At 69.4% G+C, this 55,739-nt stretch carries 60 protein-coding genes and 1 pseudogene (2 of these 61 running past the window's edge); 24 read left to right on the top strand and 37 right to left on the bottom strand.

Translation table 11 applies throughout. The features are described from left to right. Positions 1-1,083: the 5' portion of an AMP-binding protein gene (locus tag ACLJRM_RS25760; protein ID WP_410664494.1), read on the bottom strand. Its footprint begins 402 nt before the window's first position; only the first 1,083 of its 1,485 coding nucleotides appear in the window; its start codon is at positions 1,081-1,083; its stop codon lies off the left edge, out of view. A gap of 292 nt (positions 1,084-1,375) precedes the next feature. Here ACLJRM_RS25760 and ACLJRM_RS25755 point away from each other — a divergent pair, with 292 nt between their 5' ends. From ACLJRM_RS25755 to ACLJRM_RS25745, 3 genes are all read left to right on the top strand, one after another. Then, entirely contained in the window at positions 1,376-2,086 is a 711-nt protein-coding gene (locus ACLJRM_RS25755; RefSeq protein ID WP_101612011.1) for a sigma-70 family RNA polymerase sigma factor, read from the top strand. Between the two features lie 109 nt (positions 2,087-2,195). Further along, positions 2,196-3,275, top strand: a complete 1,080-nt coding sequence (locus ACLJRM_RS25750; protein WP_410664493.1) for a DUF5667 domain-containing protein — start codon at positions 2,196-2,198, stop codon at positions 3,273-3,275. Positions 3,276-3,371: 96 nt separating this feature from the next. Continuing rightward, positions 3,372-4,274 carry an HAD family hydrolase gene (locus ACLJRM_RS25745; RefSeq protein WP_005151723.1) on the top strand — a complete coding sequence of 301 codons (903 nt, stop codon included), beginning with the start codon at positions 3,372-3,374 and terminating at the stop codon, positions 4,272-4,274. A gap of 153 nt (positions 4,275-4,427) precedes the next feature. Here ACLJRM_RS25745 and ACLJRM_RS25740 read toward each other — a convergent pair whose 3' ends face one another. The 11 genes from ACLJRM_RS25740 to ACLJRM_RS25690 all read right to left on the bottom strand — a co-directional run bounded on the left by ACLJRM_RS25740 (position 4,428) and on the right by ACLJRM_RS25690 (position 15,020). Further along, positions 4,428-5,531: a lysophospholipid acyltransferase family protein gene (locus ACLJRM_RS25740; RefSeq protein WP_101612009.1), complete on the bottom strand. Its 1,104-nt coding sequence runs from the start codon at positions 5,529-5,531 to the stop codon at positions 4,428-4,430. Then, positions 5,528-6,577, bottom strand: coding sequence for an NAD-dependent epimerase/dehydratase family protein (locus tag ACLJRM_RS25735; RefSeq protein ID WP_101612008.1), 1,050 nt, complete (start codon positions 6,575-6,577; stop codon positions 5,528-5,530). The genes ACLJRM_RS25740 and ACLJRM_RS25735 overlap by 4 nt, the downstream gene beginning before the upstream one ends. A 287-nt stretch (positions 6,578-6,864) precedes the next feature. Further along, a complete protein-coding gene (locus ACLJRM_RS25730; RefSeq protein ID WP_007030867.1) occupies positions 6,865-6,966 on the bottom strand; it encodes a 30S ribosomal protein bS22 in 102 nt (33 codons plus the stop codon). A 145-nt stretch (positions 6,967-7,111) separates the two neighbouring features. Continuing rightward, positions 7,112-7,327, bottom strand: coding sequence for a helix-turn-helix domain-containing protein (locus ACLJRM_RS25725; RefSeq protein WP_076164244.1), 216 nt, complete (start codon positions 7,325-7,327; stop codon positions 7,112-7,114). Positions 7,328-7,470: 143 nt separating this feature from the next. Next, entirely contained in the window at positions 7,471-8,280 is an 810-nt protein-coding gene (gene proC, locus ACLJRM_RS25720; protein ID WP_101612007.1) for a pyrroline-5-carboxylate reductase, read from the bottom strand. A 102-nt stretch (positions 8,281-8,382) separates the two neighbouring features. Further along, a complete protein-coding gene (locus ACLJRM_RS25715) occupies positions 8,383-9,213 on the bottom strand; it encodes a thioesterase family protein (RefSeq protein WP_101612006.1) in 831 nt (276 codons plus the stop codon). 141 nt (positions 9,214-9,354) lie between these two features. Further along, entirely contained in the window at positions 9,355-10,080 is a 726-nt protein-coding gene (locus ACLJRM_RS25710) for a sugar phosphate isomerase/epimerase family protein (RefSeq protein ID WP_233223111.1), read from the bottom strand. Between the two features lie 164 nt (positions 10,081-10,244). Beyond that, complete coding sequence (locus ACLJRM_RS25705; RefSeq protein ID WP_410664492.1) at positions 10,245-11,855, bottom strand: hypothetical protein; 1,611 nt, start codon at positions 11,853-11,855, stop codon at positions 10,245-10,247. Between the two features lie 105 nt (positions 11,856-11,960). Next, entirely contained in the window at positions 11,961-12,950 is a 990-nt protein-coding gene (locus ACLJRM_RS25700) for a Ppx/GppA phosphatase family protein (protein ID WP_101612004.1), read from the bottom strand. A 151-nt stretch (positions 12,951-13,101) separates the two neighbouring features. Further along, positions 13,102-13,791 carry a response regulator transcription factor gene (locus tag ACLJRM_RS25695; protein ID WP_005167072.1) on the bottom strand — a complete coding sequence of 230 codons (690 nt, stop codon included), beginning with the start codon at positions 13,789-13,791 and terminating at the stop codon, positions 13,102-13,104. Next, a complete protein-coding gene (locus ACLJRM_RS25690) occupies positions 13,788-15,020 on the bottom strand; it encodes a sensor histidine kinase (protein WP_076164238.1) in 1,233 nt (410 codons plus the stop codon). The genes ACLJRM_RS25695 and ACLJRM_RS25690 overlap by 4 nt, the downstream gene beginning before the upstream one ends. 291 nt (positions 15,021-15,311) lie before the next feature. Between ACLJRM_RS25690 and ACLJRM_RS25685 the strand changes: the two genes are divergently transcribed. Next, positions 15,312-15,959, top strand: a complete 648-nt coding sequence (locus ACLJRM_RS25685) for a LuxR family transcriptional regulator (protein ID WP_101612003.1) — start codon at positions 15,312-15,314, stop codon at positions 15,957-15,959. Continuing rightward, the gene (locus tag ACLJRM_RS25680) at positions 15,956-16,873 is read left to right on the top strand and encodes a hypothetical protein (RefSeq protein ID WP_410664491.1); all 918 of its coding nucleotides are present in this window, start codon (positions 15,956-15,958) and stop codon (positions 16,871-16,873) included. Before ACLJRM_RS25685 ends, ACLJRM_RS25680 begins: the two co-directional genes overlap by 4 nt. 72 nt (positions 16,874-16,945) lie before the next feature. Here the strand turns inward: ACLJRM_RS25680 and ACLJRM_RS25675 are convergent, their stop codons facing one another. The 7 genes from ACLJRM_RS25675 to ACLJRM_RS25645 form a co-directional block, all read right to left on the bottom strand. Further along, entirely contained in the window at positions 16,946-17,695 is a 750-nt protein-coding gene (locus tag ACLJRM_RS25675) for a phosphoglyceromutase (protein WP_101612001.1), read from the bottom strand. Between the two features lie 440 nt (positions 17,696-18,135). Then, the gene (locus ACLJRM_RS25670) at positions 18,136-19,056 is read right to left on the bottom strand and encodes a DUF4349 domain-containing protein (protein ID WP_410664490.1); all 921 of its coding nucleotides are present in this window, start codon (positions 19,054-19,056) and stop codon (positions 18,136-18,138) included. Between the two features lie 67 nt (positions 19,057-19,123). Continuing rightward, positions 19,124-19,639 carry a YbjN domain-containing protein gene (locus ACLJRM_RS25665; protein ID WP_101611999.1) on the bottom strand — a complete coding sequence of 172 codons (516 nt, stop codon included), beginning with the start codon at positions 19,637-19,639 and terminating at the stop codon, positions 19,124-19,126. Continuing rightward, the gene (gene mshA, locus ACLJRM_RS25660) at positions 19,636-20,940 is read right to left on the bottom strand and encodes a D-inositol-3-phosphate glycosyltransferase (RefSeq protein WP_168214474.1); all 1,305 of its coding nucleotides are present in this window, start codon (positions 20,938-20,940) and stop codon (positions 19,636-19,638) included. Before mshA ends, ACLJRM_RS25665 begins: the two co-directional genes overlap by 4 nt. 21 nt (positions 20,941-20,961) lie before the next feature. Next, positions 20,962-21,774, bottom strand: coding sequence for an alpha/beta fold hydrolase (locus ACLJRM_RS25655; protein WP_101611998.1), 813 nt, complete (start codon positions 21,772-21,774; stop codon positions 20,962-20,964). A gap of 114 nt (positions 21,775-21,888) precedes the next feature. Then, positions 21,889-23,067 carry an Ig-like domain-containing protein gene (locus tag ACLJRM_RS25650; protein WP_101611997.1) on the bottom strand — a complete coding sequence of 393 codons (1,179 nt, stop codon included), beginning with the start codon at positions 23,065-23,067 and terminating at the stop codon, positions 21,889-21,891. Positions 23,068-23,237: 170 nt separating this feature from the next. Beyond that, on the bottom strand, positions 23,238-24,302 hold the full coding sequence (locus ACLJRM_RS25645) for a UDP-N-acetylmuramate dehydrogenase (protein WP_410664489.1): 1,065 nt from the start codon (positions 24,300-24,302) through the stop codon (positions 23,238-23,240). Between the two features lie 26 nt (positions 24,303-24,328). On the opposite strand from ACLJRM_RS25645, the gene ACLJRM_RS25640 reads away from it, so the two are divergent. From ACLJRM_RS25640 to ACLJRM_RS25620, 5 genes are all read left to right on the top strand, one after another. Next, positions 24,329-24,826 carry a DUF2505 domain-containing protein gene (locus ACLJRM_RS25640; RefSeq protein ID WP_410664488.1) on the top strand — a complete coding sequence of 166 codons (498 nt, stop codon included), beginning with the start codon at positions 24,329-24,331 and terminating at the stop codon, positions 24,824-24,826. Beyond that, positions 24,808-25,605 (top strand): class I SAM-dependent methyltransferase, encoded by a 798-nt coding sequence (locus tag ACLJRM_RS25635; protein ID WP_410664487.1) that lies wholly within the window; start codon positions 24,808-24,810, stop codon positions 25,603-25,605. Before ACLJRM_RS25640 ends, ACLJRM_RS25635 begins: the two co-directional genes overlap by 19 nt. 63 nt (positions 25,606-25,668) lie before the next feature. After that, the gene (locus ACLJRM_RS25630; protein WP_101611993.1) at positions 25,669-26,328 is read left to right on the top strand and encodes a DedA family protein; all 660 of its coding nucleotides are present in this window, start codon (positions 25,669-25,671) and stop codon (positions 26,326-26,328) included. Then, positions 26,306-27,190 carry a formyltetrahydrofolate deformylase gene (purU, locus tag ACLJRM_RS25625; RefSeq protein ID WP_410664486.1) on the top strand — a complete coding sequence of 295 codons (885 nt, stop codon included), beginning with the start codon at positions 26,306-26,308 and terminating at the stop codon, positions 27,188-27,190. The genes ACLJRM_RS25630 and purU overlap by 23 nt, the downstream gene beginning before the upstream one ends. 15 nt (positions 27,191-27,205) lie before the next feature. Then, positions 27,206-27,835 (top strand): pyridoxamine 5'-phosphate oxidase family protein, encoded by a 630-nt coding sequence (locus tag ACLJRM_RS25620; RefSeq protein ID WP_101611991.1) that lies wholly within the window; start codon positions 27,206-27,208, stop codon positions 27,833-27,835. Positions 27,836-27,904: 69 nt separating this feature from the next. Here ACLJRM_RS25620 and ACLJRM_RS25615 read toward each other — a convergent pair whose 3' ends face one another. The 3 genes from ACLJRM_RS25615 to ACLJRM_RS25605 all read right to left on the bottom strand — a co-directional run bounded on the left by ACLJRM_RS25615 (position 27,905) and on the right by ACLJRM_RS25605 (position 30,497). Next, positions 27,905-28,903, bottom strand: coding sequence for an NADP-dependent oxidoreductase (locus ACLJRM_RS25615; protein ID WP_101611990.1), 999 nt, complete (start codon positions 28,901-28,903; stop codon positions 27,905-27,907). Positions 28,904-29,007: 104 nt separating this feature from the next. Next, a complete protein-coding gene (locus ACLJRM_RS25610; protein WP_101611989.1) occupies positions 29,008-29,442 on the bottom strand; it encodes an SRPBCC family protein in 435 nt (144 codons plus the stop codon). A 158-nt stretch (positions 29,443-29,600) separates the two neighbouring features. After that, positions 29,601-30,497 carry an ABC transporter substrate-binding protein gene (locus ACLJRM_RS25605; protein WP_410664540.1) on the bottom strand — a complete coding sequence of 299 codons (897 nt, stop codon included), beginning with the start codon at positions 30,495-30,497 and terminating at the stop codon, positions 29,601-29,603. 175 nt (positions 30,498-30,672) lie between these two features. Here ACLJRM_RS25605 and ACLJRM_RS25600 point away from each other — a divergent pair, with 175 nt between their 5' ends. Beyond that, a complete protein-coding gene (locus ACLJRM_RS25600; RefSeq protein ID WP_168214636.1) occupies positions 30,673-31,356 on the top strand; it encodes an ABC transporter permease in 684 nt (227 codons plus the stop codon). Beyond that, positions 31,353-32,069, top strand: coding sequence for an ABC transporter permease (locus ACLJRM_RS25595; protein ID WP_410664485.1), 717 nt, complete (start codon positions 31,353-31,355; stop codon positions 32,067-32,069). The genes ACLJRM_RS25600 and ACLJRM_RS25595 overlap by 4 nt, the downstream gene beginning before the upstream one ends. Before the next feature lie 8 nt (positions 32,070-32,077). Here ACLJRM_RS25595 and ACLJRM_RS25590 read toward each other — a convergent pair whose 3' ends face one another. From ACLJRM_RS25590 to ACLJRM_RS25565, 6 genes are all read right to left on the bottom strand, one after another. Next, a complete protein-coding gene (locus ACLJRM_RS25590) occupies positions 32,078-33,046 on the bottom strand; it encodes a transporter (RefSeq protein WP_233223079.1) in 969 nt (322 codons plus the stop codon). Positions 33,047-33,377: 331 nt separating this feature from the next. After that, complete coding sequence (locus tag ACLJRM_RS25585) at positions 33,378-34,799, bottom strand: aromatic amino acid lyase (protein ID WP_410664484.1); 1,422 nt, start codon at positions 34,797-34,799, stop codon at positions 33,378-33,380. After that, positions 34,796-35,350, bottom strand: coding sequence for a YbaK/EbsC family protein (locus tag ACLJRM_RS25580; RefSeq protein ID WP_410664483.1), 555 nt, complete (start codon positions 35,348-35,350; stop codon positions 34,796-34,798). The genes ACLJRM_RS25585 and ACLJRM_RS25580 overlap by 4 nt, the downstream gene beginning before the upstream one ends. A 22-nt stretch (positions 35,351-35,372) precedes the next feature. Beyond that, positions 35,373-35,666 carry a DUF2516 family protein gene (locus ACLJRM_RS25575; protein ID WP_101611983.1) on the bottom strand — a complete coding sequence of 98 codons (294 nt, stop codon included), beginning with the start codon at positions 35,664-35,666 and terminating at the stop codon, positions 35,373-35,375. Positions 35,667-35,754: 88 nt separating this feature from the next. Next, positions 35,755-36,402 carry a hypothetical protein gene (locus ACLJRM_RS25570; RefSeq protein WP_410664482.1) on the bottom strand — a complete coding sequence of 216 codons (648 nt, stop codon included), beginning with the start codon at positions 36,400-36,402 and terminating at the stop codon, positions 35,755-35,757. After that, entirely contained in the window at positions 36,399-36,800 is a 402-nt protein-coding gene (locus tag ACLJRM_RS25565) for a helix-turn-helix domain-containing protein (protein WP_101613678.1), read from the bottom strand. The genes ACLJRM_RS25570 and ACLJRM_RS25565 overlap by 4 nt, the downstream gene beginning before the upstream one ends. 166 nt (positions 36,801-36,966) lie before the next feature. On the opposite strand from ACLJRM_RS25565, the gene ACLJRM_RS25560 reads away from it, so the two are divergent. Continuing rightward, positions 36,967-38,097 carry a methyltransferase domain-containing protein gene (locus ACLJRM_RS25560; protein ID WP_101611981.1) on the top strand — a complete coding sequence of 377 codons (1,131 nt, stop codon included), beginning with the start codon at positions 36,967-36,969 and terminating at the stop codon, positions 38,095-38,097. A gap of 5 nt (positions 38,098-38,102) precedes the next feature. Here the strand turns inward: ACLJRM_RS25560 and ACLJRM_RS25555 are convergent, their stop codons facing one another. The 3 genes from ACLJRM_RS25555 to ACLJRM_RS25545 are packed head-to-tail and all read right to left on the bottom strand — an operon-like array spanning position 38,103 to position 39,514. Then, on the bottom strand, positions 38,103-38,735 hold the full coding sequence (locus tag ACLJRM_RS25555) for an AAA family ATPase (protein ID WP_101611980.1): 633 nt from the start codon (positions 38,733-38,735) through the stop codon (positions 38,103-38,105). 2 nt (positions 38,736-38,737) lie between these two features. Next, positions 38,738-39,112, bottom strand: coding sequence for a zf-TFIIB domain-containing protein (locus tag ACLJRM_RS25550; RefSeq protein ID WP_410664481.1), 375 nt, complete (start codon positions 39,110-39,112; stop codon positions 38,738-38,740). 33 nt (positions 39,113-39,145) lie between these two features. Further along, entirely contained in the window at positions 39,146-39,514 is a 369-nt protein-coding gene (locus ACLJRM_RS25545) for a VOC family protein (RefSeq protein WP_101611978.1), read from the bottom strand. A gap of 93 nt (positions 39,515-39,607) precedes the next feature. On the opposite strand from ACLJRM_RS25545, the gene ACLJRM_RS25540 reads away from it, so the two are divergent. Then, a complete protein-coding gene (locus ACLJRM_RS25540) occupies positions 39,608-40,075 on the top strand; it encodes a CGNR zinc finger domain-containing protein (protein ID WP_233223078.1) in 468 nt (155 codons plus the stop codon). Between the two features lie 259 nt (positions 40,076-40,334). Here ACLJRM_RS25540 and ACLJRM_RS25535 read toward each other — a convergent pair whose 3' ends face one another. After that, complete coding sequence (locus tag ACLJRM_RS25535) at positions 40,335-41,633, bottom strand: DUF445 domain-containing protein (protein WP_101611976.1); 1,299 nt, start codon at positions 41,631-41,633, stop codon at positions 40,335-40,337. A 29-nt stretch (positions 41,634-41,662) separates the two neighbouring features. On the opposite strand from ACLJRM_RS25535, the gene ACLJRM_RS25530 reads away from it, so the two are divergent. Then, complete coding sequence (locus tag ACLJRM_RS25530; RefSeq protein WP_101611975.1) at positions 41,663-42,826, top strand: pyridoxal phosphate-dependent aminotransferase; 1,164 nt, start codon at positions 41,663-41,665, stop codon at positions 42,824-42,826. Between the two features lie 12 nt (positions 42,827-42,838). Here the strand turns inward: ACLJRM_RS25530 and ACLJRM_RS25525 are convergent, their stop codons facing one another. Beyond that, positions 42,839-43,312 carry a sigma-70 family RNA polymerase sigma factor gene (locus ACLJRM_RS25525; RefSeq protein ID WP_410664480.1) on the bottom strand — a complete coding sequence of 158 codons (474 nt, stop codon included), beginning with the start codon at positions 43,310-43,312 and terminating at the stop codon, positions 42,839-42,841. Positions 43,313-43,677: 365 nt separating this feature from the next. On the opposite strand from ACLJRM_RS25525, the gene ACLJRM_RS25520 reads away from it, so the two are divergent. Then, on the top strand, positions 43,678-44,769 hold the full coding sequence (locus ACLJRM_RS25520; protein WP_410664479.1) for a hypothetical protein: 1,092 nt from the start codon (positions 43,678-43,680) through the stop codon (positions 44,767-44,769). Between the two features lie 446 nt (positions 44,770-45,215). Here the strand turns inward: ACLJRM_RS25520 and ACLJRM_RS25515 are convergent, their stop codons facing one another. After that, positions 45,216-46,670, bottom strand: a complete 1,455-nt coding sequence (locus ACLJRM_RS25515) for a PLP-dependent aminotransferase family protein (protein WP_410664478.1) — start codon at positions 46,668-46,670, stop codon at positions 45,216-45,218. A 61-nt stretch (positions 46,671-46,731) separates the two neighbouring features. Here ACLJRM_RS25515 and ACLJRM_RS25510 point away from each other — a divergent pair, with 61 nt between their 5' ends. Beyond that, positions 46,732-47,364 carry a YczE/YyaS/YitT family protein gene (locus ACLJRM_RS25510; protein ID WP_101611971.1) on the top strand — a complete coding sequence of 211 codons (633 nt, stop codon included), beginning with the start codon at positions 46,732-46,734 and terminating at the stop codon, positions 47,362-47,364. 79 nt (positions 47,365-47,443) lie between these two features. On the opposite strand, the gene ACLJRM_RS25505 is transcribed toward ACLJRM_RS25510, so the two are convergent. Then, complete coding sequence (locus ACLJRM_RS25505) at positions 47,444-47,968, bottom strand: Clp protease N-terminal domain-containing protein (protein ID WP_410664477.1); 525 nt, start codon at positions 47,966-47,968, stop codon at positions 47,444-47,446. Continuing rightward, positions 47,968-48,177, bottom strand: a complete 210-nt coding sequence (locus tag ACLJRM_RS25500) for a sigma factor-like helix-turn-helix DNA-binding protein (protein WP_004559389.1) — start codon at positions 48,175-48,177, stop codon at positions 47,968-47,970. The genes ACLJRM_RS25505 and ACLJRM_RS25500 overlap by 1 nt, the downstream gene beginning before the upstream one ends. A 62-nt stretch (positions 48,178-48,239) precedes the next feature. On the opposite strand from ACLJRM_RS25500, the gene ACLJRM_RS25495 reads away from it, so the two are divergent. Beyond that, positions 48,240-49,013, top strand: a complete 774-nt coding sequence (locus ACLJRM_RS25495; RefSeq protein ID WP_410664476.1) for a hypothetical protein — start codon at positions 48,240-48,242, stop codon at positions 49,011-49,013. 53 nt (positions 49,014-49,066) lie between these two features. Beyond that, a pseudogene (locus ACLJRM_RS25490) lies at positions 49,067-49,615 on the top strand (DUF998 domain-containing protein); the annotation flags it as partial. Between the two features lie 81 nt (positions 49,616-49,696). Here the strand turns inward: ACLJRM_RS25490 and ACLJRM_RS25485 are convergent. Then, on the bottom strand, positions 49,697-50,701 hold the full coding sequence (locus tag ACLJRM_RS25485) for a D-cysteine desulfhydrase family protein (RefSeq protein WP_410664475.1): 1,005 nt from the start codon (positions 50,699-50,701) through the stop codon (positions 49,697-49,699). A 74-nt stretch (positions 50,702-50,775) separates the two neighbouring features. Between ACLJRM_RS25485 and ACLJRM_RS25480 the strand changes: the two genes are divergently transcribed. From ACLJRM_RS25480 to ACLJRM_RS25460, 5 genes are all read left to right on the top strand, one after another. Then, positions 50,776-52,158, top strand: a complete 1,383-nt coding sequence (locus ACLJRM_RS25480) for an amidase (RefSeq protein WP_410664474.1) — start codon at positions 50,776-50,778, stop codon at positions 52,156-52,158. Then, a complete protein-coding gene (locus tag ACLJRM_RS25475) occupies positions 52,155-52,703 on the top strand; it encodes a TetR/AcrR family transcriptional regulator (protein ID WP_410664539.1) in 549 nt (182 codons plus the stop codon). The genes ACLJRM_RS25480 and ACLJRM_RS25475 overlap by 4 nt, the downstream gene beginning before the upstream one ends. Continuing rightward, on the top strand, positions 52,700-53,557 hold the full coding sequence (locus tag ACLJRM_RS25470) for an oxygenase MpaB family protein (RefSeq protein WP_410664473.1): 858 nt from the start codon (positions 52,700-52,702) through the stop codon (positions 53,555-53,557). The genes ACLJRM_RS25475 and ACLJRM_RS25470 overlap by 4 nt, the downstream gene beginning before the upstream one ends. A 424-nt stretch (positions 53,558-53,981) precedes the next feature. Further along, the gene (locus ACLJRM_RS25465; protein ID WP_410664472.1) at positions 53,982-55,430 is read left to right on the top strand and encodes a hypothetical protein; all 1,449 of its coding nucleotides are present in this window, start codon (positions 53,982-53,984) and stop codon (positions 55,428-55,430) included. A gap of 8 nt (positions 55,431-55,438) precedes the next feature. Next, positions 55,439-55,739, top strand: partial view of a hypothetical protein gene (locus ACLJRM_RS25460; protein WP_410664538.1) — the 5' portion only. The gene runs 107 nt beyond the window's last position; the window shows 301 of its 408 coding nt (coding positions 1-301); it begins with the start codon at positions 55,439-55,441; the stop codon falls past the right edge of the window.

Genomic DNA, 55,739 nt, shown 5'->3' with positions numbered 1-55,739 from the left:
GGAGAACAGGTTCGCGCCGCGGATCGACACCAGGCCGGTGCCGCCGTCCTCGTCGAAGGCGTCGCCGAGTTCGTCCGGATCCTGCGGGACGGGCGTCGCGTCGCCGTCGCTGTCGACCAGCCGGAGCTCGACACCGGGCAACGGCCGTCCCACCGAACCCGGCTTCGGATAGCCGGTGACCAGCGTCGTGGTGACCACGGGCGCGCATTCGGTGAGGCCGTAGCCCTCGTAGACGTCCAACCCTGTGGCGCCGCGAAGCGAGGTAAGGATCTTGGGGTGCAGCGGCGCCGCGCCCGACGTCATCCGCCGGACGGTGGACAGGCCTGCGCCCAGTTCTTCGGGGTCCATCGCGGCGAATTCGGCGTACATCGCGGGCACGCCGGCGATCGAGGTCACCCGGTACTCGGCGCAGTCGGCCAGCGTCCGCTCGGCGAGGAAACGCTCGGACAGGATCGCCGTCGCGCCGACCGACGCGACCTGCAGCAGGCCGGGCCCCAGTCCGTAGACGTGGAACAGCGGGATGGTGATGAGCACGCGGTCGCCGTGCACGAGCGGCGTCGGGACGATCCGGCTCAGCTGATCGAGGTTCGCCAGCAACGCCCGGTGCGACAGCATCACGCCGCGCGGCGGGCCCGTCGTTCCGGAGGTGTACGAAATGACCGCGATGTCCTCACCGGCCCCGGCCGCCTCGACCGGTTCGGCTGCTCCATCCGAAGTAACAGGTGGTGAGAGGCTCGTCACTCCGTCGAGGAGCTCTTCGGTCGTCTCACGTTCGAGGACGAGCCGCGCGCCGCTGTGCTCCAGCAGCCCGTTCAGCTCCGCCACCGGAGCCTGCGGCGAGATCGGGACGACCACCGCGCCCGCCCGGAGTGCCCCGAACAGCGAGACGGCGAAAGCGGCCGACGTCGGCAGCCGCAACGCCACCCTGTCGCCGCGCTCGATTCCCGCGTCGAGCAGGGCGCGGGCCAGCGTGTGGACGGCGCTGTCGAGTTCCGCCCAGGTCAGCGAGACCCCTCCGCCGGTCTCGTGGACGGCGGCCTTGCCGGGCCACTGCCGGGCGGCCTCGGCGAGCAAGGTGGGCACGCTTCCTTCGGCAACCTGCTCCGCGCTCAACTGCGAACCTCTTCCCTCGGTGAACGGCGTTGCCAGTTTGTCATCTCGGCCACCGTCATGGGTGTCACTCGCTTTCGTCGCAGTTCCGTAACCCCGGCACCGCTACCTACTTCGCGGTAACTACACGTATGCTGCTGATCGTCGTCGAGTGGTGTTGATCACTCGATGGTGAGAAAGGGAGTCCGGACGTGCAGATCTTGCAGGCCCACGCGGCGGTGGGACATGCGGGCCGGTCTTCGGAGTCCGGAACGGGAGGTGCACGGTGACCCTTCCCGCGCCGAACCCCGTCTCGATGCTGGCGGGCCACATCCTCCGGCGGAGCGGTTTCCCCGCGGTTCCGTCGTCGAGGGCCAAGTCCGGCGACAAGACCGAGACGACCGACGCCGCCGCCGAGGCCGCGAAGGCCGAAGCCTGGGAACTGGTGAGTGCCGCGCAAGGCGGCGACACGTCCGCCTTCGGCAGGCTCTACGACCGCTATGTCGACGTCGTCTACCGCTACGTCCTGTTCCGCCTCGGCGACCGGGATCTCGCGGAGGACGTCACCAGCGAGACCTTCCTGCGCGCGCTGCGCCGCATCACGTCGGTGAGCTACCAGGGGCGTGACGTCGGCGCCTGGTTCGTCACCATCGCGCGCAACATCATCCTCGACCACGTGAAGTCGAGCCGGTTCCGCCTCGAGGTCGTCACCGACGAGGTCGCCGAGCCGAGCGGTGCGCCGATCGGGAACGTCGGCGTGCAGGCCGTCGCGGGGCCCGAACAGCAGGCCATCAGCCGCGCCACCCGCGCCGAACTGCTGCGTTGCGTCGCCGAACTCGGTGAAGACCAGCGTGAGTGCATCGTGCTGCGGTTCATGCAGGGACTTTCGGTCGCCGAGACGGCGGCCATCATGAAGCGCAACGAAGGTGCCATCAAGGCCCTTCAGCACCGCGCGGTACGCCGTTTGGCACAACTTCTGCCCACCGGATTGCGTTAAAGTCCCATATTTACTCCTGACCGGGCCTTGCCGTAACCCTTGGGCGTCCCCGCTCGTTTTCCCAGCCAGACCGGTGTCAGGACCGGGCTGAGCAGATGGAGACTTCGCCGTGGGCGTGCCGGGATGGTTCGCACGGGAGCGAGCGGACGGTGACCGCTTCGCGGACCTTGTCGACGGCACCCCACCCCGGGACGACGAATTCGAACTGGAACTGGCGCTCGTCGGCGGCCTGCGCGAACTCGGCGCCGGTGGCGCCCCCGACGCCGAAACCCGGAAGCGGATCCGCGACGAGATCGCCGGACGCCTCGCCGAAGCCGAAGCCCCCTCGAAACGCCGTGGTCACACCATCGCCAACCTTTCCGCGGCCGCCGTCGCGCTCTTCCTCGCTCTGGGCGGCATCACCCTCTTGCTGTCCAGGGACGCCTTGCCGGGCGATCCGCTCTACGGCATCAAACGAGCGGGTGAATCGGCCGCGCTCGGGCTCACCTTCGACGAGCAGGACAAGGCGAAGAAGCACCTGGAATTCGCCACGAACCGCGTCGGCGAACTCGACGAACTGACCCGCCAGGGCGCGTCCACCGGCGCGTACTTCACCGGTCTCGCCGATTTCGAGACCGATCTGCGGGCGGGCGTGACGCAGCTGACGGCGGTCGTCACCGATCAGGGCGGCCAGAGCAGGCTGGCCGAACTCAGCTCGTGGGCGCGGCAGCAGTCCGACCGGCTCGGCCTCCAGGTCGGGAACGCCCCCGCCGAGGCCCGCGACAAGTTCGCCGCCGCCCGTGTCCTGCTCGACAAGGTCCAGGCGCGCACGACGGATCTCGGCTCCCGACTGGTCTGCTACACCATCACCACGGGCACTTCCGACGATCTGGGCGCGCTCCCGGCCGCCGGTGACTGCGTCCGCGACCCCGGCTCCCCCAACGCCGTCGTGCCGCCGGTGATCTCGCCCGCGCCGTCCTCGGCACCGACCGGGTCACCGTCGCCGACCTCGGTGCCGCCGACGTCGAACGTGGACACCGCGACCCCGACCGGACCGCTCGCGCCGCCTACCGGCGGGACGCCGCCGCCCGTGGTGGCGACGCCCACCCAGACGAAGACGCCGCCCCCGCCGACGACCACCACACCCCCGCCGCCGCTGATTTCGATTCCGCCGCTCATCCCGGGGTTACCGCCGATCATCATCGGCTGACGCGCCGGGTGATGAGGCAGGCGCCACACCTGGTACGACTCGGTTGAGCTCTCGCTACGCTGTGCATAGGCACCTGGGATTCCGGAGGCGGTGTGCGTGTCAGTTTGGCGGGGCAAGGATAAGAGTCAAGAGCTCGAACGGCTGGCCGAGCTGGCGGGTGAAGCGTCGGCCGAGGCCGCCATGGCGACCGCGTCCGCCGAAGCACTCGAACCGCCCGCGCCACCCGCACCGCCGGACCTGACAGCGGCCGCGTTCTTCGACGTCGACAACACCATGATGATGGGCGCGTCGATCTTCTACTTCGCCCGCGGCCTGGCCGCGCGCAAGTTCTTCACCTCCGCCGATCTGGCCGGATTCGTCTGGCAGCAGGTGAAATTCCGGCTCGGCGGCCGGGAGAACAAGGAAGACATCAAAACCCACCGCGAGCGCGCACTGTCCTTTGTGGCCGGTCGCACCGTGCAGGAACTGACCGACATCAGCGAAGAGATCTACGACGAGCTGATGGCGGACAAGATCTGGTCCGGCACCAGGGCGCTCGCGCAGATGCACCTCGACGCCGGGCAGCGCGTCTGGCTCGTCACCGCGACCCCGATCGAACTCGCGGCCATCATCTCGCGGCGCCTCGGCCTCACCGGCGCGCTGGGCACGGTCGCCGAGACCAAGGACGGCGTCTACACCGGCCGTCTGGTCGGCGACCTGCTCCACGGCCGCGCGAAAGCCCATGCCGTCCGGGCGCTGGCGTCACGCGAAGGGCTGAATCTCAAGCGCTGCACCGCGTATTCGGACTCGCAGAACGACGTCCCGATGCTGTCGGTCGTCGGGACCGCGGTCGCGGTGAACCCCGACGGCGGTCTCCGGGACGTCGCGCGGGCACGCGGCTGGGAGATCCGCGACTTCCGGACCGGGCGGAAGGCCGCGAAGATCGGCGTGCCCTCGGTGCTCGGCGTCGGTGCCGTGGCAGGCGCCGTGGCGGCCGGAATGGCTTACCGGCGCCGCTGACGCCTCTCGCGTTTAGTCCTCTAGTTGCGGAGGGTGTCACCCCCCCGTGCAATGAAAGGCCCGTTACTTGCAAATTTTGCAAGTAACGGGCCTTTCCTAGCGTCCGAAGGCGGAGCAAACGCAACTAGAGGACGAAACGCGTGGGTAGGGGGCTCAGCCCTTGAAGACGCTCTTCCGCCGCGAAAGGCGTTTGTACAGCGACTGCTGGATCGACTCCCGCACCTGGTCGGTCAGCGTGAACACCAGCATCGGGTCGTCCACGGCGTCCGCTTCGTAGGTGTCCGTGCGGATGGGCTCGCCGAACTCGATGCTCCACTTCGTCGGCAGCGGGATCGCGCCGAGCGGGCCGAGCAGCGGGAAGAACGGCGTCACCGGGAAGTACGGCAGGCCGAGCACCCGCGCGAGCAGCTTGATGTCGCCCATCTTCGGGTAGATCTCCTCCGCGCCGATGACCGACACGGGAATGATCGGCACCCCGGTCCGCAGCGCGGCGGAAACGAAACCACCGCGGCCGAACCGCTGGAGTTTGTACCGCGACGAGAACGGTTTCCCGATGCCCTTGAACCCTTCCGGCCAGACGCCGACGAGTTCTCCCTTGCGCAGCAAGCGTTCCGCGTCGGCGTTGCAGGCGAGCGTCTGCCCGGACTTGCGGGCGAAGGAGCCGACGAGCGGGACCTGGAACACCAGATCCGCGCCGAGGCCGCGCAGGTGCCTGCCGCCGGGGACGTGGTCGTGCACGGCGACGGCGGTCATCAGCGCGTCGAGCGGCAACGTGCCTGAGTGGTTCGACACCAGCAGCGCGCCGCCGTCGGCGGGCAGGTTCTCGACGCCGAAGGTGTCGACGCGGAACCACTTCTCGTACAGCGCGCGCAGCGGAGGCAGCAGCAGGGTTTCGGTGAGCTCGGCGTCGAAACCGAACTCGTCGACGGTGTAGTCACCGGTCAGCCGGTCCCGCAGGAACCCCAGCGCCGTCCTGAGCGAGGCCGGGAGGAGGTCCGCGTCGGCCGGGCTGGTCCGGGCGGGCGAGACCCGCGCCGCCCCGGGGAACTCGACGACGGGCGCGTCGGCCCGGCGCTCCTGCTTCAGCTGCTCTTGCGCCTCTTCGGACTCGCGAAGATCCCGATCCGCCTGAGCGGCCGAGTCCGGCTTCTCTCTGCCGGGGCCGTGCAACGGGATGACCTGCGCTTCAGCGCCGCTCACGTTTTCCGCCTCGCCTTCGTGAGAGTTTTCGGGGGTGTTCTCGCGCGGCCTGCTCACCGGTGCGCCGCCTGCCCGGTCGCCGCGGCCACCAGGACCTTGCCCGCGAACCCGGCCAGCCTGCCACCGTCCACCACGGGCCGGAGCCCGCGGCCGGTGATGTAGTCGTCGAACGCCTCGCGTGTCGTCCACCGCGGGATGTAGCCGAAGTCCTTTTTGAGCTTCGTGATGTCCACGACGCGGCCGAAGTTCAGCAACCGGACCTGATCGGCGGAGAAATCGACCACCCGGGCTCCGCGCAGGACCTTGCCGACCGACGGCACGACACCGCTGGGCATCGGCAGTTCGACCCGGCCGGCTCGCCGGATCGCCTGTGAAAGGGTGAGTACCCCTTCCGAGCCGACATTGAACACGCCGGGTTTGTCGTTCAGCGTCGCCTGTTCGAAGACGGCCAGCGCGTCGGTGGCGTGGAGCAGCTGGATCCGCGCGTCGTAGCCGAAGACGGTCGGGACCACCGGCAGCGCGAAGTAGCGCGAGAGCACGGTATCGATCTCCGGGCTGATGATGTTGGCGAACCGGAGCAGCGTCGTCGTGATGTCGGGACGGCGGCGCATGAGCCCGCGGACGTACCCCTCCATCTCGACGGCGTCCTTCGCGTAGCCGCTCGTGGAGGTGGGGATGAGTTCGGAATCTTCGGTGAAGACGGCCTGGGAGCGCGCGCCCGCGCCGTAGACCGCGGCCGTCGACTTCACCACGAGCTTGCGCACGAGCGGCGAGCGCTGGCAGGCCGCCAGCAGCCGCATCGTGCCGATGACGTTGACCTCTTTGATCGCCGTGCGGCGAGCGGGACCGGCCGGATGCGCGGTGCACGACGCGTGCACCACGGTGTCGACCTTGGCCGTGCTGATCACCTTGGCGATCAGCGGATTGCGGATGTCGGCACGGACGTACTCAGCGCGCCCCATGCGCTGCAGAACCGACTTCTGCGGGGGCGTGGTGTCCACGCCGATCACCCGCTCGAACTCCGGATTGTTGCCGAGTCTGGCGAGCAGCTTCCCGCCAAGGTCTCCCCCGACCCCGGTCACGAGCACGATGTTCGACGGCATAGGACTCCCTGCGGCTATGGGGCGGTTCTCGGACTTCGATCACGGGGTCCTGATGACCTTGAGCACGACTTTGATCCACCGAGTGTGCGCGAACCCGCACTCATGGGAAGCATCGCGCGGCTGCCCTTGAGATGTTACCGCTCATTAGGGGTAGTCGAGCCAGCGCTTACATGCTATTAACCCGACGCTCGCAGAGGGGATCCACGTCTCACTCGAATGGGCGGAAACCGTCCACTAAATGGGAATGGCCCGTCCAGAAACTGGACGGGCCACTCACCGGCTGTGTCTTACTTGCCGGCCTTCCTACGCTGAACGCGCGTCCGGCGCAGCAACTTCCGGTGCTTCTTCTTCGACATGCGCTTACGGCGCTTCTTGATCACAGAGCCCATCGAGAGCGCTCCTTCCTTCGTCGTCGGTCACGCTGCCCGGCGCAGCGTCCAACGGGTGGAGCGCACAGGCACGAGCGGTCTTCCAGGGTACTCGCGCCCCGGAAGACACCCTCGGGCGGGCACGTTGTGCTCCGCGAAGCGAGCCTCAGCCCACGTCGAAGTACGCGCCCTGCAGATATTCGTGAACGGCCTTTTCGGGCACTCTGAACGACTTCCCGACGCGCACCGCGGGCAACTCGCCCGAGTGAACCAGTCGGTAGACGGTCATCTTGGAGACCCGCATCAGCGTGGCCACCTCGGCGACCGTCAGAAACTGGACCTGACCCACCGAGGGCAGATCATCCTTCTTGTTCGACGGCATGAATCACCGTGCCCTTCGACACGTGTCGCGCCACGCGGCTTCCCCACCTGTGGTATCGACACGCACGTGCTCTCCTGAGAGTAGCGGGACACGTGTGGCTAAAGCGACGCGAGTCACCGAGATGGGCCTGTATCCAGCGGATTTCAGCCTTCGTGGGCGCGGCCCAGCTCGGTCGAGCGGTCCTTCGCGGCCTCGATGGCGGCCAGCAGCGCGGCGCGGACGCCGTGCTTCTCCAGCTCCCGGATGGCGTTGATGGTCGTCCCGGCGGGCGAAGTGACGGCTTCGCGCAGCAGCACCGGGTGCTCGTCGGACTCCGCGAGCATCTTCGCCGCCCCGACCGCCGACTGGATGATCAGCTGCCCGGCGAGCGCTCGGGGAAGGCCGAGCAGGATCCCGGCGTCGATCATGGCCTCGACCAGGTAGAAGAAGTACGCCGGCCCGGATCCCGAGAGCGCCGTGACGGCGTCCTGCTGCGACTCCGGCACCTCGACGACCTGCCCGACGTGGGAGAGCAGCTCCTTCACCACCGCGACGTGCTCGGCGGTCGCGTGCGCGCCCGCGGAGACCGCGCTCATCGCCTCTCCGACGAGCATCGGGGTGTTCGGCATCACCCGCACCACCGGGACGCCCTCGGCCAGCCTGCGCTCGTACAGGGCGGTCGGCAGGCCCGCGCACAGCGAGACCACCAGCGACTCCTTGCCGAGCAGCGGCGCGAGCTCGGCCAGCACCGGATCGATGTCCTGCGGTTTGACCGCGACGACCAGCACGTCGGCACGGCGCGCGGCGTCGGCGACGGTGACCCCGTGCACGCCGTAGCGCTCGGTCAGCTCGGCCGCGCGCGCCGGATACCGCTCGGTGAACAGCAGGTCAGCGGGGCTGTGCCCGCCGTGCAGCAGGCCCGAGAGCAGGGCCTCCCCGATCTTCCCGGCACCCAGAACCGCGATCACACTCATGCCTACTCCTCGTACTGGGTCACTTCGCGTCGCATGAGCGGACACTATGCCGATGATTCGCTCGCAGGCTCGCTCATGGCGGTTCAGCGTGCCAAACCGCCGTCAGCCTCCGGGCGCCGGGGCAAGCGCCAGCTGACGCGACTGGCAGACCAGCCTGCCCTGCGAGTCCACCACGACGGCGTCCGAATCGAACCAGGCCTCGTGCACCGACTGGGCCTGCACGATCACCCGCAGCCAGCCCGGCGCCGGGCGGGTGCGCAGCAACGCGGTCAGCTGCACGGTCGGCGCCCAGCCGACGCGGCCGAGGTTGTAGACCACCGGCGGGTTCACGTCACCCGCGAGCAGGGCGAAGTAGGGATCCGGCAGACCGTGCCGCGGCCGGACCCACAGGCGGATCTTGGGCGGGTCGCCGATCCGGCCGTGCAGGTAGCCGACGCTCGCCGGATCCAGCCGGACTTCGCAGCCCTTCGCCAGGTTGAACATGCCTTCGGACGTCTCACCGGTCATGGGCACCGCGCCGGGCGGCGGCTCGGCGGGCATGGCCGGGACGTCGGTCCACTCCGGACGCCGCATCGGCAGCCGCCCGGTGGTCACCCTGGCCTCGACGCAACTGCGGCCCCGCTGCTCCAGCAGGACCGCGACGACCGAGGCGCGCCTTCCGACCTTCCGGACGTCGGTACGCAGCAGCACCGGCCCCACCGCCGGGGGGTGCAGGAACTCCGCGCTGATCGCCAGCGGCTCGGATGGCGGCTCGCCGCGTTCGTGGAGGAGCGAGAGGGCGGTTCGCGCCATCAGCGCCATCAGGAAGCCGCCGTGCGGATGGCCGCCGATCGACCATTCGGTGCGCAGTACCGCCGTGAACGTGCCGTCACCCAGTGATCGAGTCGCGCATGCCGCGTCGAAGGAGGTGCCCGTTTCGTCTGCCGCGTTCACCGAGCACTGACCCAGGCCACGAGCCGATCCATCGGGGTGCGGGAGATCAACAAGCGCAGCTGGTTCACGGTCGGAACTTTACGTGTAGCAGCGCCTTGGGCGCAGGCAGGAATGAATCTCCGCACCTGGAGACGATCTTTGTCACTGACCGAGGTGAAACCTCGCGAACAAGAGTGACTCCGCGAGGTCTCGCGACCGCTGTGCCGCGCTCGGCGACCGGCGGGTGTTGATCTCCAGAACGATCTGTCCGGCGAAATCGCTGTTCACGAGCTTTTCGAGCAGTTCGGCGCAGGGTTCGATCCCGCGTCCGGGCACCAGGTGCTCGTCCTTCGGGAGGCCGGTGCCGTCCGCCAGATGGACGTGCGTGAGCCCCTTTCCCATTCGTTCGGCGAGCGCGAGGGCGTCCATTCCGGCTGCCGCTGTATGGGACAGGTCGAGCGTGTAGTGGCGAAACCCTACGTCCGTAGGGTCGATCGACGGCCGGAAGGCCGACACGCGCGAGGTCCGCGACCCACCGGGCGGGCGGACCTTGAACATGTTCTCGACGGCGATCTCGATGCCGCTCTCTTCTTCGAGTTCGTCGACGAGGTCCCCGAACGCGTCGCCGTAGCGGCGCTGCCACCGGAACGGCGGATGCACCACGACCGTGCGCGCGCCCAGTTCCAGTGCCGCGTCCACGGACATCCGCAGGCGCACCTCGGGATCCGGCGACCACACGCGCTGGGTGATCAGCAGCGACGGCGAGTGGATCGACAACACCGGCACCCCGGTGCGGCGCGACCATCGGCGCAGCGCGGAGACGTCCTGGCTGACCGGGTCGGCCCAGATCATCACCTCGACGCCGTCGTAGCCGAGGTCCGCGGCCATCTCGAAGGCCACGCCCGCCTTCAACGGCCAAACGGACGCGGTGGATACGCCTACTGGAATATTTGTCGCGCTGTGTTTGTCTGTCGCGCCCTTCGCGATCTCGCTGCCAGGGCGCGAGTCCCCGAGAGCACTCACGGGGAGAGCCTAAAGCGCCCTGGCACCGGCTAACGCGCGACCAGCAGGAGTGCGGCCGGTGAGACCGTCACCACCAGTCCGACCAGCACCGCGAGCACCGTGGTCTGCAGATCTTCCGCCCGGCGGATCTTGCGGACGATCCACACCAGCGCGACGATCACCAGCAACGCGGCGACCAGCGCGGCGGCGGGGATGTTCACCCACAGCCAGTTGAAGCCCAGCCAGACCCCGGCGCCGCCGACCACGCCCAGGGCGAGCTGACCGGCGAGCGCCAGCCACTGCTTCCCCGGTGAGGCGTTCTCGGCGGGCTCCTCGGCCTCGGCCTCTTCGACGACGTCCGCGTCCTGCTCGTCGTAGTCGTCTTCGTAGTCGTCGGCGCGGTAGCCGTACTCCTCGCGGCCGAAGTCCGGGCCACCGTCGGGGTACGCCGGGTCGGCGAACTCGCGTTCGTACTCGTCGAGGTTGTCCTGCCGCTCGCGGTCGTCGAGCGAATGCGGCGGCACGAACGGCATCGGCGCGGGGTGGGGCTGGTGGGACGAAGCCTGGGTCGGCGGGCCGGCGTCGAACGGGTCCTGTTCGGGGTCGGCGTCCGGTTCGAGGGGTGCGACCGGGGGCTGCACCGGCGGGATCCCGCCGATCTCGGTGTCCTCGGACTGCACCTTCTGCCTGCGTTTGCGCCAGCCCGCGAGACCGGCGGGCGGAGCCGCGGGCTCTACGGGCGCCTCGGCTTCGGGCGCGGTGTCGTCGCCGACCGCGGCGAACTGCTCGGTGCTCGGCTCGGCCTTGGGCTGGGCGGGACGAGCGGGCGGACGACGGCGCCGCGCCGGCTGGGCGGGCGGGGTCGCGAACGCGCCACTGGCCATCGGGCCGGGCGGGTCCTGGACGTCTTCGGGCGGAGCGTCGGCCCCGCCGTCGAGTCTCGCCGAAAGTCCGGCGGACGGCGGTCCGGCGGGGGGCTCGGGGCGACGGCGGACCGGCGGCACGGCGCCACGGGTCTCCTCCGGGCCCGCGGGCCGCGGACGGCCGCGCGGAGGCAGGCCCTCGGAATCCGGCGGACGCTGCTGGTAACCGGACTGTTCCTGCGGCGGGGTCGGCCGCACGAACTGCCCCGACTGCTGAGGCGGCTGCGGCGGACGCTGCTGGTAACCGCTCTGCTCCTGCGGCGGGGCAGGTCGCACGAACTGCCCCGACTGCTGAGGCGGCTGCGGCGGACGCTGCTGATAGCCGCTCTGCTCCTGCGGCGGGCGCACCGGCGGCGTCTGCCGGGTCGGGGTGGACGCGACGTTCGGCGGCACCGGCAGCGGCGCGGAGTCCTGCTGCGTTGGCGGAACGGGACGCGCGCCGGGGTTCGAGGTACTTTTTTCCGCCGAGAATCCATCAGGCGGAGCTTGGGGTCGCGAACGGCGCGGCGGGCGCGAAGGCGGCGGCGGGGTGTCGCCGGACACCCTGTCGATGATCGCCTGCGGCGCCGTGTCGCTCACCGAGGGCTCGCGCCGGCCGCGCGGCGGCTCGGGAGTCTCGTCCTCGTCGTCGGCCGCGCGGCGTCGCCTGCGGCGCCCGCCTTCGGGCTGGGCTCCGTGCTGCGCGAGCAGCTCCGCCACGGTCTTCTGCGGCGGGCCGCTCTCTGTCTCGTCCGTCATACCGTGCTGTCCAATGCGCGCTCCAGCCGTTGTGAACCGGCACGCGACGGGGCATCGGCGGCGTCGCGCGCGCTATCCACCGTCATCCGCATTTCCGTCACCTCTTCACCGTGCCCGTTCTCCTTCGACGAAGTCCAGTCGGGCGCTGCCGCCCACAGTCTCGTCCGCACCGTTCGAATGGTCCAGCCGTCGCAGGATGACACCTTCTCGCAGTGCCCACGGACAGATCTCCAGTTCTTCCAGGGAAAGCGCCCGCATGGTGGCTTGTGCGACGAGTGCTCCCGCCACCAGCTGATGCGACCTGCTCGCGCTGACCCCTTCGAGTTGTGCCAGGTCATGGGCGGTCATCCGGGAGATGAACGCGATGAGCTGGCGCAACGCGGTGTCGGTCAGGGTACGGCGCACATGTGGCCCGCTGGTCGACGGCGCCGCTCCGGTCAGCCGGGCGAGTGACCGGAACGTCTTCGACGTCGCCACGACACGATCGGGTTCACCCAATTTGGCGACCTTCTTCGCGAGCGGGGCGAGTTGTTCTTCGAGCCACGCCGAAGTCGCGATGAGCTCGGAGCGGGTCGGCGGGTCGTGCTGGAACCGCGTCCGGGTGGTCCGGCCCGCGCCCAGCGGGAGGGATTCGGCCAGCTCGGGTTCCTCGTCGCGGCCCATCGCGATCTCCAGCGAGCCGCCGCCGATGTCGAGCACCAGCAGCTTGCCCGCCGACCAGCCGAACCAGCGGCGGACGGCGAGGAAGGTGAGCCGGGACTCGTCGACCCCGGAAAGCACCTTCAACTCGACGCCGGTCTCTTCTTGGACCTTCGCCAGTACCTTCGGGGCGTTCTTGGCTTCGCGGACCGCCGAGGTCGCGAACGCCATGACGTCTTCGCAACCGAGCCGGAGGGCCGCCGCCTTCGCGGATTCGACCGCCCGCACGAGGCTGTCCGCGCCCGCGCGGCTCAGGTCACCGTTGCGGGTGATCTGCTCGGCGAGCCGCAGGACGGCCTTTTCGGAATGCATCGGGGTCGGGTGGGCGCCACGGTGGGCGTCGACCACGAGCAGGTGGACGGTGTTGGAACCGACGTCGAGTACCCCTAGGCGCACGAGCGTCTACGGTACCCGCCCGCACGTCAGGTCACGAAACCGTAACCGTGATCTGTATCGCAACAGCCGGTGGCTGAAGGGGACTTTCCCCGCATGCGATGAGGGGAAAGCTCCCTTCACCGCGTCTTATGCGGGGAAAGTCCCCTTCAGCTCACGTCTCGAACTTGTAGCCCAGACCACGCACCGTGACCAGGTGACGGGGCGATCCCGGGTCCGGTTCGATCTTCGACCGCAGGCGCTTCACGTGGACGTCGAGCGTCTTCGTATCGCCGACGTAGTCCGCGCCCCACACCCGGTCGATCAGCTGCCCGCGGGTGAGCACGCGGCCCACGTTGCGCAGCAGGTACTCGAGCAGGTCGAACTCCTTCAGCGGCAAGGAGACCTCCTGGCCGTCGACGGTCACCACATGCCGCTCGACGTCCATGCGCACCGGCCCGGCGGTCAGCACGAGGGGCGCGAGGTCGCCTTCCGAGCCCGGCTCACCGCCACGCCGCAGCACCGCCCGGACCCGCGCGATGAGCTCGCGGGCCGAGTACGGCTTGGTGACGTAGTCGTCGGCGCCGAGCTCCAGCCCGACGACCTTGTCGATCTCGCTGTCGCGCGCGGTCACCATGATCACGGGCACCGCGGAACGCTGCCTGAGCTGCTTGCAGACGTCGGTGCCGCTCATACCGGGGAGCATGAGGTCGAGGAGCACGATGTCGGCACCGTTGCGGTCGAACTCCTCGAGTGCCTGCTGCCCCGTCACGGCGACGGCGGCGGTGAAGCCCTCTTTGCGGAGCAAGAACGCGAGCGGGTCGGCGAACGACTCTTCGTCCTCGACGATGAGAACCCTCGTCACAGGTTTCCTCCATGGTCGGGGCTTTCTTGCCCTGTTGCCACGAGACGGGGTGTCCGCTCGGGGGTCTTCTCCGGCCGGGATGCCGGCGGAGCCTGTTTCGCGGCCGCGGCCGGTTCGGCACCGATGTGCGCGGGGATCCGCAGGGTGAACGTCGACCCGGTGCCCGGACGGCTCCAGAGGCCGACCGAACCGCCGTGGTTGGCGGCCACGTGCTTGACGATCGCCAGCCCCAGTCCGGTGCCGCCGGTCGACCGCGAGCGCGCCTTGTCCGACCGGAAGAACCGCTCGAAAACGCGCTGCTGCTCGTCCTCGGCGATCCCGATGCCGCGGTCGGTCACCGCGATCTCGACCTTCCCGTCGACCAGCCGCCTGCTGATCGACACCGGGCTGCCCGCCGGCGAGTACGCGACGGCGTTCTCCAGCAGATTCGACAGCGCGGTGACCATCAGCGTGCGGTCACCTTCGATCAGCAGCCCGCTGGCCGAGTCGGTGGTGATGGTGATCTCGGCGGATTCCGCCGACAGCGTGGTCCGGCCGAGCGCCTCGCGGACGACGGCGTCGACCTCGACGACGTTCAGGTCGGGCAGCCGTTCGGCGCCCTGCAGCCGCGAGAGCGCGATCAGCTCGGTGACGAGCTGGCCGAGCCTGGTCGACTCGCGGAGGATCTTGCCGCCGAAGCGGCGGACCTCTTCCGTGTCCTCCGCGGCGTCGAGGACGGCCTCGGTGAGCAGCGCGATCGCGCCCACCGGCGTCTTCAGTTCGTGGCTGACGTTCGCGACGAAGTCCCGCCGGACCGCTTCGAGGCGGATCGCCTCGGAGTGATCGACGGCCTCGACCACGGTGAACCCGTCGCCCAGCGGGCGGACCTCGCCGAGGACGGCTTCGGGCTGGCGGCCCCTCGCCTCCAGCGGGGACAGGTCGATCTCCATCGGGTCGTCGGTCTCGACCACCTGCTCGGCGGCCTTGCGGGCCCGCGGATCGGCCTGGTTGACCTTCACCAGGCCCAGCTCGTAGGCCCGCGGGTTGTGCAGGACCATGTCACCGAACTTGTTGAGGACGACGACGCCGTTGTTGCTGGAGCGCACGAGGCGTTCCAGCAGTTCGGCCACGGTGGGTCCGGTCGGGCGACGCTCTTCGCGGCGGGCGCGGCCCCTCGCGATCAGGAAGCCGACGACCACACCGACGATCAGTCCGCCGACGGCCAGGGCGAGTGCAACAGGCGTGGTCACAGGGGAATCGTAAGCGTGCGGGTAGCCTTTTGGCCTAGTCCCGGCCGCGTACTCGTGATGCCTATGACACCTGGGGACACCCTGTTCGCCTGCAGGTCAGACGCCGTTCACGTGGCCGACCCCTGGCCGAGATCTCCTGGGTGAGGCGGGTCACCCGAAGTGGGGACATCTGCGGCACCGGACGCCCGGATCCCTACTTTCGTCTTGACTATCCGGGCAGCGTTCTTCCGGCGCGTGGGCAAATAGCGACGTTCCCGCACGGCGGCCGGGGAATGTTGGAAGACTGTCGCCGTGGAACTCGTCAGTGACATCTCCCTTATTCGCGGAGAAGAAGAGCTGTTCGACCGGACGGCTCATCTGTTCGTCGCGGCGACCGACATCGCGTGCGCGGCCGACGACCTCTACACCTGGGCACTTTCCCGGCCGTCGCTCACGCGGCAGGGCGAACGGCTGGTGCACGACAAGCGGATCCGGAAGCTGTACCGCCCCGGCGTCCTGCTGAACGAGCAGACCGCCCAGCATCTGCATCACCTTTCCGGTCTCGGCGCGCAGATCCGGATCGGCACCGAGGAGATCAACGAGACCATCCTGCTCGACCAGCGGGTCGCGATCATGGCCGGTGACGAGGGCAAGGCGGTGCGCTCGTACAGCGTCATCTCGCGCCCGGAGCTGGTTCAGGGCATCCTGTCGCTGTTCGAAACCGCCTGGCAGGCGGCCGCGACCCTGGAGACGTTCGACGCGCGGTTCGCCGACATCCGGATGGAGGCACCGCAGATCCTCGAGTTCCTGACCACCGGCTGCAAGGACGAAAAAGCGGCGAAGAGCCTCGGCATGGGCGTGCGCACCTATCAGCGGCGCGTCTCGGAACTGCTGGTCGCGCTCGGCGTGACGTCGCGGCTCCAGGTCGACGCGCGGGCGCGGGAGCTAGGCCTGCTGTGAAGCGCTGGGCCGGGTTCGCCGTACTGCTCGCGCTCGCGGGCTGCACCACGGCGGTCTCCGGCACCGCCCGGCCCGAACCGGAAAGCCCGCCTTCGAACCTCGCGCTCGTCGATCCGGCGCGGACGGCGTCGGTGCTGACGGCGGTGAAAACGGCCACCGAAACGGTGTTCTCCTACGACAGTGCCGCCCTGCCCGCCTACGAAAAGGCGGCGAACGAGAACCTGACGCCGAGCGCGCGCGACGAGCTGGCGAAGCTGTTCGCCGAGGTCCGGAACTCGGCGGAACCGATCAAACTGGTCACGCGGGTGATCGTCTCGGCCGCCGTCGAGCAGACGCCGGACAAGGCGCGGGTGCTGGCCGTGCTCGACCAGAGCAGTACCAGGGCCGGGGCCACGAGCAAGGGCATCGCTTCGGTGCTCCTCGCGACGGTGCGCGAGGGCGAACGCTGGCGCATCGGCGAGATCAAGGTGAACCCGGCCGGATCGCCGGTCGCGCCGGAGAAACCGGGCGCGGGTGACCGGGCGATCGCGAGGGTGCGGGATTCCGCCCGTGACGGCGCTCTGAGGGCCGCGGAGGCCCTGCTGAGCTTGGACCCAGCCGACCCCGAGGGCAGCTACGCCCGCTACGAGTCCGTCTCGACCGGACAGCTGCTGACGGGCTTCCAGAAGGACAAGGCGGCGCAGGTCGCCCGGCTCCGGACCGCGGGCACGAAGTCGGCGATGGATCCGAACGCGGCCGCGGCGGTCATGGAGCTCGTGGACGACAAGGCGAGCGTGCTGCTCTACGCGACGACGACCGTCACGGACGCGTCGGGCCAGGCGACCAAGAAGTACCTGCCGGTCGTCCTGCGCCTCCAGAACCTGCCCGAGGGCTGGAAGGCCGCCGGTATCGAGACGGTCCAGGCCCTCCCCTGACGCAATTCGTCCTCTGGTTGCGGTGGTTCGAGAGCGAACTACCGCAACCAGAGGACGAAACGCGAGGAGGAGCTAGCGGCCCTGGTTCGCCACGGCGGCCGCGGCTTCCTTGGCGGCGTCGGGGTCCAGGTAGGTCCCGCCGGCGGTGACCGGCTCGAGGTCGTCCGTCAGGTCGTAGCGCAGCGGGATGCCGGTCGGGATGTTGAGCCCGGCGATGGCGTCGTCGGAGATGCCGTCGAGGTGCTTCACCAGCGCGCGCAGCGAGTTGCCGTGCGCGGCGACCAGCACGGTCTTGCCCGCGCGGAGGTCCGGCACGATCGCGGACTCCCAGTACGGCAGCAGCCGCGCGACGACGTCCTTGAGGCATTCGGTCAGCGGGGCGGCGTCGCCGAGGTCGGCGTAGCGCGCGTCGCCCGCCTGGCTGAACTCGTCGGCCGGGTCGATCGGGGGCGGCGGGGTGTCGTACGAGCGGCGCCAGAGCATGAACTGCTCCTCGCCGAACTCGTCGAGCGTCTGCTTCTTGTTCTTGCCCTGCAGCGCGCCGTAGTGCCGCTCGTTGAGGCGCCAGTCGCGCTTCACCGGGATCCAGTGCCGGTCGGCGGCGTCGAGCGCCAGGTTTGCGGTCGAGATCGCCCGGCGCATCAGCGAGGTGTGGACGACGTCCGGCAGCAGGCCGGACTCGGCGAGCAGCTGCCCGCCTTTACGCGCCTCCTGCTCGCCCTGCTCCGACAGCGGCACGTCCACCCAGCCGGTGAACAGGTTTTCGGCGTTCCACGTGCTCTGCCCGTGACGCAGCAGCACCAGAGTCCCAAGCTCAGCCATGGGGTTCAGCCTGCCAGAGCCGGAAGAAGCGCCGGTCAGAGGGCCGGGATTGAACCACGTTCTACGGAGAGTGCGTTACCCACGAGTAACACTTTCACCCGTCCAGAAGACGGGTTGCCAACAAGTCCGAATCTCCGGAAAACAAGCTGCACTCCGTTATCCCGGTTTTCGAAGTTCACTCGAACGGAGTAACCGGTAGTCTTGTGATTACAGGTGGAGATCTGACAGGTTGACTACGTCCCGCGCGGCCGGATTCCACGCACTCCCCGGCTCGACGCGGGTGACGACCGCGACTCGTCTCCCCCCTGCCGAGTCGCGGCGCCCGCCGGCCCCGTTGGCATCCCCCTCGTCACCGGGTCCACCTTGGCGGGAACTTCAGCGGGGCGGCTCGAGATCGCGACTCCCCCTCCCTCGAGCCGTCCCGCCTAGTTTTTTCCGGCTCACTCCAGCGGCGGAGCCGACGGCAGATCGGGGCCCCCGGCCATCGCGGGGGCCGCCGGACGGCGCCGCTTGCGCAGCCACCACACCAAGGCCGCCGCGGGGATGCCGAAGACCAGCAGGAACGGTGCCATCGCGCCGATCACGGTCAGCAGCCCGCCGCCGAAGGTCAGGAAAGCGTCCCAGCCGTCGGTCAGCCCGCCGAAGAACCCACCGCGGGATTCCTCCGCCGCCGCGACCGTTTCCGCCTTGATCTGCACCGAAATTGTCGACATGGCAACACTTCCGGCCAAACTCTCGCGACGCTTCTGAAGCGACTCGAGTTCGGCTTCACGGCTCGTGAGCTCACTTTCGACCGACGTGATCTCCGAAACCGAGGTCGCCCTGGCGAGCAGCGCGCGGATGCGTTCGACGCTCGCCTTCTGGGTGGCCAGCCTCGAGTCGACGTCGACCAGCTGCTCGGTCACGTCCGTCGCGGTGACCTCTCGCCGGACCTGCTTGCCCAGCTTCCCCAGCTGGTCCAGCACGCCGTCGAGGCGTTCGGAGGGGACGACGACGTTGATCGTCGCCCGCTTCTCCTGGGTGCTCTCCTGGCCGGTGTAGCCGGCGGCGCCCTGGGTGATGACGCGCACCTGCGAGATCAGGTCGGCCACGTTCGGCGTGGTGAGCTCCAGGCTCGCCGTGCGCACCAGCTTGCGGTCGGTGATCCCCGGCTGCCCGGCGGGCGCCGGCGTCTTGTTCGCCCCCGCCTTGCCCGTGCCGCCGGGGCCTTCCTGACTCGGCGCGCCCTGGTTCGGCGCGGCCTGCTTGCCGTCGGCCGACATCGGCATCGCGGCGGATTCGCCGCCGGAATCGGTCGCCGAGCAGCCGGCCAGTGCCAGCACGATGCCGGCGGCGGCCACCCATCTCAATCGCTTGAACATCGATCCTTCTCCCTCCAGTGCTGCGGAGAGAGACGGAGCCGGGTTCAGACCCGTTGCACCGTTCGGGTCACGAGTCGGTCAAGGCTCCGGGTTCGTGCCCGTTCGCGGGCTCGATGAGGTGCTTGAACGCCTCCAGGTTCGCGAGCGACTCGCCGCGCGAGACGCGCCAGTCCCATTCGCGCCTGATCGATTCGGCGAACCCGAGTTCCAGCAGCGTGTTGAAGTCGCCGTCGGCGGCCTCCAGCACCTGCCCGAGGATCTTGTCCAATTCGGACTCGGTCACCGTGTCCAGGCCGAACTTGCCGACCAGGTAGATGTCGCCGATCGCGTCGACGGTGTAGTGCACGCCGTAGAGTTTCGCGTTGCGGCGCAACAGGAAGCGGTAAACGTCCTCATGGGACTCATCGGGACGGCGGCAGACGAAGGCCTCGACGGCGAACGCGTGGTCCCCGGCGACCAGCCAGCAGTTCGTCTGCAGTTTCTTGGTGCCGGGCAACGTGACGAAGTACTTTCCCTCGCCGCGCCTGTCGTACTCCAGGCCCGCACTGTCCAAAGAGGACCGTAGAGTCTCGTCGAGCGTCAAACCGCCACCTCCGCGCGCTGTTCGAGGGCACGCCGGAACGCGCCGGTCGCCTGAGCGTACGTGTCCAGCAGCCGGTCCGTCGTACGGCGCCAGGAAAAGCGCTGCGCGTGGACGACGGCGTTGGCCGAGAGTTCGGCACGCCACCCCGGCCGCAGCGCGACGTTGGCGAGCGCGGCCGCCCAGTCCTTCGGATCGTGCGAAGGCACCAGCAGCCCGGAAACCCCGTGCGGGACCGCGACCGGCAGACCGCCGACCTCCGCCGCGATCACCGGCGTCCCGCAGGCCTGCGCTTCGAGCGCGACCAGCCCGAACGACTCGTTGTAACTCGGCACGGCCACGATGTCGGCCGCACGGTAGACGTTGACCAGCGACCGGCCCGGCTGCGGCGGCATGAACCGGGTCTGCTCCTCGATGCCGAGGGAGACGGCCAGCTCGCGCAGGGCCTGCGGCTGCTCCAGCCCGGTCCCGGACGGGCCGCCGACGATCAGCACGACCAGCCGCGACGCCAGCTCCGGCCGCTCGCGCAGCATTTCGGCCGCGGCCAGCAGGAGGACGTCCGGCGCCTTCAACGGCTGGATCCGTCCCGCGAACGCCAGCACGATCGCGTCCTGCGGCAGGCCGAGCGCCCGGCGCGCGGCTTGCCGCGAACCCGGCGTGAAGCGGTCGAGGTCGACGCCCGGCGGGATGGCGTGCACGGCGTGCGGGTCGGCGTCGTACAGCTCGATCAGCTCACGAGCCTCGACGCGGGTGTTCGCGACGAGGCAGTCCGCCTCGGTGACGACCTGTTCCTCGCCGATCACGCGGGTGCGCGGTTCCGGGGTGTCCCCCTCGGCCAGCGCCGCGTTCTTGACCTTCGCCAGGGTGTGCGCGGTGTGCACCAGCGGCACGCCCCAGCGATCGCGGGCGAGCCAGCCCGCCTGGCCGGAGAGCCAGTAGTGCGAATGGATGAGGTCGTAGTAGCCCGGCTCGTGGAACGCCTCGGCCCGCAGCACCCCGGCGGTGAACGCGCACAGCTGCGCCGGCAGCTCGTGGCGTCCCAGCGGCTCGAACGGCCCGGCCGGGATGTGCCGCACCAGCACGCCGGGCGCCAGTTCGGCGACCGGAGGCTGGTCCGAGGACGTCGCCCGGGTGAACACCTCGACCTCGACGCCCCTGCGGGCCATCTCGGTGGCCGTCTGGCTCACGTAGACGTTCATCCCGCCGGCGTCGCCGGTACCCGGCTGTTCCAGCGGAGAGGTGTGCAACGACAGCACCGCGACGCGCCTGGGCGCGGCATCGAACCCGTGCAGAGGGATCGTCACCTGGTCAACACTCCTGAAGTCCTACTGATCGGCGAACCCGCGCAGCAGATCACCGAACTCATCCGCTGCTTCGGCGAACGGCAGATGCCCCACCTCAGGTAACCAACGCATGACGGCACCCTGAATCTTCCCGGCCGCGTATTCCGCGCAAGTCGGATCGATCACAGCGTCCGCGAGACCATGGACGATCAGTGCCGGTTTGTCCAGATCGCGAAGAACATCCTCGCTCCCGGCGTCACGCCGGAACAGCGCGGAACGCACCGAAGGCGGCGTCGAAAGGCAGGCGCCGAGCAGAGATTGAGTGAGCGTCCCGGACACCGGCGAGGCGGTCATCCGCGCGCTGAACTGCACCAACGCGGGAATCGCGACCGCGGGATCGTCCGACAGCACCGCCGGAATCGCCTCGCGCATCGCAGGCCCGACCTTGCCGCCCGGCCGGTTCTTGCCGATTTCTGTGATAGCGCCCACAAAAACGACGCCCTTGAGCCGCGCGGAGCCGTGTACCCGGAGGTAGTCGGTGATGACCAGCCCGCCGTAGGACCAGCCGACGACGATCGCGTCGTCACCGGCGAAGTCGAGCACGGAGGCGAGATCCTCGGCCCAGACCCGCGGATCGTCGTAGCCCGCGGAAGGGACCTCGGAGTCCCCGTGGCCGCGTAGATCCATCGCGACCAGGCGAAACCGCTCGGAAAGCGCGGGATCGGCCATCTGGGGCGCCCAGGCCTTGGCGGACTGGGCCCAGCCGTGCACGAACACGATCGGACGGGTGTTCTCGGCGCCTTCGACCCACAAGCCGATGCGGGTCCCGCCGTAGCCGACTACCTCGGTCTTCATGCCCGCACTTTATGAGGTCGGCCGGGGTGGTCGTGAGTGGCGATTCGGGTTAGAACCCGAATCGCCACTCACGACCACCGGCACCGACCGACCACCGGCGCCCCCGCTCACCTGCTACTTGACAGCTGACAGGGCCTTCCAGGACTTCCAGTCGTAGAACCAGTTCTTGACGTCCGATTTCATCGGGCTGGCCAGTTTCGAACCGGTGATCTCGACCGGGTCGCCGATCATCGCCGAGTCGAAGTACTTCTTCGCGTCCGCCTCGAGCAGGTTCACGCAGCCGTGCGAGGTGTTGGCCTTGCCGATGTTCGACGCGTTGTCCTGGTTCTCGTGGATGTACTCGCCGTTGTTCGAGATCCGGCAGGCCCACTTCTTGTTGACGTTGGTGTAGCCGTAGCGCGCGTTGTCGAAGCGGGCCGTCGGCTCCTTCGTCATCACGATGAACGTGCCGTTGGGGGTGTTCCGCTGGACGTCGCCGTCGAGCCCGTTCGAGCAGGGGTAGCTCGCCGACTCCGCCCCGCCGCGGTAGACCTTCATCGAGTGGTCCGGGGTGTTGACCTTGACCACCTGGTTGCGGCCGATCTTGAACTTGGTGGTGACGTCGGCCTTGCCGTACGCGCCGCCGCCGAGCGCGACGCCGTAGAGCTTCGCCTCGACGTTGACCGTGATGTTCGCGGGCCAGTACTCCTTCGGCCGCCAGTCGACCTGCACGTCCGACAGCCAGCCCCAGGAGCCCTCGACGTCCTTGTCGGTCGTCACCTTGAGCGCCTTCTCGACGGTGGCCTTGTCCTTGACCGGGGACGCGAACTTCACGCTGATCGGCATCGCGACGCCGACCTCGGCGTCGTCGGCCGGGTTCAGCGTGGCGCGAACCTCCTTGGCGGGCTTGACCGTGGTGAAGGTGCCCTTGAACTCGGCGGGCTTGTTGTCGCTGCCGGTCGCCTTCGCGGCGTAGGTGTAGGTCTTGCCGTAGCCGAGGACCTCGGAAGCCGTCCAGGTGAGACCGTCGGGCGAAAGCTCACCCTTGACGTCTTTGCCGGAATCCCCGGTGACCTTGACCTCGGTCAGCTTGCCGTCGGCGACCTTCACCACGACCGGCGTGACCACGGACGCGTCCTTGGCGTCGGCGGCGGGCTCGGCGGTGATCTTGGCCACCGGCGGCGCGGAGTTCTCCCCTTCGCCACCACTGCCTTCCGGCTTGGCGTTGCCGCCCGATTCGCTGGAGCAGGCAGCGGCCACCATGGCCGCACCCGCGGCGAGCGCGGCCTTGAACACCGTGCGCCGTTCGATCACCGTGTACCTCCCATTGGCCCCCCGCGAGCTTCTACCCGCTCAGCGCTGAGGACCTCTCCGACGTTACCCGCGGCGATGGAACTCACCCTCGCCCCTCAAGGGGATAGACGCACGGGACCGGCCCGGGGTTGTTCACCACCCGCAATTCGTCCTCTAGTTGCGGGAGAGGGCTAGAGCGAGCAGTTGATGAGCAGGGGCTCTGGGTGCAGCGAGACGCCGAAGCGGGCCTCGACGCCGTCGCGCACTTCGCGGGCAAGGGCGAGGAGATCCGCTGTCGACGCCTTGCCCCGGTTGGTGAGCGCCAGCGTGTGCTTCGTCGACAGCGACACCCGGCCGCCCGGCCCCTCGTGCCCCTTCGCGAACCCGGCGCGCTCGATCAGCCAGGCCGCGGACAGCTTCGTGCCGCCAGGAGCCGGGTACTGGGGCACGCGCACGTCCTCGCCGACGACGTTCACGATCCCCGTCAGCACCTTCGTGACCTGTGCCTCCCCGATGATCGGGTTGGTGAAGAACGAGCCCGCGCTCCACGTGTCGTGGTCGTCCGCGTCCAGGACCATGCCCTTGCCTCGACGCAGTCCGAGGACCGCTTCGCGTGCTTTGCCCGCCGAGACCCGGTCACCGATCTCGACGCCGAGCGTGCGGGCGAGTTCGGCGTAGCGGATCGGGGCCGAGAGGCCGTCTTCGGTGACCTTGAAGCGCACTGTGAGCACGACGCCCGCATCGGTCCCCTTCAGGACCGACGTGCGGTAGCCGAAGCCGAGTTCCTCCGCGGTCAGCGTGCGGGTCTCGCGAGTCGCCCGGTCGTAGAGGTCGACAGAGACCAGGGACTCGGCCACCTCGCAGCCGTACGCGCCGACGTTCTGGATCGGGGTCGCGCCGACCGAACCGGGGATGCCGGAGAGACACTCGAGCCCGCCGACGCCGTCGGCGACCAGGCCCTCGACGAAACCGTCCCAGTTCTGGCCCGCCGCGACCTCGACGAGATCCCCGTCACGCGTCCAGCCGGTGTTGCCGACCTTCAGCAACGTGCCCTCGAAGCCGTCGTCGGCGACGACGAGGTTCGAGCCGCCGCCGAGCAGCAGGACCGGCTCGCCCGCTTCGTCGGCCTCGCGGACCGCGTCGACCAGGGCCTGCGCGGTCGTCGCCTCGGCATAGCGCCGCGCCGGGCCGCCGAGCCGCAGCGTGGTGTGGTCGGCGAGGACGGCGTGCTGGGTGGGAGTTTCGGCAGTGCTCACGCCCGTGAACGGTACTGTCTGGCGCCATGGCCTCCCGTATCGAGCACCGCACAGCCTTCTCCGCCGACCTCGCGAGCGCGTGGGAAGCGGTGGCGAGCGAAGAGGCGCTGCGGGCCAGGCTGGAGCAGATCGGCGGCGACAACGCGGAGCTGCTGGAGTACGTCCCGGCCGGGGACGGCGTGCGCTACAAGCTGCGTCAGGGCATCAGCTCGGACAAGCTCCCCTCCGCCGTGCGGACGCTGCACCGGGGCGACCTCGTCGTCGAGCGCGAGCAGACCTGGAAGTCCTCCGGAGACGGCTACACCGGCACCGCGACGGCGTCCGTGCAGGGCGTGCCCGGCGAGATCACCGCGAAGACGTCGCTGACCGGCGAAGGTGCGCAGACGACCCTGACCAACAGCGGCGAGGTCAAGGTGCGGATCCCGTTCGTCGGCGGGAAACTGGAGAACGTGATCGCCGAACAGGTCACCAAACTGCTGGAACGCGAGGCGGAATTCGTCGCGAAGTGGCTGGCCGAGCGCTGAAGCCGGTCGGGGCACCGACACGCGGGACGACCAACCCCAACCGGCTCCGGCGGGTGGACCGGTGGCTCGCGCGGGACCCGGCCGCGACGCGGCTGCTGCGCCGCGCGGACGAGCCGCTCGTGGTGGACCTCGGCTACGGCGCCTCACCGGTGACCACGGTCGAGATGGCGCGCCGGCTGCGCTCGGTCCGGCGTGACGTCCGCGTGCTCGGTCTGGAACTGGACGCCGAACGAGTCGCCGTCGCGCAATCCGCCGTCGACAAGCCGTGGCTGGACTTCCGGCGCGGCGGCTTCGAACTCGCCGGGACCCGCCCGGTGCTGGTGCGCGCGTTCAACGTGCTGCGGCAGTACGACGAGGCCGAGGTCACCGGGGCCTGGTCGCTGATGCTGGACGCGATGGCGCCGGAGGGGCTCCTGGTCGAAGGCACCTGCGACGAGATCGGACGGCTGAGCACCTGGGTGGCCGTCGGGCACGACGGGCCTCGCACGCTGACCCTTTCGGTCCACCTCGCCAGCCTGGAACGTCCGTCCACAGTGGCCGAGCGATTGCCGAAAAGTCTCATCCACCGCAACGTCCCCGGCGAACGTGTCCACGAACTACTGTCCACCTTGGACACCTGCTGGGCGACGGCGGCGCCGCACCAGAACTTCGGCGTCCGGGCCCGCTGGGCGCATACCGTCCACCTGCTCACCGCGCGGGGCTGGCCGGTGCTGAACCGGCCGTCGACGTGGCGGCTCGGCGAGCTCACCGTGCCGTGGTCGTCCGTGGCGCCCGACTAGGAATTCATCGGTACAACCCCACTCCGTCACCCCGATGCGACCTGCGGTGATCACCATGGAACCGTGGAACTGCTGGAGTACGTCACCGAGCTGCTGCGGGGCTCGCTGGGATCACCCTGGCTGTGGGTGATCGTGTTCCTCGTGTCCGGGTTGGACGCGCTCCTGCCGTTCATGCCGAGTGAGACGACGGTCATCACCGTCGCCGTCCTGATCGGCCCGGACCTGCCGCAACTGGCGCTGCTCGCGCTGGTCGCCGCGCTCGGGGCGTGGGCGGGCGACTGCCTCGGCTACACCATCGGCGCCGCCGCGGGCCCGCGAGCGCTGGCCCGTCTGCAACGCGGTCCGGACGGGATCCGGCGCTACGAATGGGCGAAAATCCAGGTGCGGCGCAACGCCGTCCTGCTCATCCTCGCCGCCCGCTACCTGCCCGGCGGCCGTGTCGCGAGCGGACTCGCGAACGGGAGTCTCGGCTACCCGCCGGGCAAGTTCGTCTCGCTCGACGCCCTCGGCGCGAGCGTCTGGGCGGTGTACAGCGTCCTGATCGGTCTCGTCGGCGGAGCGGCCTTCACGGACGAGCCGGAGAAGGGCCTTCTGCTGTCCTTCGCACTCGGGTTGGTGCTGGTCGCGGCGATCGAGATCGGGCGGCGGGTCCGCGTCCGCATCCTGACCCGGCGCCGTGCCGCGGCCGAGACCGGCGACAATGGCGTATGTGTCGAACCCTGAACGCCGCTATGTGATCTCCTTCGGCTGCCCTGACCGCACCGGCATCATCGCCCGCATCTCGGGTTTCCTCGCCGAGCACGGCGGCTGGATCGTCGAAGCGGCGTACCACACGGACCCGGACACCGGCTGGTTCTTCACCCGCCAGGTCGTCCGCGCCGACTCGCTCCCGTTCGACGCCACCGAACTCCGCACGCGCTTCGCCGAAGTCGCCGAGTCGCTTTCCGCCGAGTCGAGCTGGCAGGTCAGCGACACGGGTGAGCGCCGTCGCGCCGTGATCCTCGTCTCCAAGGCCGGGCACTGCCTCTACGACCTCCTCGGCCGCGTCGCCTCGGGGGAACTGGACGTCGACGTCGCCGCGGTCATCGGCAACCACGAGTCGCTCGGCGACATCACCCACGCCCACGGCATCCCGTTCCACCACGTCCCGTTCCCCGCCGGTGACGCCACCGCCAAGGCGCCCGCGTTCGCCGAGGTGCGGAAACTGGTCGACGAGCACGACCCGCACGCCGTCGTGCTCGCCCGGTTCATGCAGGTCCTGCCCCCGGAACTGTGCGAGGCGTGGGCCGGGCGGGCGCTCAACATCCACCACAGCTTCCTGCCGTCGTTCGTCGGCGCGCGGCCGTACCACCAGGCCCACGCGCGCGGGGTGAAGCTCATCGGCGCGACCTGTCACTACGTCACCGCCGACCTCGACGCGGGCCCGATCGTCGACCAGGACGTCATCCGCGTCGACCACGGCGACTCGGTCGAGGACATGGTCCGCAAGGGCCGCGACATCGAAAAGGTGACCTTGGCGCGCGGGCTGCGGTGGCATCTCGAGGGCCGTGTTCTGGTGCACGGTAACCGAACCGTCGTCTTCTGATGGTTCACTGAGGTCATGGGGACCTCAGAGATCAAGGTGATCGAGACGCGGGAAGCGCTGCGCGAGCACCTGGGCCATCCGAAAGAGACGACCAAGGGAAAGATCCTCTCCTTCGTCGACGAACACGCGCGCACGGTGATCGAGCACTCGCCGTTCCACCTGCTGGCGACGGCCTCGTCCGACGGGACCTGTGACGTCTCCCCGCGCGGCGACCCGGCCGGTTCGGTGCTGGTGCTCGACGACAAGACGCTGGTACTGGCCGACCGGCCCGGCAACAAGCTGCTGGACAGCCAGACCAACATCCTCGAGAACCCGCACGCGGGGCTGCTGTTCCTGGTGCCGGGGATGAACGAGACGCTGCGGATCAACGGCCGCGCGAAACTGGTCGCGGACGCGCCGTTCTTCGACGATCTCGTGGTCAAGGGGAAGCGGCCGCAGCTGGCGATCATGGTCGAGGTCCAGGAGCTGTACCTGCACTGCGCCAAGGCGTTCCTGCGGTCCTCGCTGTGGAAGCCGGAGACCTGGCCGGACCGTTCCGGCATCCCGAGCGCCGGCCGGATGTTCCGCGACCAGATGAAGCTGGACATCTCGGCGGAGCAGCTCGACGCCGCTCTGACCGAAGGTGCCCTCACGACGCAGTACTGAGTGCAATGAAAGTCCCCTTCATTGCAAAATTTGCGATGAAGGGGACTTTCATTGCACGCGTGTGAGGGGTCAGACGCGGACCAGCATCTTGCCGGTGTTCGCGCCGCCCAGCAGGTCCAGGAAGGCCTGCGGCGCGTTGCGGATACCGTCCACAATGGTCTCGGAGTACTTGAGCTCGCCGGAGGCGACGAGCGGCGCGACCTCCTTGACGAACTGCGGCTGCAGCGCGAAGTGGTCGCCCACCAGCATGCCGCGCATGGTGAACCGCTTCGCGATGATCGACGCGAGGTTGCGCGGCGCCGCGGCGGGTTCGGTGTTGTTGTAGACCGAGATCATCCCGCAGATCGCCATCCGGCCGTGCAGGTTGATCGAGTCGATGGCCGCTTCGAGGTGCTCGCCGCCGACGTTGTCGAAGTACACGTCGATGCCCTCGGGCGCCGCCGCGCGCAGCTGCTCGATGACCGGGGCGTCCTTGTAGTTGAACGCCGCGTCGAAGCCCAGCTCGTCGGTCAGCCACTTGACCTTGTCGTCCGTGCCGGCGCTGCCGATGACGCGCTTCGCGCCCTTCAGCTTCGCCAGCTGGCCGACGACGGAACCGACCGCACCGGCCGCGCCGGACACGAAGACGGTGTCGCCCTCCTTGAACTCCGCGACGTCGAGCAGTCCGGCGTACGCGGTGAGCCCGGTCATGCCGAGGACGCCGAGGTACGCCGTGATCGGCGCGGCCTCGGGGTCCACCTTCACCGCGTGCTTCGCGGCGACGACGGCGTGGGAACGCCAGCCGAGGCCGTGCAGCACGATGTCGCCGGGCTTGAAGTCGTCCACGGTGGACTCGAGCACCTCGCCAACGGCGCCGCCGTGCATGACCTTGCCGACCTCGTAGGGCTCGGCGTAGGACTTCGCGTCGCTCATCCGGCCGCGCATGTACGGGTCCACGCTCAGGACCTGGTTGCGGACCAGGATCTGGCCTTCACCCGGCGTCGGGATCTCGACGTCCGCGATTTCGAAGTTCTCGAGCGTCGGGACACCGTGCGGACGGGAGGCGAGCCGGATCTCGGTTGCGTTCACGAGGTAACTCCAAGTCTGTTGCGAACCACAAGCGGGGCGATCGCCCCGTATTCACGACGGGTACAACGGGCTAACCGGGGCGACCATTCCGATTGTGGCGAGTACTACACGGCCTCGGCGAGTTTGCCGAGAACACCTTCGTAGATCCGCTTGAGGCCACCGGGCGCGAAGGTCTTCTCGAAGAAGCCTCCGATGCCGCCCGCGCCGTCCCAGGTCGTCTCGATCCGGACGAGGCTGCCCTCCGGCACCTCGCGGACGGTCCAGGTGGTGACCATGCTCGAGTTCGCGTCGGTCTCGACGATGGTGCCTTCGGACGGCTCGGTCACCGTCGCGGCGACGTCACGCACGCGCTTCGACGTCGCCTGCAGCTTCCAGCTCGCCTTCGTGCCCGCGCCGACGCCGCCCTCGGTGACCTCGTAGTCGCGATAGTGCTCCGTCAGCAGCTTCGGCCGGGTTTCCGTGTAGTCCGCGACGAGCGTCCTGACCTTGTCCGCCGGCGCTTCGATGGTGCGCTCCGCGATGGCCGTGACCTTTCCCATCCCACTCCCTTTCACCCGTGTTGCAACGACAGCGTCCACGATTCCACCGCTACCCGCAGGGGGAACGAGCGCCCCCTCCGTCCTCCCCCGAACGCTATGAAAGGCCCGTTACTTGCAAAATTTGCAAGTAACGGGCCTTTCATAGCGCGCGCGGGGGGCTAGATGAGGGACTTCTCCTTCAGCCAGTCCTTCGCCACGTCGCCCGGCTTCTCGCCGTCCGAGTCGACGCGCTTGTTCAGCTCACGCAGCTGCACGGTGTCGAGGGCCTTGCTGACGGCGTTGACGGCGGCCGCGAAGTCGGCGCCACGCTCGTCGAGGACCTTCTTGTTCACCGCGGGCACAACGTTCTCGGTCGGCACGATGGCGAGGTCGTCCTCAAGCGCCACGAACTGCGGGTCGCCGACGAGCGGGCTCACCGAGTCGACCGGGATGACGGTGACCTTGCCGGACCGCAGCTGCTCGACGCGCGGGCCTGCCTCCTGCACGGTCTGGAAGGTGGCCTTCAGCTTGTAGACGTCCGTGAAGCCCTTGAAGCAGGGAAGCCGCTTCTCGCACTCCGGGCCGCCCGCGACGATGACGTTGTCGACCTTGGACAGGTCGCTGATCTTCGCGAGGCTCTTCTCCTTGGCGAGATCGGCCTTCACGATGTAGGTGTTCTTGTCCTCCGCCGGCGAGTAGTCCAGTAGGCCGATGCCGTCGGCCTCGAACAGCTTCTTGAGCTGTTCGTGCTCGCCCGCCGCGTCCTTCGCGGCGTCCTTGCCGAAGCCGGTGGTGATGGCGGCGCCCTGGTACTCCGGGATGAACTGCAGTTCGCCGGACTTCAGCGCCGGGTAGATCAGCTCGCGCGAACCGAGGTTCAGCTTGCGGGTGATCGGGTAACCCTTGGCCTCCAGCGCGTTCGCGTACAGCTCGGCGAGGATCAGGCTGTCGGTGAAGTTGAAGGAGGCGACGACGATCGGCGCCCCGCCCTTGCTCTGCGCGGCCGGGGCCGCCGCGTCTTCGCCACCCCCGCAGGCGGTCATACCGAGGACGGCGGCGGCGAGCACCGCGCCCACTCGAACATTCCGTGTCCAGCGCACGTGCACACACTCCTATGACTCGAACAGAGGAATGGACAGTATCTCCGGGTCACGACAGAATCCACATTTTGAGAGCTCCGCCCCGTGTGCTCCCAGAGAGCGGAATCAGTACGCCCGATCGGGGTAGAGTCGGCCGGTGCGAGCCTCCTCCGTGTTCCCGGTACCCGCCCAGGGCGGGCGGCCGCTGTTCGAGTGGCGGTGGGTGGACCGTCATTTCGACGAGATCCTCGATCGGCTCGGCGAGCACGTCACGCTGACCGCGGCGGCGCTCGCCATCGGACTCGTGGTGTCCATCGGTGTTTCCGTGGTTTCGCTGCGTCGCCGGTGGTTCTACGTCGTCGCGCTGAGCGCGGCCGGTTCGCTCTACGTCATCCCGAGTCTCGGCGCCTTCGCCGTCCTGGTGCCCTTCACCGGCCTGACGTCCTTCACGACCGCGGTCATCCCGTTGGCGACGTACACGTTGCTGATCCTCATCCGCAATATCGTCACCGGCGTCGAACAGGTGCCCAAGGAAGTCCGCGAAGCCGCGCTGGGCATGGGTTTCACGCGTTCCCGGTTGCTGTGGCAGGTCGAGCTGCCGCTCGCGCTGCCGGTGGTGATCGCGGGCCTGCGCGTCGCGGCGGTGACCACGATCGGGCTCGTGACGGTGACTTCCATGCTCGGCAAGGGCGGGCTCGGGTACTTCATCCGCGCCGGGATCCAGACCGCGACCCCGAACCCGACGTCGATCATCGTCGGTGTCGGGCTTTCCGTGGTGCTGGCCGTGGTGGTGGATCTCCTGCTGTGGGTCGGCGGGCGCGCGCTCGCGCCGTGGTCTCGGAAGGCGTCGCGATGAGCATCATCGACCAGACCATCGAGTGGTTCGGCGAACCGAACCGCTGGAGCTGGACCGACTCCGCGGGCGTGCCGTACCGGACGGTCGAGCACCTTCAGTTCTCCTTGCTGGCACTGGTGATCTCGGCCGTGCTGACGATCCCGCCCGCGTTGTGGCTCGCGCACTACCGCCGCGCGCAGTTCCTCGCGACGAGCGCGGTGAACATCGGCCGCGCGATCCCCAGCTTCGGGCTGGTGATCCTGTTCTGGTTCCTGGCTTCCCGGCTCGGAGTCGACACGACGTTCTGGCCGCTGATGCTCGCGCTGGTGGCCTTGGCGCTGCCGCCGTTGTTCACCAACACCTACGCGGGCGTCATCCAGCTGGAGCAGGAAACCGTCGACGCCGCGCGCGGAACCGGCTACCGCGAGTGGCAGATCATGCTGCGCCTGGAGTTGCCGCTCGCGTCGCCGGTCATCCTCGCGGGCGCCCGCGTCGCGTTCCTGCAACTGGTGGCGACCGTCGCGATCGGCGCGATCGTCAACGACGGCGGCGGGCTCGGACGGTACATTGTGGACGGTTTCGCGCTCGGGGATCCGGGCCACGGCGAGATCCTGGCGGGCGGCGTCGCCGTCGTCGTACTGGCTTTGGCGTGCGAGGGCGTTTTCGCGCTCATCACCCGGGTGGTGACTCCGCGCGGGCTGGCGATCCAGTCCCGCGCGGAGGCCCAAGCCTGATCCCCTGGCTATTCGAGCAGCCAGATCCAGTAGCGGTCACCGTCGAGGATGTGGTGACGGCCGATGAAGTCGTTCACGGTCTGCTCCATCGCCGAGAAGGTGCGCTCGGGGAGCGGCAGGACGGCGAACGACGGATTCGCCCCGGTCCCGTGCCCGGGATAGTGGCCCGCCCCGTCCCTCGTGCTGTTGAACGGATACACCGCGCACTTGAGGACCAACCCGTCCGGACCGGTATGCCAGTCCGGACCCCACCGCCGCGCGCAGTAATACTCGGAGCGCGTCTTGCTCGCGTCCTGAGCCGCCTGGTGGTGGGTCCGCGTGAGCGGGTAACTGCGCAACGCCAAGATATCGCCGAACCACCCCGGAATGTGACTGCCTTCCGCGGGCCCGGGGTACAACTTGTCGATGGGACTGTGGATCGCGTCGGCCACCAGTCGCCCGTAGTCCCTGATCGCCGGGTCGTGAAGATCCACGACGAACAGGGCCGGTTTCGGGAAGACGCACTTGCTTCCTTGGACGTAGCCAGCCTCGTCGCACCGCGCTTCGGTCGAAAGCTGCGGCGCGTTCTCCACCTGGCCGTTCTCGCCCTCGACGAACAGCGTCCGGCCCAGGTTGTACCAAGTACGCTTCTCGGCCTGGATCTCCGGCGGGTCCTGGTAAATCGGGGGGTCCTCGCCGCGCATGGTGAACACCGTGTCCTCGACGGGCCTGGCCTTCCACTCCGCGATGCTCTTCGTGACCTTGGCTTCGGGCACGTCGCAGTCCGCGGTCCCGGAGGTGTCCTTCGCGGCGCACGTCATCGTGGCGCCGAACCGCGTGGTGTCGGGCAGGCCGTGGATGGAGGAGAACTGCATCCGGTGACTGATGACGACACGACGCTGCGAAGGCACCATGTTCCGGGTGACGACCACGTATACGACCGCCTCACCGACCAGCTGGCAGCCGGGCTCGGGGCAGGCGTATTGCCGATAACGCAATTGCGTCTTCTGACAGGTGGAAAACCGATTCTTGAAGTACCCGTCCGCCGGATTCGGGCGACTGGGAGTACATTCGTCGAAAGTGACCGGCTGGGGTATGTTCCGGTCGGTGGCCGGAAGGGGATTCTCCGCCGGTGGCGACTCCCGCAGTATCTCCAAAGATGTTGCGAGAGCGGCGGTTTGCGTAAAACTCGTCATCGATGCGACGAGCAAGACCACCATCGAGATCATGAGCGTGCCGCGAACAGGTCTTCGACGATTCATGGGTGTCCCCATTCTCGAAATAATGTGGACCACCTAGATTAAAGGAGTGACGACGTCGAAATCGCCGTCAGAACGGCCCAAATTCCCCGGCCGAAAACGCGGCGACGAGAGCAGTCACTTCAGGCCCCAACGCCCGGTCCACCTCCACCGGCGGCACCAGCTCCCGCAGCCGTCCGTAAGCCGCCCGAAGCCCGGGCGGCCCGTCACCGGTCGCCAGCCACCGCGCCTGCGAACCCGTGATCAGGTCACAAGCCGTGATGGCGGACATCCGCGCGCAGGCGTCACGGAGCTGATTCCCCGCCGCCCAGGCGAACGCCTGCACGTCCTCTTGTCCGGCGGAAGTGTCGACGGAGCCCAACGTCGCGGGTGTGGCCAGCCGTCGCAACGCGTGCAACTCCCCCACCGCGCGTTTGTGCAGCGGCACCAGCCCCGCCTGCGGTCCCGGATCCGCCGCCAGTTGTGCGGGCAGTCCGCTGAACCGCTCGTCCAGCAACCGGTGCGTCCGCTGGACGCTCACTTCGCCGAGATGCACCAGCGCCGCCGTCACCGCGTCCATCCGCAGCCCGAGTTCGACGGCGTGGAAACCCGTCGTGGACACGAATTCGCCGTCCAGGAAGACCGGCGAGTCGGTCGGCATCGAGCGCCGCGAGGCCGCGTCCAACTCGGCGGTGACCCGGGTCAGATGGGCGATCGCGCGGGGCGCGACCCGGACGGAAACCGGCGCCTGCACGACCTCCGGCCGTTCGACGGACCCGTGGATCAGTCCGCTCACTTCGAGAAGCACCGAGCGGAGAACCTGATCGTCTCCCGCCAGCGCGGGACGGTAGACCGCTTGCGGCGCACCGAGAACGTCGATCGCGATCGCCGCGGCCAGCGTCTGCAGGTCCACGAGCCGCCGAGCCTCGACGAGCGCGAAGGCGGCGAGTGTCTCGGCCAGCGGCGAGCCCTGGATGAGGGTCGCGCCCTCCTTGAGACCTGGCTCGTACGGCTTCGCCAGCACCTCCGACGCGGGCGTCTCGACGCCGTCCACCAGCACGGTCCCGACGCCGAGAAAGGTCTGGAAGGCATGCGCCAGCGGGATGATCTCGCCGGCGCTGCCCAGTCCCGTCCTCGGCACGGCGGGCGTGAACCCCTCGTTCAGCCGGTCGACGAGGAACGTCACCAGCTCCGGGCTCGCGCCCGCCTCCGGCGCGAGCAGATCCCGCAGGCGCACCAGCAGGAGCCAGCGCACTTCCTCCGCCGAAAGCCAGGGCGGACCGCCGACGGCCCGGCCGATCAGCAGGTTCCGCTGGTGCGCGCTCGACGCGGGAGAAGCGACTCCCGCGAGCCGCCCCATGCCGGTGTTCACGCCGTAGACGGGGCGATCGGTCAGCGCGCGGAGCACGCGGGCGCGGTTCTCGCCCAGCCTCGTCAGCAACGCGGGATCGACCTCGAGGACCTCGGCCTCGAACGCCGAGGCCAGCTTGAAGTCCTTTGTGGACAGTCTCACTCGACGGGACGCGCGAGCCCGTCGATCACCTCGGCACCGGGCAGGGACGCGAGGGTCGCGCCAGAGATCAGCAGCTTGCCGCCGCGGATCCCGCTGCCGATGACCAGTTCGGGTTCGTCCGCGACGCGCTGGTCGATCAGGGTCGGCCAGCCCTCGGGCAGGCCGACCGGGGTGATGCCGCCGTACTCCATGCCGGTGAGCGAGACGGCCTCGTCCATCGGGGCGAAGGACGCCTTGCGCACGTCGAGGCGGCGCTTGATCACGCCGTTCACGTCGGCGCGGGTGGTGGCGAGGATCATCGCGGCGGCGAAGCGGACCTCGCCGGCGCGTTTGCCCGCGACCACGACACAGTTCGCGGACGCCGACAGCGGTGAGCCGTATGCCTCGCAGAAGGCGGCGGTGTCGGCCAGATCCGCGTCGATCTCCACGACCCCGACGGAATCAGGGTCGGAGAGGGAGGCGAGCGCCTTGGCGACGGGCTCGGCGACGAGGTCCGGGCGGGAGAGGGCGGGGACGACGGTGAGGCTTCCGGCGATGGTCCAGGTAGTCACAGCGCCACGATAGCCATCGCGGTCACCAGTTGCGGCCGCCACGCTGGACCTCGATGAGCTTGGGGCGGACGTCCACGAGGTAGACCAGGACCGCGACCAGCGCGGGCAGCCACAGGATCATGCCGCCGCCGTAGAACTCGAAGAGGGTCAGCACCACGGTGGCCCCGCCGGTGATGAGCATCCAGATGGGCTTGGTCTTGCGGTCGGCGGCCGAATACGCGTCCGAGCGCTGCCTCAGCGCATTAACGAAAGCGAACAGCCCGGTCAATGCGCCGCCCCAATGGATGGCGATGAGGATCCAGGTGGCAACGAACACGAAGTCAGCTTACGTCAAACCGGGCGAATGACCCGGGCCCCTGGCACCGGAACCGGTGCCAGGGGCCCTGGACTTCACGCGGAGAGCTTTACTTCTCGGTCGTCTTCGGCGCGGTGGCCGGCTTCTTGGCGACCGGGCTGGCGGTGGTGCGGCGCACGGGGGCCGTGGTCTTCGGCGCGGTCTTGTTGGCGACCTTGCGCGAAGCCGAACGGGTCTCGTGCGCGAGGTCGTCGCCGATCTCCTCGACCTCGTCGGCGATCTCGCCCGCGACCTCGGTCACCCTGCGGGCGGTCTTCTCGCCCACCGAGCGGGTGCCCTTGGTGACCTTGCCGAGCACGGTGTCGATGCGCTCACGGGTGTCCGCGGTCGCGTCCTCGAGCTGCTCGATGGCCTTCTTGACCTGCGGCTGCGCGGCGATCTTGTCCCACGCCTGCTCACCGGACTCGGCCAGCTTGTTGTACAGCTTCAGCGCGGCTTCGGTGTACTCGTCGATGACCTTGCGCAGCTCGGCCGGGTCCAGCTTCTCGCGGAGGCCCTCGACGTCGTGCGGGAGCTCTTCGATGTTCTTGCGAGCGGTCTCGCCACCCTCGACGACCTTCTCGCGAGCCTTGCCGACGGCGTCGATGACGGCCTGGCCCGCCAGGTTCCCGGCACCCAGCGCGGCGAGCAGCGGCGTGCGGAACTGGTCGAGGGCGGTGTTCTTGCGGTCGGTCTTGGTGGTCGTGGCCGTGGTCATGCTGACTCCTCGGTTTCGGCTTGGACTGTGGTTTCCGCCCGCGGGGGCTTCGCGGCGGCGTTCTCGCGGCGGAACGATTCGTAGACGTCGAGCAGGACCTGCTTCTGCCGCTCGGTCAACTCGGTGTCGGCGCGGATCGAGTCGCCGACCGGGCCGCCCGTCGGCAGATCGAGGATTCCCGCTTGCACGTAGAGCGCCTCGGCCGAAATACGCAGGCCCTTGGCGATCTGCTGCAGGATCTCCGCGCTGGGTTTGCGGACCCCGCGCTCGATCTGACTCAAGTACGGATTGGACACGCCGGCGAGTTTCGACAGCTGCCGCAAGGAGATCTTCGCCGTGCTGCGCTGCTGGCGGATGTACTCGCCGATGTCGGAAGCGATGTCCGCGACCTTCTCCATCGGTCCGCCCGACGGGGGCTGATCCCGGTTGGTGTCTGACATCGGTCACCTCCTCGCGACGTCTTCAACGCTACGCGCGAGTGCTAGCTATTGCAAGCACTCTGCTTGCAACCATCGGGTGTGTTGGTGCTCACCCCGCTGCGACATGAAGGATTACGGTGGAGGGATGTCGAACGCGACGCGGCTGCGGCGGCGCCTCGTCGAGCATCTGCTCGCCGAGGGCGTACTGCACGACGCGCGCTGGATGACCGCGTTCCGCACCGTGCCGAGGCACGTCTTCCTGCCGCGGTTCTTCGTCCCGGCGGCGAACGGCTGGGCCGCGGTGGAGAACGGCGACGAAGAATGGCTCAGGCGCGCCTACTCACCCGAAGTGCTGGTCATCCAGCTCGACGACGATTCGGGACTCTGGGAACGGGCGCGCTATCTGGGCGCGCAGCCGGGAACGCCGACGAGTTCGTCCAGCCAGCCGTCGATCATGGCGATCATGCTCGAAGAACTCCGGGTCGCCGACGGGCACCGCGTACTGGAGATCGGCACGGGCACCGGGTACAACGCCGCCTTGCTGTGCCATCGGCTCGGCTCCGGGCTCGTGTACACAGTGGACATCGACCCGGAACTGGTCGACGCCGCGCGCGAGCGGCTCGCGGAGGCCGGGTACGCGCCTTCGTGCGCCGCGTCCGACGGAGCCGACGGCTTCCCGGCGGGCGTCCTCTACGACCGGGTGCTGTGCACGTGCTCGGTGTCGTCGATCCCGCCCGCGTGGCTGGAGCAGACCGTTCCGGGCGGGCTGATCGTCACCACGCTGAACCGGCCGATCGGCGGCGGGCTCGTCCGGATCGTCGCGGGCGAAGGCGCGACGGGACAAGGGCGCGTGCTCGGCCGCGACGGTCGCTTCATGCCGCTGCGCGCACACCGGTTCAGGCCGTCGAAGGTGCCGGACGGCGACGTCGCCTGGCGGCCGACCCGGCTGCCGATGGGAGTCATCACCGAAGTCCGCAGCCGCTTCGAGTTCTTCGCCGGGCTCCAGCTTCCCGGCGTGACGGCCTTACGGGACGGCCAGAACACCGCGCTGGTCCATGCGGACGGCTCTTGGGTCCGGCATCGGCAGTCGGACCGCGAGTACGAAGTGGCCGAGGGCGGCCCGCGACGGCTGTGGGAGCTCGTCGAAAGCGCGCAAGAGGAATGGCTCGAACTCGGTCAGCCGTGGCGGGACCGGTTCGGGCTCAGCCTCGACGGGGACGACCAGGTGATCTGGCTGGATTCCCCCGAAGGCAGGACTTGGCCGCTACGTCCCTGAAACCGCTACGACCGTGAAAGCAGGCCGCGCACCCACATCTCCACATGATCGACGGCGACGTCCACCGGGATGTGGGTGGTGTCGAACAACTCGACCGGCGGATCGAGCGACGGCGCTTCCCGTTGCAGCCACTCGTTGAACTCCAGCATCTCCTCGACCCGCTCCTCGTCCCACTCCCGCCAGGCGGGCCGCGCCAGCAAGCGCTTGCGCAGCGCGTCGGGCTCGCTGACGAGCGCCAGGTAGTGGATGTCGGAGAAAAAGACGCGCTCGGGCAACTGCTCGAACTCGGGCGGCGCGACGGTGCCGCAGAGCACGACCGGGCGACCGTTCTGGTGCAGCATCGCCGCCATCCGCAGCCAGGTCGACCGGAACGCGGGATGGCCGGGGACGTCGTCGCGCAACGCCCCTGTCCACAACACGTCCTGCTCGACCACGAGCGCGAGGTCGCCGAGCCGTTCCGCCAGCCGCGGCCCGACGGTGGACTTCCCCGCCCCGCTCGGCCCTGTCAGCGCGAACAACGGGAGCCGCCGGAACGGCCACCGGTGCGCGCATTCCGCGCACACCAGCAGCCCGCTCTCGACTTGTGGCCGTTCGGCGCGATCGCCGCAGGCCGGGCAGATCTTGAGATCGAGGACCACGGTCAGTCGAAGAGGCCCTCGAGGAAGCCACCCTTACGACGCTTGCCTTGGTGGCCGTAGCCGTGCGGGGAGTCGGCGTGGCCGCGGTACCCCTTGGGCGAGTCGGAGTAGCCGCCCCGGTAGCCCTTCGGCGAGTCGGAGTACCCGCCGCGGTGCGGCCGCGGGGAGTCCGGACGGCCGTAGTGCGGAGCCGGCGCGTGCCCACCTCCCTGGTACGGCGGAGGCTGGTGCCCGCCGTAGTACGAGTTCTCGGCACCGGCGATGGCTTCCAGCTCGCCCCTGTCCAGGAAGATGCCGCGGCATCCCTGGCACTGGTCGATGTGGACACCGTTCTTGTCGACGGTCTTCATGGCGTTCTGGCACTTCGGACAAATCACGTATCAGAGATTACGCATTTTTCGCGTCCGAGGTCAGCAGGCGCACAGGCAAAACGGGTGTCCGGCCGGATCCGCGTAGACCCGGAAGGTCTCCGGAGAGTCGTCGAGCAGCTTCGCACCGATGGCCAGCGCGCGCTCGTGACCGGCTTCGAGGTCGGTGACGTCGAGGTCGACGTGCGCCTGCTGCGGGTTCTCCGCCGACGGCCACGCGGGCGGGCGGTAGTCCGGGACGCGCTGGAACGAGAGCCGCGCGCCGCCCTCGGGGTTCCGCAGCGTCACCCAATGGCCGTCCGTGGCGACCTCGGCCGCCTTCCAGTCGAGCAGCTCGCGGTAGAACTCCGCCAGCGCGACCGGGTCCGGGCAGTCGAGGGCCACCGCGCCGAAGGTCGGTACCGCTCCCATGGTTCAGCCTCCACGATGATCGAGTAACCAGCGAAGAGAGTATGCGGGTTATCGGAGCCGATGACAACAGGTCTCGTCCGTACACTGGGCGAGGTGAACACCGACGCGTCCCTGGTGGTCGAGTTTCTGAACACGGTGAACGTCGAACGCGGCACCGACCTCCTGGACGATCCGGAGACCTGGCAACGCTGGGCCCGCGATCACCGGCTGCGCGCGGACACCCCCGCGGCCGCGCGCGAAACCCGGGACGCGCTGCGTTCGGCGATCGGCGACCCGCGGCTGCCCCGGCTCGGCCTGCGCGTGCCGGCGGAGATCGTCCTCGGCCCGGAAGGCCCGCTCCTGGTCGCGGAATCGGTCAGCGAAGCGGTGATGGCCGCGTCGACCCGGCTGACCGTGCTCGGCGAGTGGGTCCGGCTCAAGATCTGCCCGGCGGACGACTGCCTGTGGGCCTTCTACGACGAGTCGCGGAACCGGTCGCGGACGTGGTGCTCGATGCGGTCGTGCGGGAACCGGGAGAAGGCGCGGGCCTGGCGGGCGCGGACGGCGGACGTCTCGACCTGAGCTGAAGGGGCCTTTCCCCGCATGTCACGCGGCGAAGGGCGCTTTCACCCCATCGCATGCGGGGAAAGGCCCCTTCAGCTCCCGTCCTTGTACCCACGCGACCACAACTTCTGGGGTCACCCACCCCCGAGTTACCCCCAGGGGTTGTGCACACCGTTAGGCCAAAGACGTGAAAAGCTGTGGATAACCCTGGGGATGACTCCACTTCCTGTGGACAACTCCCGGAAGGGCCTCCGGAGTGTGGTATAGGTGCCGCCGCTCAGAAGAGCAGCTGCGCGACCGCGTAGATGACCAGACCGGCGAGCGCGCCGACCACCGTGCCGTTGATCCGGATGAACTGCAGATCCCGGCCCACCTGGAGCTCGATCTTGCGCGAGGTCTCCTCGGCGTCCCAGCGCTCCACGGTGTCGGTGATGATCCCGGTGATCTCGCGGGAGTAGTTGGTGACCAGATAGGCCGCCGCGCCCTCCACCCAGTTGTCCACCTTGGACCGGATGTGGTCGTCGGAGACCAGCCGCTCGCCCAGTGCCTCGAGTCCGGTGCGCACCCGGCGCCGCAGCTCGCTCGACGGGTCCTCGGCGGCGGTGAGGAGCATGTCCTTCGCCGTCGCCCAGGCCGAGCCGATCAGCTTCTGCACCTCGTCGTGCCCCAGCATCTGGGACTTGACCTGCTCGGCGCGCGCCATCACCTCGGGGTTGGTCTGCAGGTCGAGGGCGAACTCACCGAGGAACTTGTCCACCGCCAGCCGCATCGGGTGGTTGACGTCGGTCTTCACCGCCCACACGAAGGACAGCACCTCGCCGTAGACCTTGTCCGCGAGCATCTCGTCGACGAACTTCGGCGACCAGCTCGGCGCCCGGTCCGAGACCACGCGCAGCATCGTCGTGTGGTTGTCCCGCACCCATTCGTAGGCGCGGTCGCACATCAGGTCCACCAGCTTGTGGTGCGCCCCGTCGGCGAACACGCCTTCCAGGATCTTGCCGAGCGGCGGGCCCCACGGCTTGTCCACGATCCGCTTGACCACGGCCTGTTCCATGATCGCCTGGACGTCTTCGTCGCGGAGCACCTTGACCGCGGCCCGGACGACGGTGGCCAGTTCGGACGTCACGCGTTCGGCGTTCTGCGGCTGCGAAAGCCACCCGCCGAGCCGCTTCGAGACCTCGACCCGGCTCAGCTTCTCGCGGATCACCGACTCGGACAGGAAGTTCGAGCCGACGAAGTCGCCGAGGCTGCTGCCCAGCGCGTCCTTCTTGTTCGGGATGATCGCGGTGTGCGGGATCTTGATCCCCAGCGGATGCCGGAACAGCGCGGTCACCGCGAACCAGTCGGCGAGCGCGCCGACCATCCCGGCTTCGGCGGCGGCGCGGACGTAGCCGACCCAGCCCGGCCAGCCCGCGGCCTCGGCCCAGCTGGTCAGCAGGAAGATCACCGTCGCCCCGAGCAGGAACGACAGCGCGACCATCTTCATCTTGCGCAGGCCGCGGCTCTTCTCCTCCTCGGCGGCGGTTCCACCGGGCGGATCGGCTGGGGTCACCTTGGCGGGCGTCAGTTGCTCCACAGGGCCATTGTCCGTGAGGATGGCTGATCGTGCGCGAACCTGTCCTCGTACCCCGCCTCCAGCCCTTCACGTCGACCATCTTCGCGGAGATGACGGCACTGGCCGTCCGCCACGAAGCCGTCAACCTCGGCCAGGGTTTTCCCGACACCGACGGGCCCGCCGGAATGCTCGACGCCGCCAAGAACGCGCTGTTCGGGGGCGCGAACCAGTACCCGCCGGGGCCGGGACGCCCGGAGCTGCGCGCGGCGATCGCGCGGCACCGCCGCCGCTACGGCGTCGAGTACGACCCCGACACGGAGATCCTGGTCACCGCCGGGGCCACCGAGGCCATCGCGGCGTCGCTCATCGCGCTGACGCAGGCCGGCGACGAGGTCATCGTCATCGAGCCGTACTACGACTCGTACGCGGCCGCCGTCGCCATGGCGGGCGCGGAACGCCGCGTCGTCGGCCTGGTGGAACGTGACGGCCGGTTCGCGCTGGACCTCGAGGGCCTGCGGGCCGCGGTGACCGATCGGACCAGGGCGATCCTGATCAACTCGCCGCACAACCCGACCGGCACGGTGTTCACGCGCGCCGAGCTGGAAGCCGTCGCCGCGCTCTGCGTGACGCACGACCTGATCGCGATCACCGACGAGGTGTACGAGCACCTGGTCTTCGACGACGCCGAGCACACCCCGCTCGCGACCCTGCCCGGCATGCGGGACCGCACGGTCTCGATCTCCAGCGCGGGCAAGACGTTCAACTGCACCGGCTGGAAGATCGGCTGGGTCTGCGCGAGCCCCGAGCTGGTCGCGGCGGTGAAGGCGGCGAAGCAGTTCATCACCTTCGTCTCGGGCGGACCGTTGCAACCGGCCGTCGCGCACGCGCTGGACCACGAACTGCCGTGGGCCGAAGAGCTGCGCACGAGCCTGCAGGGCAAGCGGGACCGGCTCGCCGCGGGCCTCGCGGAGGCGGGCTTCGCGGTCCGGCCGACCGCCGGGACGTACTTCATCTGCGTCGACGTCCGCCCGCTCGGCTTCGACGACGCCGCGGAACTGGCTTGGGAACTCCCCGAACGGGTGGGCGTGGCGGCCGTGCCCGTAAAGGTGTTCACCGATCACCCGGAAGAGTGGAAACACCTCCTGCGTTTCGCGTTCTGCAAGCGCAACGAGGTCATCGACGAAGCGGTCACCCGATTGCGCAAACTCCGGTGACTCGTCCGATGTTCAGCTCCAGCCGCCGACTTCCAGCGCACGCTTGAGCCGGTCCAGACATCGTCTTCGCACCCTGCCCACGCTGGCCGGGCTGATCCCCAGTTCCCCGGCGAGCTGGACGTAGGACAGCTCCGGCCGGTGGGCGAGCAGCCACATCAGCCGCCGGTGCACGTCCGGCAGGCGATCGACCGCCGCCCACAGCGCGCGGTCGCGGGCGGCCCGGACGACCTCGGTCTCCGGGGTCGTTTCCGGTCCCGGGAGCGGACGCGGCGTTTCGCGCCTGTTCCTGGTGATCATCCGGAGCGCGCGGCGCCGCGCGGTGGTCGTCAGCCAGGCCCGGAGCTTCGCTTCGTCACGCAGCGCGCCCGGCGCGCGGAGCAGGTCCAGCCAAGCGTCCTGACAGACGTCCCTGGCGTCGGCTTCACTCAGGCGATAGGTCTTCAGCACCCCGAGCACCGCCGCCGACACCGCGTTCACGTCCCACATCGCGGACTCTCCCGTCCCGGCGGCTCGCGTCCGCCACCTCGATCACCGAACGCGACTTTGACGGCACGCACCGCAGCGGGGATCCGGAAAAGGTCAGGTCACCGAGTATTTGAGTAGTTCCACCCGTGCCCGGATGGCCGCCGGGCACACACCGAGAGTGATCAACTTCGGTACTCCATGCACCGGAGCCGGTTGCGTCGTTCCGCCTAACGGGCTGGATCAGCGGCGGCAGAGGTGAAACACTCCCCTCCGGTGCTAAAACTGGTGCAGCCCCGGGGGAACTGCGACCTGACCGGAAGAGACCCCAAGCAAGATCGAACTCACGCGGAAAACGTGGGTTTCAGGCGCGGACGGTGGTGATTGCTGTGAGTGGTGCGGCAGTCGTACCCCGTCGTGGTCTCAGGGCCCCGAAAACCGGCGCGCGAATCCTCTTCGCGGGCGGGCTCGCGCTCACCGGCTGGATCCTCGGCGCGGTCTTGAGCACTCCGGCTTCGGCCGACGAGCAGACCCCCGTGACGCCGGAGACCTCGGTGGTCCAGCCCGAATCCGGGAAGTCGACCACGCCTAAGGAGTCCACTTCGGACTCCGGCTCGGCCGAAACCACGAAACCCGTCGAAAGCACCGAAACCCCGAAGCCCGAAACCCCGAAGGAAGAGCCCGCTCCCGCTTCGAGCGAGGAGCCTGAGGCCACCGTCGAGGACAAGGCCGTTTCGAGTGCGAGTTCCCTCGAGAAGTCTTCTTCGCCGGAGCCGGAGAAGAAGACCGCGAAGCCCCAGGCCGCCAACGGTTTGCTGGGCGGCCTCATCGGCGGCGTGCTGGACCTCGTCACGAACACGGTCGGCGGCGTCGTCGAAACCGTCGGCGGGGTCGTCGGCGGGATCGGCGAACATGTCGTCGCGCCGATCGTCACGCCGAATCCGTGCTGCGGGGCGGGTCCCCCGGTGATCCTGCCGGGTACCGGCGACATGCTCGACCCCGTCTTCGGCGGCGGCTCGGGTGAGTCGGCGAGCGGCTCGGTCACCATCGCCGTCCCGGCCAAGAACATCGCGACGAACGCGCCCGCGCCGATCACCCCGGACCCGCGTCCGTTCGTCCCCGCCGAAACGCCCGCTCCGGCGGCGGCGCCCCAGAGCCACCGCGTCGTCCTGCCGCTCCGGGTCAAGCTCGACGACGCCCAGCCCGCTCCGCCCGCGCCCGCCGAATCCGACACGCACGCGTCCCCGGACGGCGGCGGTTCGGGCGGCGGCGGTGGCCTGCCGAACGCCCCCGTGGCCCCGCTCGCGCCCACGACGAGCGCCCAGCCCGGGCACGACCACTCCGGCGGCGGCCGCGGGCCGCTCGCCGTGCTCGACGCCGGAATCCCCGCCACGCAGCTGAAACTCCTCGGAGCAGGCTGCGATCACGAAGGCGAGCGCACCGGCCGGGAAGCCGCGCTTCCCACCACCTCCCCCGACTGACCTGACCGGGTCGCCGGGGAGAACCACGTCCAAACCAAGATCAACTTCGGTTTTCGACGTCCGCTGAAATCCCTGGCAGAAGTCGCTTTCGCCTGCCCTCGTTCAGGTAACCCCTTGTCTTCCCGAACGGCCGACCGCGCCCGGCCGGTTCGGATCCCGGCCCCGGCGCCGCACTGCCCCTGGGGCGGCGCCGGGACCAGCACCGGGTGGACTTCGGGGGCTTCTGCTCACCGCGCCGAGCAGGAGCCGGCCAAGCTCGAAGACCACCTGAACCGCGGGCGGTTCCCGGCACGTCGAGGGGCTGTGCCGGGTAACCGCCGCGGTGCCCGTCCCGAGATTCCGGTCTCGGGGCGGGCCGGATAGCCGGTGCGCTGGTCGTGCGGCGCCGATGCCCTCCCTGGAGCATCGGCCGCCCCGCCGGCGCACCGGCTATTTCCGTTTTCCCATCAGGTGACCTGGACGGCCACGGGAGCTGCCGTGGCCGGAGTGGCGGCCACCGAGGCGGCGGCCGCGCCCAGCCGCCGCACGGCCTCGAAGAGCCTGTCCGCCGGGAGCGCGTACGGCAGCCGCAGCCAGCGCTCCAGTCCACCGTGGACCCCGAAACGCGAGCCCGGCGCCACCTGCACCCCGTGTCCCGCCGCCGCGACGGCCAGGCGCGTGCTCATCGGCTCCGGAAGACGGCACCAGAGCGAAAGCCCGCCGGGCGGCACGGTGAACGTCCACTCGGGGCAGTACCAGTTCAGCGCCCCGGTCAGCGCGTCGCGCAGGGCCAGCGTCTCGTCGCGACGGTGCGCCAGCGCGGCCCCGCCGTCGTCGAGCAGCTCGGCGAGGACCAGTTGCTCGAAGACCGGGGACCCCAGGTCGACGGCGAAACGGGCCGCGACCAGCCTGCCGATGACGTCCTCCGAAGCGCGGATCCAGCCGAGCCGCAGCCCGGCCCAATGCGATTTCGACGCCGAGCCGATCGTGATGCCGAGATCGCCCGCGAACGCGCCCAGCGGCGGCGGCCCGTCGGCGGGATCGCCTTCGAGATCCAGTTCGACCAGCGTCTCGTCGATGATCGCCGGCGTCCGCGCGCGGCTCAGCGCGGCCGCGAGCCGCTCCCTGCCGACGGCGTCCAGGCGCAGGCCGGTCGGGTTCTGGAAGTCCGCGACGAAGTACGCGAGCCTCGGCGCGGATTGCCGCAGCGCGGCCTCGATCCCGACGATGTCCCAGCCGGTGGCCGGATCGAGCGGCACCGGGACCGGGATGGCGTGCGCCGCGGCGATGGCTTCGAGGGCGTTCGGATACGTCGGCTGCTCGACCAGCACCCGGTCGCCCGGACCGGCCAGCATGCGCAGGACCTGCACGAACGCGTGGTGCGCGCCGTTGGTGATCATCACCTGATCGGCGTTGGTCGGCAGGCCGCGGTCGGTGTAGCGGCGGGCGATCCGCTCGCGCAGGACCCGCAGCCCGCGTACGTGATAGCCGTTCTCGCCGAGGTGATCCACCAGCGCCTTCCGCGCGGCGTCCACGGCGGGGACCAGACCGGCGATGGCGGGCGGACAGGCCTGGGCGAGGTCGATCAGGTCCTCCCCGGACGGCAGGATCGCGTCCCGCCCGCGCCCGCCGGGAGCCGCGATCCAGGAGCCCGCCCCGCGACGGCTGGCGACCAGCCCGTCGGCCCGCAGCTTGTCCAGCGCGGCACCGATCAGCGTGCGGCTGACCTCCAGCGCTTCGGCGAGCTCCCGTTCGGCCGGGAGTTTCGTGCCGAGCGGCAGCCTGCCGTCGAGGACCAGCAGCTCGACCGCCGCCGCGAGATCCGCGGCACCGTGTCGAGAACCACTCTGCCGCCAACTTCCCAGCAAAGTGGCCAATTTTAGGCCCGAAACGCGTCCAGTCAGCGGGGTCAGCGGTTCCATAAGACCAATTGTTCCAGATTGGCCATGGTCAAGATAGCCACTTACCCCTGATGGTGCATTCGTGGCACTTACACTCGATCTCCGCCCCGTCGGCATCTCCCAAGACACCACCCGCCGCTCGATCCAGCTCGTCGGCGGGCTGGCCCTCTACGGCGCCAGCATGGCCATGCTGACCAGGTCGGGCCTCGGCCTCGACCCGTGGGACGTGCTGCACGAAGGCCTGATGAAGATCACCGGCCTGTCGTTCGGCACGGTCACCGCGATCGCTTCGGTCCTGGTGCTGCTGTTGTGGATCCCCCTGCGGCAGCGGCCCGGCATCGGCACCGCCGCCAACATCGTGGTCATCTCGCTCACCGTGGACCTCGTGCGGATCTTCCTGCCCGACCAGCACGTCCTCGGCTGGCAGATCGTCAACCTGGTCGCCGGCGTCGTGCTCAACGGTCTCGCCGCCGCGATCTACGTCGGCGCGCGGCTCGGGCCCGGCCCGCGCGACGGGCTGATGACCGGTCTCGCGGCCCGGACGGGCAGGTCGATCCGCCTCGTCCGGACCCTCATCGAGATCACTGTCCTCGCCGCGGGCTGGCTGCTCGGCGGCACGGTCGGCGTCGGCACGATCCTCTACGCGCTCGCCATCGGACCGCTGACGCAGGCGTTCCTGCCGTACGTCGTCTGGCGCGAGCGCGCACGGAGCTGAAGGGGACTTTCCCCGCGTCGCACGCGGCGAAGGGCGCTTTCCCCGCATGACATGCGGGGAAAGCGTCCTTCAGCCCCCGCTAGCTGGCCGCCCGCTGCTCCAGCAGGCGCCGGACGGCGAGGTAGTCGATGCCCCGCTGCGCGAGGACGTCGGCCGCCGGGCCGGGAACGGCGGTCAGCGCGAGCAGGAGGTGCTCGGCCTCGATCCGCTTGTCGCCGACATCGATGGCTTCGCGAAGGCTCTTCTCCAGCAGCTTCTTCGCCTCCTGCGTGAACGGCCGATGGCCTCGCCCGCCGCGCTGCCCCCCGGTCAGCGCACCGGGCCCGTGAGTCTGCTCGACCCGCTCGACGATGTGCTCGACGTCGATGCCGAACCCGCTCAGCGCTTCGACATCGGCGTCGCTCATCCCGCCGCGGCGGCGGACGCGGCGGAGGTCGTCGGCCAGCTCGTCCGCCGGGCAGCCCAGCGTGGCGAGCACGCCGGTGTGCCGGGCGAGTGACGTCAGCAGGTGCAACGGGTCGACGTTCGAGGCGGCCTCGTCCGACGCGACGCGCTGAGCCCCGATGACGACCTCGCGGAGTTCGGTGGTGAACCGTTCGAACATCAGTGCCTCCCGTACTTCTTGTGCACCGCTTGCCTGCTGACCCCCAGCTCGGCCGCGATCTCCTGCCAGGACCAGCCGTGCACCCGCGCGCTGCGGACCTGCACGGCCTCGAGTTGTTCCAACAGCCGGCGCAAAGCCGCGACGGCGCGCAACCCCACCCGGGGATCACGGTCACCGGCTCGCGCGGCCAGATCTGTCGCTTCGGTCATGATGTCAACCTACGTTGACATGACGCCGACGTCAACTTCAGTTGACAGTTAGGGTCGGGGACATGGCCGAAATCGCAGTGGCGGAAAGGGACGGAGTAGGCGCGGACGGAGCACCGCGCCCGACCGAAGACCACGTCGCCGTACTCGACAACGCCGTGGTGATCCTCGACGGGGCGACCTCGCCGCATCCGGATCTGCCACCCGGCGGCTGGTACGCGAGCCTGCTCGTGCGCAGCCTTTCGCAGGCGCTGAGCGCTGAACCAGAGGCGGATCTCGCGGCACTGCTGGCCGGGTCGATCGCCGACGTCGCCCGGCGCGAAGGTCTCGAACCGGGGCACTCGCCATCGAGCACGGTCTCGATCGCGCGCTGGACGGACGACACCGTCGACGGACTGGTGCTCGCCGACAGCCCCATCATCGCCTTCGGGCCTTCCGGCGCCGACCCGCTCACCGACGACAGGCTGGCCACGCTGCGCGACAGTGGCCAGCTCCGCACCGGGGCCGACGTCCGCGCGAAACGCAACGCGCCGGGTGGCTTCTGGGTCGCCGAGGCGGAGCCGAAAGCCGCCACGGAAGCCGTGCGCCGCAGCTGGCCGCGCTCGGAGGTCGAAGCCCTCCTGCTGGCGACGGACGGTGTCGCGATCGGCGTCGACGAGTACGGCCTGTTCGACTGGCCCGAAGTCCTCGCCATGAGCCGGAAGCGTGGTCCGGACGCGGTCCTCGACGCGGTGCGCACGGCGGAGAAACAGGACCCGGACGGCGAACGCTGGCCCCGGGCGAAAAGGCACGATGACCAGCTACTGGTAGTGGTCGAGTTAGGGTTAGCCCCAGGGTAAAACCGGGGGCTTCCCGGATCGGAAATCCGCGGCCTCGCGAGCACGCTGGACGCATGACGTTCCCTGGGGAGAGATCGCGGACCAAGCCTTGGCTGATCGCGTCGGGCGCGGCCATCGGCTGGGCGTTGGTCACCATGGTCGTGCTGCATCTGATCAGCTCACGCGATCCGGTTTTCGACACGCTGTCCAGCTACGCCTACGTCGACCGCGGCACGGGCATGCTCGGGGCCAGCGTGCTCTCCCTGTCCATCGGCTCGCTCACCGCGCTCGGCGCGCTGGCCGCGGCCGGGATCCCGCTCAGCCGCACCACGAAACTGCTGTTCGTGCTGTGGTCACTGGGGCTGGCGGCGGCCGCGATCTTCCCCGCGAGCTACCCCGAATACCCGGACCCGGTCAGCGGCGAGATCCACCTGTACGCGTGTCTCATCGCGTTCCTCAGCCTGCCCGCCGCCGGATTCACCCTCCGCGACAACCTGCGCGGCACCCCCGCGGCCAGGCAGGTCGGCCGCCTGGCCTGGGGCAGCGCGGCGGGGCTGATCGTCTTCGGGCTCACCTTCATCTTCGTGCGCCTGTCCGACATCCCGTTCTTCATGACGCTGACCGACATCTTCCCGGTCGGCGTCGCGCAGCGGCTTTCGCTGGTGGCGCACGTGATCCTGATCGGCGGGATGCTGAAGGTCGCGTCAGCCGCGCACCGTGCCGGTGAATTCGGGGGCGTAACCGTACAGTCCGGGCGAACCGCCCGTGTGCAGGAAAACGACGTGCTCGTCGGCCGCGAAATGGCCTTCAGCAGCCCAATCGACCAGCGTGGCGGCCACCTTGCCGGTGTACACGGGATCGAGCGCGATCCCTTCCGTGCGGCCGAAAAGCCGCACCGCGTCCCACGTGCCGACGGTCGGGATCCCGTAGCCGGGGCCGATCGCGCGGTCGTCGATGCGCAGACCTTCGAGTGACGGCGGCTCGGTCCCCAGCAACGCGGAGACCGCGGTGGTGAGGTCGGCGAGGTTGTCCAGGGCTTCGTCGACCGGGTGACTGACGCAGGCGACGTCGAGCGTCAGCCAGTCGAGGTCCGCCGTCCCGGCGAGGAGCCCGGCCGACGTCCCGCCGCTGGCGTGCGGAACGACCAGCCGCGCCTTGGTGACACCGCGGTCGGCGAGTTGCCCGGCGATCTCCCTCGCGGCCGCCACGTACCCGAGCGCGCCGACAGCGTCGGAACCGCCGACAGGGAACGTGGCCACCTCGCGCCCCTCGGCCGCGGCCTCGGTGATCAGCCGGTCGTAGGTCTTGCCGGTCTCCTCCCCGTCGCGGCAGACGTGCACGTTCGCGCCGAAGAGGTGGTCGAGCAGGACATTGCCGGACTGTTCGTACGCTTCACCGTCGCGAGGAACCTTCGCGGTGAGCACGAGTTCGCACCGCAACCCGAGCTTCGCGCAGGCCGCGGCGGTCTGGCGGCCGTGATTGGTCTGCAGCGCGCCGAAGGTGATCACCGTGTCGACGCCGGCCTCGATCGCCGCGCCGAGCAGGAACTCGAGTTTGCGGAGCTTGTTGCCGCCCTGGCCGAGCGGATGCACGTCGTCCCGTTTGAGCAGCAGGTTCGGCAGGCCGAGAGCCTCGCCCAGCCGGGGTGCCGGATGCAGCGGCGTCGGACGGCCGCCGAGGTCGACGCGAGGGAAACGATCGAGGTTCATGCAGGTCACGTAACCACACCGAGGCTACTCGGTGGTATCGTTCGTTTGAACGAACGAGATACGCAGGGGGAGCCATGACCACCTCGAAACCGGACCTCGCGTTCACCGGCCTGGCCGAACAGGCCTCGATGCTCGCCACCGGAGCCATGACTTCTGTCGAGCTCACGCGCTTGGCGCTCGAACGAGCCGAAGCCAGTCAGCCCACTCTCAACGCCTTCAAATGCCTTCGCGCCGAAGAAGCCCTTCGCGAGGCCGAGGACGCCGACCGCCGGTTGGCCGGCGGCGAGACCGCTCCCCTGCTCGGCGTCCCCACCGCGATCAAGGACGACCTCGACGTCACCGGACTGCCCACGGCGTTCGGCTGCGAGGGCGACTTCACCGTCGCGACAGCGGACTCCCCGCCCGTCGCCGCGCTCCGCCGGGCGGGCGCGGTGCTCATCGGCAAGACCAACACCCCGGAACTCGGCCAATGGCCGTTCACCGAAGGCCCGGCGTTCGGCGCGACCCGCAATCCGTGGGACACCGAGCGCACCCCGGGCGGTTCCTCGGGCGGCGCGGCGGCGGCCATCGCGTCGGGGGTGATCGCCGCCGCGCTGGGTTCCGACGGGGCCGGGTCGATCCGGATCCCGGCCGCGTGGACCGATCTGGTCGGGATCAAACCGCAGCGCGGCCGCGTCCCGACCGAACGCGAACTGTTCCACGGCCTGACCGTGGTCGGCCCGCTCGCGCGCACCGTCACCGACGCGGCCCTGCTGCTCGACGTCGCTGCGGGAACCGGGACCGCGTTCCAGGCCGCCGCCCGCCGCGAACCGGGCAGGCTGCGCATCGGGCTGTCGACCCGGATCCCTTTCACCACCACGAAAACCCGGCTCGACCCGGACGCGCACACGGCCGTCGTCCGGCTCGCGGAGCGGTTCGCCGAACTCGGCCACGAGATCGTCGAGGTCGAACCCGACTACCGGTTGATCGGCCTGACCTTCCTGCCGCGTTCGCTCGTCGGCGTGCGTGACTGGTCCCGTCGCGTCCCGGACCAGGCCCGGCTCGACCCGCGTACTCGCGCCAACGCGCGGCAGGGCTCGGCGCTCGCCGGTCCGGCGCTGCGGCTCGCCAGGGCCACGGAACCGTTGCTGCAGCGGCAGATCGGCTCGGTATTCGGCCGGGTGGACGTCCTGCTCACGCCGACCACCGCGACGCCACCGCCGCGGATCGGCACCTTCGACAAGCTCACCGGCTGGCAGACCGACCAGGCCATGATCGCCGCGTGCCCCTACGCTTGGCCGTGGAACGTCCTGGGCTGGCCGGGGGTCAACGTCCCCGCCGGGCTGAGCCCGGAAGGCCTGCCGCTGGGCGGGCAACTCCTCGGCCCGTCGCACGGCGAGGAGCGGCTGATCTCGCTGGCCGCGCAACTGGAAGAGGTCGAACGGTGGCAGGACCGCAAACCCGAGACCGCTTGGTGAACACCCGCGAGAACATCCTTCACGCCGCGCTCAAGGTCGTCGGCGAACAGGGTGTCGGCGGGCTGACCAACCGCCGGATCGCGACCGCGGCCGGTGTCTCGCTCGGCACGCTGACCTACCACTTCCCCAGCCAGACGGCGCTGCTGCGCGAGGCGATGCTGCTGTTCGTCGAGGAAGAGACCACGAAGCTGACAGGGTTCGTCGACGCCTACCGCGAGCAGGGGTTGAGCGTCGAGCAAGCCGCCTCGGTGGTCGAACAGGTCATCACGCAGCTTCCGTTCGGCACCGACGAACTCGGCGCGCACGAGCTGTACCTGCAGGCCGCGCGCGACCCCGGGCTCCAGGACGCGGCCGCGCGGTGTTTCGCCGCCTACGACGAACTCGCGCTGGTGATCCTCCGAACGTTGGGTGTCCCGTCACCCGAGCGGCTGACCGGTCCGGTCGTGGCGCTGATCGCCGGGCTGCAGTTGCGCAGGCTCGCCACGGGTGACGACGGCGTCGGGGTGGCGCAGCCGTTGATGATGCTCATCCGCGGCGCGTCATGAGCGGTCCGCCGATCGTCAAGGGGACGGCGGCGTGGAGGTATTTCGGCGACTTCCGGGCCGGGCTGATGGCGGGCCAGGTGCTGGTGCTGCAGGTCGCCCATCCGGTGGTCGCGGCCGGGGTCCGGGATCATTCCGACTACGTCGAGGATCCGTGGACGCGCCTGATGCGCACGGCCGCGTCGCTGTCCATCTACATCTACGGCGGCCCGGAAGGCGCTCGTTACGAAGCGGATCGGCTGCGCGCGCTGCATCGCGAGTTCACCGGGGTCGACGCCGACGGCCGCCGGTACAGCGCGCTGAACCCACACGCCTACGCTTGGGTGCACGCCACCCTCGTCATGGTTCCCGTTGACACGCAACGGTTCTACGGCACCCCGATGACAGCGCCCGAATTGGACGAGTACTACGCGCAGATGTGCGACGTCGGACGGCTGCTCGGCCTGCGTGCGCAAGACCTGCCGCGGACATGGCCGGAATTCGAGCGGTACTACGCGGACATGATCGACGGCTTCGGCCCGAACGAGACGATCTCGACGTTGTTCGAGACGATCCGGACGGTGAAGAAACCCTGGCGGTGGCTACCCGACAAGCGGTGGACCCGGCCGCAGCGGTGGCAGTACCGAGGGCAGATGTTCGTCCTTCGCGGCACGCTGCCGCCCGCGCTGCGCGATCGTCTCGGTCTACAGTGGACAGACAGGGACCAGCGCCGGTTCGACCGGTTTCGCGCCGTGGTGAGGCTGATCGGCGGACTGGTGCCGGTGACGTTGCGGTCCTCGCTCGTCCGCCGGATCGGCAGGCTCAACGTGTGGTTCCGTGCGCATCCGCGCGCGTACCGTTTCCTGGGCGGCTCGTGAGTGGTGATTCGGGTTCTATTGGAGAGAAGGGCAAACGTGTCGTGTTCGCGGTCGGGTCGCGCCGAGCCCTCAGCGTCAAGAATCTGGCCGGCCGACGAGAGCCTGCCGCATCCCGACTGTACACAGTGGACACCTTCAGCCGGGAAGGTGTCCGATTGATGGCCATCTGCACGCTTTGCGACAGGCATCAAACGGACATGTAGCCGCTAGAAAGTGTCCCCTGTGGCCCCTCGGGGACCGACCGGCGCCCGCTGGCCGGTCCAGACCCTCGCCGCGAAGACGTCCCGGAAGGGAGCCGGCGCCCTTAGCCAACTTCCAGGGTCACCCCCTGTCGGAGTAAGGGCCACAGTCCCCTTTACGGGGGACCCCGGTTCACTCCGCGCCGTGACGCTTTCCCCGGCCTTCGTCGCTAACTTCAGCCGGGATGGGGAATTCACCGAGGGGGCGGCGCGCGGCGCCGTTGGTCATCGCCCGCGTGCTCGTGCTCTGCGCGCTGGCGTCCTTGCTGTTGAGCGGCACCGCCCAGGCGGACGGCGCGTCGAGCGGGGCGGACGTCCAGGTCGCGCAGACGCTCGGCACCCGGGATCTCACGGTCGTCCTGCGGCGGATGGACATCGCGCCCGGCCCGCTGCACGTCGACGTCGTGACGCACGCCGGAAGCGCGCCGGGAACGCTGAAACTGCGCGCGTCCGCCGCGGGAACGACGTTTTCCGAAACCACGGTCCAGCTGGACGGGAAACCCGGCGCCCACCCGGCGCTGCTGCGGGTCGACCAGCCGGGGCCGTGGGAACTCGGCCTCGACGACGGCACGGACACCGCGTCGATCCCGTTCATCGTCCCGGCCAGGGTCATCCCGCCCTGGGAGAAGGCCACTTTCGGCGGCTTCGTGGGCGCGGGCGTGTTCCTGGTGATCGGCCTCGTCGTCGCGATGCGCGTCAAACGACCGCAGCTCGCGCTGATCCCCGCCGGCGGGATGGTCGCCGCGCTCGCGGTCGCGGTCACCGGCGCGATGCTCTCGGCGTCGACCCCGGCGCCGCCCGCGCCGGGCGCGGCACTGGACCCGACGATCGACAACGTCCAGGACCCGTACGCGAACGCGCAGATGTCCACTGTGGACTTCTCGCGGCCTCCGGCGAACCTCGCCGCGCACTCCACGAATCCCAAGGCGGGCAGCCTCGCCGACGTCCGGCTCGCCGTGGCCGACGGCGCGACCGGCCGCCCGGTCGACGATCTTCTGGTGCACGACAACGCTTTGATCCACCTCGTCGTCATCTCGCCGACCGGAAGGCTCTGGCATCTGCATCCGGTGCGCGTCGGCCCCGGCGACTACCGGGTGAAGTTCACGCCGCCCGAGGCCGGGACCTACGCCGTCGCCGCGGAACTCGCCCGGCGGGGCGGTGGCGTGCAACTCGTCCGCACCACCCTGCCGGTCGCGGCCGGCACCGACGCCCCTGCCGAACCCGTGCCCACCGGGGCGGGTGCGCGGGTCGTCGACGGGAATCCGGTCGAGGTCGACATCAAGCCGGGTACGCCGACCACGATCACCGCGCGGTTCGGCAAGGCGGATCTCCAACCGTGGCTGGGCATGCTCGGCCACCTGATCGTCGTCGGCCCGATAACCGACGATCGCCGGGTCGGCGCGGATGCCGCTGCCGCGCCGACCTGGGCCCACGTGCACTCGATGATCCCGCAGTCGCCCGGTATGCCGGGAAGGCCCGACGAGACCGTCGCCGCGTACGGCCCCGACGTCCCGTTCACCTACACCTTCGCCGCCCCCGGCAAGTACCGGATCTGGCTGCAGGCCGAACGCGACTACCGGGTGCTGACCGTGCCCATGCAGCTCGAAGTCCCGCAAGGAGGCGCACCCCAGTGACATCCACAGTGAAGTCCACAGTCGACAGACGGAGACCCGTGCTGCTCATCTCGGTGGTCGCCGTGCTCGCGGCGGCGATCGTCGCCTGGCTGGTGTGGCCGAGCGGCGGCGGGGAACGGGTACAGCGTTCGACCCGGGGTGCGTCCACGGTGGAGTTGTCGGTCACCGATCCGCACCAGGGCGGCAATGTCTTCGCGCTGACCGTCACCGGTGCCGCGCCGGACGTCGTCACCGTCGAACCGGTGATGCCGCAGATGGGGCACGCGCTCGCCCCGTCACCCGCGATCGCGCAGGCACCGGGGCTGTTCC

The sequence above is a fragment of the Amycolatopsis sp. lyj-84 genome (genome assembly GCF_046549075.1).
GTDB lineage: Bacteria > Actinomycetota > Actinomycetes > Mycobacteriales > Pseudonocardiaceae > Amycolatopsis.
The sequence above is the reverse complement of the archived record's forward strand: the minus strand, read 5'-3'. Positions and strand labels throughout refer to the sequence as shown.

Coding starts and splice junctions, on each gene's coding strand:
- ACLJRM_RS25500 (WP_004559389.1), bottom strand. CDS start 48,177: ATGACCGAAGCGACAGATCTGGCCGCGCGAGCCGGTGACCGTGATCCC.
- ACLJRM_RS25735 (WP_101612008.1), bottom strand. CDS start 6,577: ATGCCGTCGAACATCGTGCTCGTGACCGGGGTCGGGGGAGACCTTGGC.
- ACLJRM_RS25465 (WP_410664472.1), top strand. CDS start 53,982: ATGGGGAATTCACCGAGGGGGCGGCGCGCGGCGCCGTTGGTCATCGCC.
- ACLJRM_RS25710 (WP_233223111.1), bottom strand. CDS start 10,080: ATGGCCGCGGACCTCGGCTACGACGGCGTCGAGGTGATGATCTGGGCC.
- ACLJRM_RS25470 (WP_410664473.1), top strand. CDS start 52,700: ATGAGCGGTCCGCCGATCGTCAAGGGGACGGCGGCGTGGAGGTATTTC.
- ACLJRM_RS25505 (WP_410664477.1), bottom strand. CDS start 47,968: ATGTTCGAACGGTTCACCACCGAACTCCGCGAGGTCGTCATCGGGGCT.
- ACLJRM_RS25560 (WP_101611981.1), top strand. CDS start 36,967: ATGTCGAACGCGACGCGGCTGCGGCGGCGCCTCGTCGAGCATCTGCTC.
- ACLJRM_RS25725 (WP_076164244.1), bottom strand. CDS start 7,327: ATGCCGTCGAACAAGAAGGATGATCTGCCCTCGGTGGGTCAGGTCCAG.
- ACLJRM_RS25705 (WP_410664492.1), bottom strand. CDS start 11,855: ATGACGGACGAGACAGAGAGCGGCCCGCCGCAGAAGACCGTGGCGGAG.
- ACLJRM_RS25730 (WP_007030867.1), bottom strand. CDS start 6,966: ATGGGCTCTGTGATCAAGAAGCGCCGTAAGCGCATGTCGAAGAAGAAG.
- ACLJRM_RS25545 (WP_101611978.1), bottom strand. CDS start 39,514: ATGGGAGCGGTACCGACCTTCGGCGCGGTGGCCCTCGACTGCCCGGAC.
- ACLJRM_RS25640 (WP_410664488.1), top strand. CDS start 24,329: ATGGCCTCCCGTATCGAGCACCGCACAGCCTTCTCCGCCGACCTCGCG.
- purU (WP_410664486.1), top strand. CDS start 26,306: ATGGCGTATGTGTCGAACCCTGAACGCCGCTATGTGATCTCCTTCGGC.
- ACLJRM_RS25655 (WP_101611998.1), bottom strand. CDS start 21,774: ATGAAGACCGAGGTAGTCGGCTACGGCGGGACCCGCATCGGCTTGTGG.
- ACLJRM_RS25495 (WP_410664476.1), top strand. CDS start 48,240: ATGGCCGAAATCGCAGTGGCGGAAAGGGACGGAGTAGGCGCGGACGGA.
- ACLJRM_RS25620 (WP_101611991.1), top strand. CDS start 27,206: ATGGGGACCTCAGAGATCAAGGTGATCGAGACGCGGGAAGCGCTGCGC.
- ACLJRM_RS25675 (WP_101612001.1), bottom strand. CDS start 17,695: ATGGCTGAGCTTGGGACTCTGGTGCTGCTGCGTCACGGGCAGAGCACG.
- ACLJRM_RS25610 (WP_101611989.1), bottom strand. CDS start 29,442: ATGGGAAAGGTCACGGCCATCGCGGAGCGCACCATCGAAGCGCCGGCG.
- ACLJRM_RS25670 (WP_410664490.1), bottom strand. CDS start 19,056: ATGTTCAAGCGATTGAGATGGGTGGCCGCCGCCGGCATCGTGCTGGCA.
- ACLJRM_RS25480 (WP_410664474.1), top strand. CDS start 50,776: ATGACCACCTCGAAACCGGACCTCGCGTTCACCGGCCTGGCCGAACAG.
- ACLJRM_RS25565 (WP_101613678.1), bottom strand. CDS start 36,800: ATGGAGAAGGTCGCGGACATCGCTTCCGACATCGGCGAGTACATCCGC.
- ACLJRM_RS25485 (WP_410664475.1), bottom strand. CDS start 50,701: ATGAACCTCGATCGTTTCCCTCGCGTCGACCTCGGCGGCCGTCCGACG.
- ACLJRM_RS25570 (WP_410664482.1), bottom strand. CDS start 36,402: ATGACCACGGCCACGACCACCAAGACCGACCGCAAGAACACCGCCCTC.
- ACLJRM_RS25595 (WP_410664485.1), top strand. CDS start 31,353: ATGAGCATCATCGACCAGACCATCGAGTGGTTCGGCGAACCGAACCGC.
- proC (WP_101612007.1), bottom strand. CDS start 8,280: ATGAGTGTGATCGCGGTTCTGGGTGCCGGGAAGATCGGGGAGGCCCTG.
- ACLJRM_RS25525 (WP_410664480.1), bottom strand. CDS start 43,312: ATGTGGGACGTGAACGCGGTGTCGGCGGCGGTGCTCGGGGTGCTGAAG.
- ACLJRM_RS25515 (WP_410664478.1), bottom strand. CDS start 46,670: ATGGAACCGCTGACCCCGCTGACTGGACGCGTTTCGGGCCTAAAATTG.